The organism is Pseudomonas sp. DTU12.3 (assembly GCF_004124275.1).
Taxonomy (GTDB): Bacteria; Pseudomonadota; Gammaproteobacteria; order Pseudomonadales; family Pseudomonadaceae; genus Aquipseudomonas; species Aquipseudomonas helmanticensis.
Genome location: NZ_CP027218.1, coordinates 417672 through 475342 on the forward strand (window position 1 = coordinate 417672; position 57671 = coordinate 475342).

A 57671-nucleotide genomic window follows, 5' to 3' on the forward strand; every position below is an offset into this window, starting at 1 on the left:
CGCAATGTACTGATGTACATATCAGTGCGTCGCTCCATCTTCGAGATCGCCGCTTGATTGACATGCAATGTTTCGGCAAGCGTTGCCTGACTCAATGCTTTTGCCTGTCGCAGCTCGTTCAGCGGCATTTCCTTGATGTGTTGTTCGTAGATCGAATGGGCGCGCTCCCGGGCTTCGGGGGTCATGCGCGCCTCGAGTTCGGCAAATTTCTTAGCCATTTTTACAACCCTCTTTGCGCAATGTTTCGAGATGCTCATCGTACAGTTGATCGGCGATCGGGACATTGACTTCATACCAGCGATCCTGACCCGTCTTGTCTGCGCCGATCAATAGCAGCGCACAACGTCTTGGATCAAACGCATAGAGTATTCGATACAGTCTTCCGGCATGTTGGACCCTCAGTTCTCTTAAATGGCCGTGCCGTGCTCCGTTGATTGCGCTGCTGTGTGGAAAACGTAAGCCGGGTCCGAATTGGCCGAGCAATTTTACGCTGGCCGCCACAGAGCTCTGCTCGTTTTCAGTCAGATTTTCCCACCAGTTGCCGAACTCGTCGGTGTATTCGATATCCCAATTCATGGGTTGCAAATATGACTCTTGAGGAATATTCCATCAAGGTTATATTTTCGATGGATTGATTAGAGTCGTTTCAGAGGGTTTCAGCAAGTTCGCATGGGAGTAATGGCCTTTCGCTTGACGCTAACCCCCGCTGTCGTAGACTCCGCACATCCGTCAGGGAGTAGCGGTCATGCAGCGTTTTCGTGGTTGGGTTATTGGATTGACCTTGGTTACGTGTGCAGTTCAGGCGCAAACGCCCGGGCCAGACGATCCGCTGTTGGATCAAGGCGCGGCGGGTGCGCAGGCTCCGAGCAGTGAAGCGCGGGGCGTGCTTCGCGCTCGCGATCAGGCCGTTCTGGCCAGCGAGCTGTCCGGGCGGATTGTCGAGTTGCCGTTTAGCGAGGGCGAGTCGTTCAAGAAGGGCGATACGCTGGCGAAATTCGACTGCTCGGCCTATCAGGCGCAACTCAACGCCGCGCAGGCTGCCAGCCGTGGGGCCGGGGAGGAGTTGTCGCACAACAAGCAACTCGCCGCACTGAATTCCGTCGGGCGTTTTGAAGTGGCGCGGGCCGAGGCCAAGGTCAGCGAAACCCAGGCGCAATCCCAGGTTTATCAGGTGCAGGTCAAACGTTGCAGCGTGATCGCGCCGTTCGACGGGCAAGTGGTCGAGCGCAAGGTGCAACGTTTCGAAAGCGTGCCGGCCGGCGCGCCACTGCTCGATGTGGTGGATAACCGCACCCTGGAAATTCATTTGCTGGTGCCCTCGCGCTGGATGGCCAGGCTCAAACCCGGCCAGACGTTCAGCTTCGTTCCCGATGAAACCGGCCAGCCGCTCGACGCCACGGTCAAGCGCCTTGGTGCGCGTATCGATGAGGGCAGTCAGACCTTGTTGCTGGTCGCGACGATGCCGGAATCCAAAGGCTTGCTCGCCGGCATGAGCGGTACGGCGCGTTTTCCGGAGCTCAAGTGAACGCCCCGGTGAGTGGCGGCGCCGAGCAGGTGTTCGCCAGGTTTCTTGATCTTGAACGGCAGACCCGCGCCGCCCGCGATACTGCACAACTGGCTTACAGCCTGGTCAATGACGGTCAGGCGCTGTTTGGTTTTCGCCATGCGGCGTTGCTGATCGCCGGTAAGGTGCAAGCCGTGACCGGGATCAGCGCGGTGGAGCCGAACGCGCCGTTCGTGGCCTTCGTCGAACAGGCCGTGGCGCAGTTGTTCAAGCAGGATCTGCTGAAGCAGGCACGGGTGATTGCGCCGCAATTGGTCAGCAAATCGATTCAGGCGGACTGGCGCGATTTGTCCGCCGCGCAGGTGTTCTGGCTGCCATTGATAGATCGCGACGCTCAAGTGTTCGGCGGTTTGTGGCTGGCGCGCGACGTACCGTGGAACCCCTCCGAACAGGTTCTGTTGTCGCAACTGGGCGACACCTACAGCCACGCCTGGCTGGCGCTGCAACCGCGCAAACCGTGGCGGCTGCGCTGGACGCGCAAACGTCAGGTGGCGCTGGTGGCGCTGTTGCTGCTTGGCTTGTTCATCCCGGTGCGCCAATCGGTACTGGCGCCGGCGGAAGTGGTGCCGCTGGGCGGGCGCGTGGTGGCGGCGCCGCTGGACGGGGTGATCGCCGAGTTTCTGGTCAAACCCAATCAGACGGTGAAAACCGGCGATGTCCTGGTGCGTTTCGAAAGCACCACGCTGAAGGCGCAGGCCGATGTCGCCGAGCGTGCGCTGGGTGTGGCCGAAGCCGAACTGAAATCCAATTCCCAGCGTTCGTTTGCCGATGCCGAATCCAGCTCGCGTGTCGACTTGCTGGCCGCGCGTGCCGAGCAAAAACGTGCCGAACGCGACTATGCCCGTGAACTGCTCAACCGTAGCGAAGTGCGCGCCGAACGGGACGGCATTGCGGTGTTCGCCGACGCCGAGCGTTTGACCGGCAAACCGGTGCAGACCGGCGAACGGTTGATGGAAATCGCTGATCCGAATCAGGCCGAACTGCGCATCGAACTGGCGGTGGGCGATGCGATTGCCCTGGAGTCCGGCGCGGAAATCGCCCTGTTTCTCGACAGCGATCCCTTGCAGCGCCATAGCGCGACGCTGGAACGCTCGGCCTACGAAGCGCAACCCACGGCGGGCGGGCAACTGGCCTACCGCCTCGACGCCAATTTTGCCGATGCACCACCGCGGATCGGCCTGCGCGGCACCGCGAAGATTTTCGGCGACCGCGCGCCACTGGCGCTGTACCTGCTGCGCCGGCCATTGGCCGGTCTGCGCCAGAGCGTGGGCCTGTAGATGAATCTGCCGAGCCTGCGTGCCGACCTGCAATTGTCGCCCGCGGCACCGGCATTGGATGGTTCGCCGCGCTGGACCCTGGCCGATCCGGTACGCGGGCGCTATTTCAAACTCGGTACGGCGGCAATGCGCCTGTTGCGTCATTGGTCGTTGGGCGATGCCGAACAAGTCTTGCGTGCCGCCAACCGCGAACCGGGCCTGCCGCTGGACGGCAGCGAGCTTGAGCAGTTGCTGGAGTTTCTGCGCGGTCACGATTTGATCAGTGCACTCGACGATCAACAGCGGGCGAGCTATCGACTCAAGGCCCTGGCGCAAAAGCAAAGCCTGTGGCAGATCCTCCTGCATCAGTACCTGTTCTTCCGCATTCCGCTGTGGCGCCCGGACGCGTTTCTCAATCGTGCCTGGCCATGGCTTGAACGTTATGGCCCGCGTTTGCTGCGCTACGGTTTGCCGGCAACCTTGGCCTTGGGTGTGTTTCTGGTCTCGCGGGACTGGCAGCGGTTCATCGGCACCTTTCCGCACCTGTTCAGCCTCGGCGGTGCGCTGGCGTTCGGTGTGGCGCTGTTCTTCGCCAAGCTTTGTCACGAATTCGGCCATGCGTTCATGGCCAAGCGCGCCGGCTGTCGCGTGCAGAGCATGGGCGTGGCGTTCATGGTCTTGCTACCGATGTTCTATACCGATGTCAGCGATGCCTGGCGGGTCAATGATCGTCGCGCACGATTGTTGATCGGTGCCGGTGGCGTACTCGCCGAATTATTGCTGGCCTGTATCGCCCTGCTGGCGTGGTCGCTGTTGCCCGACGGGCCGGGACGCACGGCGGCGTTCATGCTCGCCAGTGCCACGTGGATCACCACGCTGGTGATCAATCTCAATCCGTTCATGCGCTTTGATGGCTATTTTCTGATCAGTGATTTCTGGGAAGTCGACAATCTGCAAGGGCGCGCGTTTGCCTTGTGTCGCTGGCGCTTGCGTGAGTTTTTGTTCGGCTATGGCGCACCCGCGCCGGAGCCGTGGTCGCCGAAGATGCAACGGCGTTTGCTGATCTGGGGGTATGGCTCGTGGTTATGGCGTGCGGCGTTGTTTTTCGGGATCGCGCTGGCGGTCTATCACCTGTTCTTCAAGGTGTTGGGGATCTTCCTGATGCTGGTGGAACTGGTGTGGTTCATCTTTCTGCCGATCATGCGTGAGTGGCGCCAGTGGTGGAGTCGCCGTGAGCAGGCGCACGCCCCGCGCGTGTTGCTCAGTGCGCTGGCACTGCTCGGATTGTTGCTGGTGGTGAGTGTGCCGTGGCGCAGTTCGGTGGAGTTGCCGACCATGCTTGAAGCCGGGCGCGCCAGTGCCCTGCACGCACCGACGGCGGCGCGGGTCAAAGCGGTGAAAGTTACGGATGGGCAGAAAGTCGCGCAGGGCGATGTGCTGATCGAACTGGAGTCACCGGATCTTGAATCGCGGCTGGCGATGGTGCGCCGGGAAATCCAGATCCAGCAATTGCTCATGCGGCGTCAGGCCGGGCGCAGTGAAACTGCCGCTGACGCCGGCATTGTCGAGCAACGACTGGCCGAAGCGGTCGCCGAATACCGTGGGCTGAGTGCCCAGCGCGAACGCTTGTTGCTGCGCGCACCGCATGCCGGCAGCGTGCGTGATCTGCTGCCGAACATGAGCGTCGGGCGCTGGTTGTCGAGCCACGATGCGCTGGCGCGGGTAGTCGAAGACGGCGCGCGACTGCGCGGTTATCTGGCCGAAGCCGAACTGTGGCGGATCCAGCCGGGGGCCAATGGCCGGTTCATTGCCGACGATCCGATGCACCCGGCGCTTGCCGTGCAATTGAATGAGATCGACACCAACGGCGTGGCCTATGTTGATCAGGAGGCGTTGACCTCCGATCACCATGGGCCGATTGCCGTGCGCCGCGATCAACAACAGCGCGCGGAGCCTGTGCAGGCGCAATACGGCGTTCGGCTCAGTGCGCTGGATGACGCCTCGACGCCGCCGCAACCGTTGCGCGGCGTGGTGGTGTTGCAGGGCCGCGGCGAGTCGTTGCTCGGAGTGGCGTGGCGCCGGTTGGCGTCGCTGGGGGTCAGGGAAAGCGGTTTCTGAGGGCGTGCACGATGACGGATAACGCAGCAGTGGCAGCAGAGGGATTGGTGGTGCGGCCAGCGCGGGCAACCGACGGGCCGTTTTTGCAGAGCCTGTATCAGGCGGCGCGGCCGGATCTGCAATGGATCGATGGCGAGCAGGAGCAGGTGCAGCAAGTCATCGCCCAGCAATTTCAGGTGCAGGAACAGGGCATGGGCGAAAACTACCCCAACGCCATGCACTACGTGGTGGAAAAACTCGGCAGCCACATCGGCGCATTGAGCACGGATTTCGGTGACAACGAAATTCGTGTGTTGTACCTGGCATTCATTCCGCAGGCACGCGGCCAAGGCTATGGCCGCGCGGTGCTGCAAGGCGTACAGAAAGCTGCGCAACAGATTCGCTGCCCGGTGGCGACGGTGGTCTGGACCAGCAATCCTCATGCACGACGGCATTACCTGGCATTGGGATTTGCTGTCGAAGAAAGCAATCCCGCCGCCGAACGCCTGGTCTGGTATCCGCAATAAACCCCTGTAGGAGCTGGCGCAGGCTGCGATCTGTTGATCTTTAAACACAAGATCAACAGATCGCAGCCTGCGGCAGCTCCTGCACGGGTTCGTGTCAGTTGAAGGTGATGTGGAAGTAAGCCCGCGCAGGGTCCCGGCCCATGAGCGGTACCCGTGATACGAAGATGTTGTCGACCCGTCCCAGTTCCGGCAACTCCAGCGCACACAGGCCATCGACAAATTCGGTCGGCCCCAGGCTGTTCAGCTCGACGCTGAACGGCATGCGCTCGCTGTAGCGCATTTTCGCCAGGGGTTTTTCTTCAAGCTCGCCGATATGGATTTGCATCGCGCTGCCGTCCGGCAAGTGCAAGGTGCCGACTCTTCCCCGCAGCGCCTGGAAATGTTGGCTTTGAACCGATTGCAGCATGGTTTCGCTCCCGCAAGGATGGAGGCCGGGGGAATCGCCTCCCCCGGGCGGCCGGTCAGTTGCGCGAAGGAAAGATACCGTTCAACGCGATGCTGAAGTTGAGCACCAGATACGGGTTCATGATCGGCATTGGCAAACCATTGCCGGTGGGCGTAATCGTCCCGCTGATGGTGGTCGCGGCACCTTTGAGGGGCACCGGCGATGCGCCCTGGGCATCGGAGTAGATATTCGCCAGCCCCGGGCCGGTGCCTGATGCGCCGATGTAGGCGTTGGTCGCCGTGGGCGTGCCCACAACGTTGCTGGCCGGGTTGGCCAGTTGCACGGTGGTGGTGGCGGTGAGGCCGGCCAGGGTGTGGGTGTGGTTTGGCAGGTTGTTGAGGGTGGTGGTGACTTGCTCGGCACCGGAGACTTCGCCCATCACTCGCGGTGTGAGACCCGGGCCGCTGCCCTGGCAGACTGGCAGGCGACTCTGCAGATTGGGTAACCCGAACGTCTGCTGACCGTTGCCTCCATAAACCGTACCCAACAATGCAAACAGCGCCTGGTTCTGACTGATTCCAATGATCTGACCGTTGCACAAGGCCCAGCCGCTGGGCGCGTAGTTAAAGGCAAACGTCATCACAGTGCCCATGTAAACGTCCATAAGATCCTCATCCTTCTGATTGGTTGTCGGCGGGCCGCTAGTGGGTTCAGGCTGCTGCTGTTGCCTTGGCACTCCGTGGCCAGGTCACGCCACGCCAGAGCGTAGACCCGGAATGCCAACGTTGCCGGATGTCGTGAAAGCGCAAATCGGCATCGACGATTCGGCGCTGGCTGACCTAGAGTGACTGCCAGGTTCTGGCTGATACAGGCGTGGTCTCGTGGCACGGCAAGAGGAAGCAATGGCGGTCAACAGAGTTACGCCGGTGGGCGACACACAGGACCCGCACGCAACGCCGGGGTCGTGGTTTGGCAACTTGCGGCTGATTCGCTGGGCCAGAGAACACTGGCTGCTGCCGGTGATATTGCTGGCCGCCGCCGTGCGTTTTTACGATCTGACGGCCGCCGCCGTCTGGGGCGATGAAGGCTCCAGCCTGCTGCTGGCGCGCTATTCGCTGGGCGGGATCTGGCATCACGCGGCCTTCGATGTGCATCCGCCGCTGTACTTCATGCTCCTGCATGGCTGGATCGAACTGTTCGGCGACGGGATTTTTGCGATCCGCTGCCTCAGCGCATTGGCAGGCATTGCCGCCGTTGGATTGGGTATCTGGCTGGTGGACCGCCTCGCCACGCGCCGCGCGGCGATGATCGCCGGGGTGTTGCTGGCGCTGTTGCCGACGGCGGTGCGCTACAGCCAGGAAGTGCGCATGTATTCGTTGCTCGGCTTGCTGCTGATCGCCGCGACGCTGGCGCTGGTCTACTGGATCCGGCGCCCGCAGCGTCATCGCTACCTGGTGTTCTATGCGCTGCTGATGAGCGCCGCGTTTTACACCCACTACTTCGCCGTGCTGGCGGCGCTGTGTCACTGGATCTACCTCGGCGTGATCCGCGTGCAACGTGGTTATCGATTCCGGCACATTCAGCGCCCGGGCTGGTGGCTGGCGAATCTGGCCATCTTCGTCTTGTACCTGCCCTGGTTGCCTAATCTGTTTGACCTGATGCAGCACATGGAACAGCTCAAGGTTGGTGGCGATGTCGGCTGGGAACCGCCGGTGACACTCAGCTCGCTGCCGTCGATGCTCTGGTCGTGGCTGATTCAGGACGATGGCGAAAATCTGCCATGGCCGGTTTTCGCTGCGCTGCCCATGACATTGCTGATGCTCGCCGCGGTGGCGGTGATGCGTGATCGCAGCGTCTCGCGCGGCAGTGTGCTGCTGGCCTTGTACACCGGGTTGCCGCTGCTGCTGGTGTTTGCCGTGTCGTTCATCACACCGGTGTTTATCGAACGCTACCTGACGGCCTATGCCTTGGGCCTGCCGCTGTTGGCCGCATTGGCCATCGACCGTTTGTACAGCCGCGTGCGGCCATTGGCGCTGGCGGTGCTGGTGTCGCTGGTCGGGGTGCAACTGGTGGGCGTAAACAACAACGCCACGGTCGACAGCAATGATCAGCTCGATCGCGTGGTGAATTACGTCAACCAGCATTTCCAGCCCGGTGACCGCATCGTCACCAGCGACATGCTTTGGTACCTGAGTTACGTCTACTACGACCGCAGCGGCGCGCACGTGCGCTTGTTTACACCGCCTGCTGCGGATGGCCGCGCGACTCGTCCGAACGAATACGGATTCGGCACGCTGGTCACCCCTGACGTGTACCTCGACAGCCTCAGCGAACTGGCCGGCAATGAACGGGTATGGCTGATTGGCGCCCTCGATGAACCCGCGGAATTCCTACCCTTGCCAGCGACGTGGAAGGTCAGCGCAGAAATCCATGCAGGGGGTGTGCAGGCGCGATTATTCGTGCCGCAGCCTGCCGGCAATCAGGCTTCATCGGGACTAAAACGTTTCATCTTTACATTCGCGATTAAAAGCTAATCAGTTAGTCCTTTTTGCTCTGAGTGATATCAAAACACTACTAGGCGCAAGGGTTGCTGCTGAACTACGCTCTGACGGACAAAAGGACTTCCGATCATGGTGAAGGGATTGCAGCAGTTCCACTTTATCTCCGGCTTGCCGCGCTCAGGTTCGACCCTGCTTTCTGCCATTCTGTTGCAGAACCCGCGCTTTCACGCCGGAATGACCAGCCCGGTCGGCTCGCTGTTTTCCAGTGTCCTCGAACAATGCAGTGCCGGCAGCGAATACGGTGCGGTGATCGACACCGACATGCGCCGCCGCCTGCTGCGTGGTCTGTTCGATTCCTACTACGCCGACAAGGCCGACAAACCGTTGGTGTTCGACACCAACCGGCAGTGGAGCTCGCGCCTGCCGGCACTCAACGACCTGTTCCCCAACGCCAAAGTGATTGCCTGCGTGCGCAACGTGGCGTGGGTGATGGACAGCCTCGAACGGCTGTACCGCGCCAACCCTTACGAAAACACCAAACTGTTCAGCGATGCCGCCGAGCGCAACACCGTCTACAGCCGCTGCGAGACGCTCGCCCAGCGCAACCGTCTGGTCGGTTTTGCCTGGGCGGCGCTCAAGGAAGCCTATTACGGCGAGCACGCCGACTCTTTGCTGATCATCGATTACGACCTCCTGAGCCAGGCCCCGGAGCGGGTACTGCGGCTGGTGTACGACTTTATCGGCGAGCCGTGGTTCGAGCACGATTTCGAGCATCTGGCCTATGACGCGCCGGAATTCGACCAGGGCCTTGGCCTGGCCGGCCTGCACAAGGTCAAACCCAAGGTTGCGTTGCAGTCGCGCCGGACGATTCTGCCGCCGGACCTGTTCAAGCAATACGCCGATTTGTCCTTTTGGCTCGATGGCTCAGCCAGCGCCGCCAATGTCATTCGTATGAAGACCGACGCCGCGATCAGTTGATCGCGGCGTTTTTCATTGATGCCTTACGTACCTTCGTTCGAGTTCGGGTGAGCAACATGTGGTGGAGCCTTTTTGGTGGGGCCAAGGTCAAGTCTCGGGCAGTCGCCGGTCAGCGTTCGCTGGCCTCGCCGCTGATCATGTCGCTGGAGCCGCGCATGCTGTTCGACGGCGCGGTGGCCGCGACTGTCGCCGATACCGCCGCGCAAGCCGACAGTCATGCCCCTACCGCTGCCGATGCGGCCAAGGCGCCGGCGGCCGATCATCCGGTCGCGAGCAATGATACTCACGGCCAGGCCGATGCCACGCCGGCCGCCAGCCCCGTTGCGGTGCCGGGGCAGAGTGTAGTGTTCGTCGATTCACGGGTGAAGGATGCCGACAGCCTGCTCAAGGGCGTCGCGCCGGGCACGCAGGTGGTCAAGCTCGACGCGAGCAGAGATGGCTTGCAGCAGATCGCCGATTACCTCGATCAACATCAGGGCGTCAGTTCGGTGCAGATCATTGCCCACGGCAACGCCGGTGACCTGTGGCTGGGCAACAGTTATCTGTCTGCCGATAACGTCGCTCAACGCAGCGCAGTCCTCGCCGAAATCGGCAAGGACATGAACGCTGGCGGCGACATCCTGATCTACGGCTGCTACACCGCCGAAGGTGATCGCGGCTTGAGCTTCGTCGATTCGCTGGCGCAGTTGACCGGGCGCGATGTGGCCGCTTCGAACAACCGCACCGGTGTTGGCGGCGACTGGGACCTGGAAATCGCCACCGGCAGCATCGAGAGCGTCAACGTGCTGTCGAGCAAAGCCATGAGCGAATACCAGTGGGGCCTGGCCACCTGGACGGCGACCAACAACCTCAACTCGGGCGTCGGCTCGTTGCGTGCGGCGCTGGCGTCGGCGCAGAACGGTGACATCGTCACGTTCAGTTCCGGGATGACCGTTCAGCTCACGTCGGAATTGCTGATCAACAAGAGCATCACCGTCGATGGCGACCTGAACAACGATGGCGTCGCCGACGTGACCCTTGATGGTCAATACAAGACTCGCGTGGTGGAAGTCGCCTCCGGCAACACCGTGACCCTCGACGGCCTGGTGATTACCAAAGGCCTGGTGGCGGGCAATGGCGGCAATGGTGGCTCAGCAGCAGCGGGGGCCATGGGCGGCGGCATTTTTAACGCCGGCATTCTTACCCTGAACAACGTGACAGTCACTGCCAACGCCGCATCCGGCGGTGGTGGCGGCGGCGGTGTGACCGGCGGTTATGTCGGCGGTGGCGGTGGCGGCGGTGCGGGTATCGGCGGCCAGACCGGTGGCCATGGCGGTTCTTCCGGCCCGGCCACCGGCACATATGCCGGGGGGGCGGGCGGTGCCAATGCCGGCGGTTATGGCGGTGGTTACAGCCCGACCGACATGGGCGGCCGGGGCGGCACCAGCACCGGTGGCGTGGGCGGCAATGGCGGCAGCGCCGGTGCCGGTTACAGCCATGGCGGCAATGGCGGTTCGGCCAGCAACGGCACGCTGTCCATTGGTGGCGGCGGCGGTGGTTCCGGCTGGGACAAAGTCGGCGGCGTCGGTGCCAACGCGGCAGGCGGTATCTACAACGCCGCGAGCGGCACCCTGAAAGTCATCGGCAACTCGGTCATCAGTAACAACATTGCTGCCGGTGGCGGCGGTGGCGGTGGCGGTGGGGTCGGCAGTAACGGCGCCGATGGCGGTGCCGGCGGTCGCGGCGTCGGGGCGATCTGGAACAACGGTGGCGTGGTGCTGATCACCGCGAGCAACTTTGCCGCAATCAGTGGCAATGGCGCGGCCAGCGGTAGTGGCGGGCTGTCGAACGGTGGTTCGACGGGCACAACGCCGAGTGCGCTGGTGGGCATCTACAACAACGGCGGTACGCTCAACACCGCTTACGTGGAACCGCCGACTGCCACCATCGTGGTCGCCGACACCGCGTTGAAAATCGGCGAAACCTCGCTGGTGACCATCACCTTCAGTCGCGCGGTAAACGGTTTTACCAACGCCGACCTGACCATTGTCAACGGCACGCTGACCAATGTTTTCAGCGCCGACGGCGGTATCACCTGGACGGCAACCTTTACGCCGACCAACAACCTTACCGACACCACCAACCTCATCACCCTCGACAACACCGGGGTGACGGCAGTCTCCGACAGCGTCGCCGGTGTCGGCACCACCAACTCGAACAACTACGCGATCGATACCCAGCGTCCGACCGCGACAATCGTGATGAGCGATACGGCGCTGAAAATCGGTGACACCTCACTGGTGACCATTACCTTCAGCGAGGCGGTTTCCGGGTTCACCAACGCCGACCTGACGATTGCCAATGGCACGCTGACCAACGTTTCCAGTGCCGACGGTGGCATCACCTGGACGGCGACCTTTACGCCGACCAGTAGCATCACCGATGCCACCAACCTGATCACCCTGGACAACACCGGGGTGGCGGATCTGGCCGGCAACGCCGGCAGTGGCACCACCGATTCGGCCAATTACGCCATCGACACAGTGCGTCCGACCGCCACGATCGTGGTCGCCGACACCGCACTGAGTCTCGGTGAAACCTCGTTGGTGACCATCACCTTCAGCGAAGCGGTCAGCGGTTTCACCAACGCCGATCTGTCCATTGCCAACGGCACGCTGAGCGCAGTCAGCAGCGCCGACGGTGGCATCACCTGGACGGCGACCTTTACGCCGACCAGCAGCATCAACGATGCGACCAACCTGATTACCCTGAGCAACACCGGCGTGACCGACCTGGCCGGGAACGTCGGCACCGGCACCACCGACTCCAACAACTATGTAATCGACACCCTGCGGCCGACCGCGACCATCGTGGTCGCCGACACCGCATTGAAAATCGGTGAAACCTCGCTGGTGACCATCACCTTCAGCGAAGCGGTCAGCGGCTTCACCAACGCCGATCTGAGCATTGCCAACGGCACGTTGAGCGCAGTCAGCAGCGCGGATGGCGGCATCACCTGGACGGCGACGTTCACGCCGACCAGCAGCATCACTGACGCTACCAACCTGATCACCCTCAATAACACCGGGGTCGCGGATCTGGCGGGCAACACCGGTGTCGGCACCACCGATTCCAACAATTACGCGGTCGACACCGTGCGGCCGAGCGCAACCGTGGTGTTCGCGCAAAGCACCTTGAAGATCGGCGACACATCACTGGTGACCATCACCTTCAGTGAAGCGGTCAGCGGTTTTACCAACGCCGACCTGACCATCGCCAACGGCACCCTGACGGCGGTCAGCAGCGCGGACGGCGGCATCACCTGGACGGCGACGTTTACGCCGAGCGCGAACGTCACCGATGCCACCAACCTGGTGACGCTGGACAACACCGGCGTTGCCGACCTGGCGGGCAACGCCGGCAGCGGCACCACTGATTCGAACAACTACAGCATCGACACCCAGCGTCCAACCGCAACCATCGTGATCGCCGATCCGAGCCTGAGCGCCGGCGAAACCTCACTGGTGACCATCACCTTCAGCGAAGCGGTCAGCGGTTTCACCAACGCCGACCTGGCCGTCCCCAACGGTACGCTCACGGCGGTCAGTAGCGCCGATGGCGGCATCACCTGGACGGCGACTTTCACCCCGACCGTCGGAGTCAACGACACCAGCAACATCATCACCCTGGCCAACACCGGTATCGCTGACCTGGCCGGGAACGCCGGCACGGGCACGACCAACTCCGGCAACTTCACCATCAACACCGTGGCGCCCACCGCGACCATCGTCGTCGCGGACAACAGCCTGACCATCGGCGAAACGTCGCTGGTGACCATTACCTTCAGCGAAGCCGTGACCGGTTTCAACAACGCCGACCTGACGATTGCCAACGGCACGCTGACGGCGGTGAGCAGCAGCGACGGCGGGATCACCTGGACGGCGACCTTCACCCCGACCAGCAACATCACTGATGCGAGCAACCTGATCACCCTCGACAACAGCGGTGTGCAGAACGCCGTCGGCAATGCCGGTAATGGCACCACCAACTCCAACAATTACGCCATCGACACCCAGCGCCCGACCGCCACCGTGGTGCTTGCCGACTCGGCGCTGGGTGTCGGCCAGACTACCACCGTGACCATCACCTTCAGCGAGGCCGTCAGCGGTTTGACCCTCGCCGACCTGACCGTGGCCAACGGCACACTCTCCGGGCTGAGTACCTCGGACAACATCACTTACACGGCGACGTTTACGCCATCGGCGGGCATCACCGACACCAGCAACATCATCACCCTGGACAACACCGGCATCACTGACATCGCGGGCAACACCGGCAGCGGCACCACCGATTCCGCCAACTACGTGATCGACAGTCAGCGCCCGACCGCCACCATCGTCATCAGTGATACCGATCTGCGTCCCGGCGAAACCGCGCTGGTAACGATTACCTTCAGCGAGGCGGTCAGTGGCTTCGACAACAGCGACCTGAGCGTCGCCAATGGCACGCTGAGCAATGTCTCGTCGAGCGACGGCGGTATCACCTGGACAGCCACCTTCACGCCTACCATTGGTGTCAGTGATGCCACCAACCTGATCGTGCTGAACAACGCTGGCATCAGTGATCTGGCGGGCAATGCCGGCATCGGCATCACCAACTCGGCCAACTATGCGGTGCAGACCGAAGTGCCGACCGCGACCATCGTCGTCGCGGATACCGCGCTCAAGGCCGGCGAAACCTCGACGGTGACCATCACCTTCAGCGAAGCGGTCACAGGTTTTACCAATGCAGATCTGACCATCGCCAATGGCACCCTGAGCAACGTCGCCTCCAGTGATGGCGGCATCACCTGGACGGCGACATTCACCCCGACCGCCAACATCACCGACACGACCAACCTGATTACCCTCGACAACAGTGGCGTGGCCAACGCCTCCGGCAACAGCGGCGTCGGCACCACCGACTCGAACAATTTCGCCATCGATACGGCGTTGCCGACCGCGACCATCGTGGTCGCCGACAACCGCTTGGGCATCGGTGAAACCACCACGGTTACCATCACTTTCAGCGAAGCGGTCAGCGGTTTTGACCTGTCGGACATCAGCGTCGCCAACGGCACGCTGGCGAACCTGACCAGCAGCGATGGCGGCATCACCTGGACCGCTACGCTGACGCCGACGGCCAACGTCAACGACACGACCAACCTGATCATCGTCGACACTGCCGGGGTGCAGGATCTGGCCGGCAACCTTGGCGCGAGCATCGCCATCTCCAACAACTATGTGCTCGACGCGACCCGGCCAACCGTGGACATCGTGGTCGCCAATCCGCACTTGGGTATCGGCCAGACCACCACAGTGACTTTCACCTTCAGCGAGGCGGTGAGCAACTTCGACCTGTCCGACCTGAGCGTGACCAATGGCGACCTGAGCAATCTGAGCAGCAGCGATGGCGGCAAGACCTGGACCGCGACGTTCACACCGACGGCCAATGTCACCGATCCGAGCAACTTCATTGCGCTCGACACCAGCAACGTCAGCGACCTGGCCGGCAACGTCGGCAGCAGCGTCGCGGTGTCGAACAATTACGCGCTCGACAGCGAGCGGCCGAGTGCGACGGTGGTGATCGCCAACCCGAACATCGGCCTCGGTCAGACGTCGGCGGTGACCATTACTTTCAATGAGGCGGTCAGCGGCTTTGATCTGTCGGACATCAATGTCGGCAACGGCACGCTGTCCAATCTGAGCAGCAGCGACGGCGGCAAGACCTGGACCGCAACCCTGACGCCGAACGCCAACGTCAACAGCGCCAGCAATGCGATCAGCGTCAACAGCGCCGGGGTCAGCGATGCGTCCGGCAACAGCGGGGCCGGGGTCAGCAGCTCCAACAATTACGCGATCAACACGCTGCCGCTGGTGACGCCGCCAACGCCGCCAACGTTGCCGACCACTAGCGTGGTGATCCCGGATCCGCTGATCCGCAGCAGCGATCCGGTGGTGCCGCCATTGCCAGCGAACGTGCCGCTGCAACCGATCATCTTCTCGCCACCGACCGGCGATCTCGGCTCGCCGCTGACCTTCGCGCCATTGTTCGAACAACGCGACATCGGCAGTGGCCTGCGCCCGCTCGGTGACATTTTCATCAACCACGGCGCGTTGAGCCCAAGCTTCATTGCCCAGGTGTTCAGCGACAGCACCTACGGTGACGGCAGCGGTCACGGTTTTCTCGGTTTCGGCGGCGGCGACGGCGGGGTCTTTGGCAGCAGCACGCTGTCGAGCCTGTTCAACCAGAACAGCGACGCCGACCGTGATGCGGTGAACGCGTTCGGCAGCCACTCGCTCAAGGCCGGCGATATTTCCCAAGGACTGCGCGGCGTGTTCAGCGCGCCGTCACTGGTGCAGCAACTGCAACAGCTCAAAGACAGCGAGCAGCACCGGGTCGACAGCCTGGCAGCGGCTCTGCAACAGGTCGGCATCAGCGAAATTTCGGCCTGAATACACAACTACTCAACACTGTGCAGGACCTAGGGGCGATCCAGGGATGAAAAGAACTCAGAAGTTGTTCGGCGCCAGCTTGCTGGCGCTGGCGGTCAGCGGATGTGCAGTGACCAGTGAACCGATTGAACGCAGCGTCAGTGAACAGCGGGCCAAAAGCGACCTGCAAAACATGTACAAGGATCAGGAGCCGCTGCGCGGCCCGTTGACCCTGCATCAAGCCATGGCCCGCGCGGTGAAATACAACCTCGAAGGGCGTTTGAAGATCATGGAGGAAGCGTTGGCCAAGCGGCAGCTCGACCTCGCCAGTTTCGACATGCTGCCGCGCATGGCACTGGACGCCGGTTACGTCGGGCGTAACAACGTCAACGCTTCCAGCAGCCAGAGCGTGCGCACCGGCACCCAGTCTCTGGAGCCGTCGACCTCGCAGGACCGCGACCGCGACGTCGCTGACCTGACCATGGTCTGGAACGTCCTCGACTTCGGCGTCAGTTACATCAGCGCCAAACAGCAGGGCGACCAGCGTCTGATTGTTCAGGAACGTCGACGCAAAGTGATCAATACCATCGTCCAGGACGTGCGCTCGGCTTATTGGCGGGCGATGGCGGCCGAACGTCTGCTCAAGCAGATCGACAGCCTGATGGCACGGGTCGACACCGCCCGGCGTGATAGCGAAAGCATGAGCAGCCAGCGTATCGGCGACCCGGTGCAAGCGCTCGGTTATCAACGTTCGCTGATCGAAGCCACGCGCCAACTGGAAGAACAGCGGCGCGCCCTGTCGTTGGCGAAAACCGAACTGGCGACGCTGATCAACCTGCCGTTGGGCACTAACCTGACCCTGGCCACCGATGACGGTTATCAGGTGCCTGAACTCAAGATCGATCTGGCCAAGCTTGAGCAGGAAGCACTGACCAGCCGACCGGAGCTGCGTGAGCAGGATTACCAGACGCGCATCAGCGCCGCCGAAACGCGCAAAGCCATGTTGCGCCTGCTGCCCGGTCTGGAGTTTTCCGCTGGCGGGCATTACGACAGCAACTCGTTCCTCGTCGAACAGGGCTGGGCCGACTATGGCGTCAAAGTCACCTGGAACCTGTTCAACGTGATTTCCGCACCGGCCGCCATCAACGTCGCCAAGGCCGGCGAAGAAGTCGCCAGTGCCCGGCGTCAGGCGATGTCGATCGCCGTGCTGGCCCAACTCTATGTGGCCAACGCCAACTACCAGGAAGCCAAACGCCAGTTCAAGACCAACCAACAGCTGTCGGACATCGATGGGCAAATCGTCGGTCAGTTGCGCAACCGTCATCAGGCGGCTGGCATTGGTGAACTGGAGCTGATTCAGGGCGAATTGAACAACCTGCAAGCGGACCTGCGGCGCGACCTGTCGTACGCCGATCTGCGCAATGCCTATGGTCAGATCTTTGCCAGCGCCGGCCTCGATCCGCTGCCGGACCAGGTGCAATCGACCGAAGTGCAATCGATCGCCACCGCGCTGGCCAATCGTGAATCGGCGTGGGCGGCGGGCGATATCTCCGTGCCCGTGGTGGCGCATGCCCCCGCGCAGTGATGTGCTGGCGCCGCGCGCCAGTGTCAGTCGCACGCAACGCGAGGCCCGCAATGGCCATCACGGGGCAGCGATTCTGCTGACTGGTCTGCCGGCGGCGGGCAAGTCGACACTTGCCCAGGCGTTGCACGCCGAGTTGTTCGCACGGGGTTTGCACAGTGTGGTGCTGGATGGCGACGGCTTGCGTGTCGGGCTTAATCGCGACCTCGGTTTTAGTGATGCAGACCGGCTGGAGAACATCCGCCGCGCCAGCGAACTCGCTGCGTTGCTGGTGGACAACGGTCAGATCGTGATTCTGGCGATGATTGCACCGCTGGCCGAGTTGCGTGAAGTGTTCGCCAGTCGCTTGGGCGACGACTATCGCGAAGTCTGGTGCAGCGCTTCATTGGCGGTCTGTGAGCAACGTGACCCGAAAGGCCATTACGCGCGGGCCCGGCGCGGTGAGCTGCCCGGGTTTACGGGCATCTCGGCGCCCTACGAGCCACCGGTGCAGGCGTCGCTGGTGCTCGATAGCGGCGCGCAGTCGGTGGACGCCTGCCTCGATCGCCTGCTGACCTGGCTGGGCGAATGTTCGGTGTTGCCTCGGACATGAGCCGACCGGCCTTCGCGCGCTTGCCGGTGACGCTGGATTTGCCGCGGCTGTTGCAAGCCTTGGCGGCCATTGACGAAGACGCTTGGCGCAGCCATTTCAATGCGGATTATTTTTCCGGCGAGTGGAGCGGTGTGGCGCTGATTTCAGCGCTCGACGCGCGCACTGAGTTGTCTCCCGGTCGTGGTGAACCGGTGCACCGCGCAGCCTGGCAGTGTGATCAGCGCTGGTCGCGCGCGCTGCAGGATTTTCCGCTCGACATCGTCAGTGCCCGACTCCTGCGGCTGGGGCCGGGCGGGCGGATTCATGAGCATCGTGACTACGATCTTGATGGCCCGGACGCCGATCTGCGCTTGCACATTCCGTTGCTCAGTCCGCCCCTTGTCGATTTCTGGCTCGACGGCCAGCGTGTACCAATGCAGGCCGGCGAGTGCTGGTTTCTCGACCTCGCACGTGTACATCGGGTGGCTAACCGCGACACCTCGGCGCGGGTGCATCTGGTCCTCGATTGTCGGCCCAGTGCCTGGCTGGCGCAGATGATTGCTCAAGGTCTGCCGGACACGCCCGCAGCGGAGTTGTCTGATAGCGCATTGCAACGTTTTCAGCGTCGGCTGGCGGAGGATGCCGCGATGTCTGCCGAGTTGCAGGCGCTGCATGATCCGCAAATATTCATCAGCCGCACACTCGCGCTGGCCGCTGAACAGGGTCTGGAGTTTTCTCGCGAAGAATTGCGCGCCGCCATGCGCAATGGTCGCCGGCAATGGAATGAACAATGGAGCCACTGAATTTTGACGGCTGGTTGCCCATTCGGATCTGGCCGGTCGCCGGGCAATGGCAAGTGGATTGGTGCTGGTTCGGCGACACGCCGTTGCATCAGCCATTCTTTCGCGATGCGGTCGAAGATGCGCTGCGGCTGCCGTTCAACCAGGCATTCCGGCGCCAGACGCCATTGGCGGCGTTGACCGCTTGGCAAGCGCAAAGCCCGGGAATCGCCCCGAGCGCATTCATTCTGCATGCCTCGCGCTGCGGTTCGACGTTGATCAGCCAGATGCTCGCGCAGCTCGACGATCACATCGTGGTGTCCGAACCACCACCGCTGGATGCCTTGTTGCGCAGCGATTTACCGGACGCCGAACGTCAGGCCGCGATCGCCGGTTTGCTTTCGGCGTATGGCCAGCGCCGGCGCGGTGTGGAAAAGCATCTGGTGATCAAACTCGATGCCTGGAACATCGGCGAATGGCCGCTGCTGCAAGCCTGTTTTGCCGATACGCCGTGGTTGTTTCTCTATCGCGACCCGTTGGAGATTGCGGTTTCCCACCTGCGCCGACCGGGCATGCACATGGTGCCGGGCATGCTCGGTGATTGCGTATTGGAGGATGGGTTGCAGTTCGAGGGCCGTGAAGATTTTATCGCACGGCGTTTGGGGCGGTTGTTGGAGGCGGGGTTGCTACATTGTCGGGATTCGGCCGGTTTGGCGGTGAATTACAGCGAGTTGCCCGATGCGATGGCTGGGCGCTTGGCGCGGTTCTTTCGATTGAATGATGTGCAGCGTCAGCAGGTGTTTGCCGCTGCCGCGCAGCATGCGAAACAGCCTTCGCAAGTGTTTGTTGCCGATGGTGAAGACAAACGCCGCGAGGCTTCGGTGCTGTTGCAGGCGCGTGTGCAGACGTGTGCGCGAGCGCCCTATGAAGCTTTGGAAAAATTGCGTGGTGCCTGAAAAGATCGCAGCCTGCGGCAGCTCCTACATTGGAATGTGATCCCCTGTAGGAGCTGCCGCAGGCTGCGATCTTTTGCTCTTCAGGACTTGCCGGACAAATCCGCCATGCCCTTGAGCAATTCAATCGGCAGCGGAAAGACAATCGTCGAACTCTTGTCCCCCGCAATCGAACTCAACGTCTGCATATAACGCAACTGCATTGCCCCCGGCTGGCGTCCGAGCATTTCCGCAGCCTGCATGAGTTTTTCCGAAGCCTGTAATTCACCTTCGGCATGAATCACCTTAGCCCGTCGTTCGCGCTCGGCCTCGGCCTGTTTGGCGATGGCGCGGACCATCGACTCGTTGAGGTCGACGTGTTTGATTTCGACGTTGGCGACCTTGATGCCCCACGCGTCGGTCTGGGCGTCGAGCACTTGCTGGATATCGATGTTCAACTGCTCGCGCTCGGCCAATAACTCATCGAGTTCGTGTTTGCCGAGTACGGCACGCAGGGTGGTTTGCGCCAATTGGCTGGTGGCGGAGAGAAAGTCTTCCACCTGAATGATCGCCTTCTGCGGATCGAGTACGCGGAAGTACAGCACCGCGTTGACCTTCACCGAGACGTTGTCGCGGGTGATCACATCCTGCGGCGGTACGTCGAGGACGACGGTGCGCAAGTCGACCCGAACCATTTGCTGCACCACCGGAATCAGCAGGATCAGCCCGGGCCCTTTGACTTGCCAGAAGCGTCCGAGCTGGAACACCACACCGCGTTCATATTCGCGCAGAATGCGAAATGTTGAGCCGGCGAGGGCAATCACCAAAAACAACAGCGCAACAAAACCGATTTGCAGACCCATGATCACTCTCCGAGCGGCGCCGCGTCAGCCGCGGCCACTTGCAGCAACAATCCCTTGCGAGCCACTACGCGCACCGATTGCCCGGTTTGCAGCGGCGTCGCGCTGAGTACTTGCCAGCGTTCGCCTTGCAACTGCACCCAACCGTTGCGGGCATCGCCCGGCTGCACGGTGGTGATTGCGGTCACGCTGCCGAGTAGCCCGGCGTCGCCACTGACCGCGTGGCGCGGGCGGGTTTTCAGCGCGCGAATCACTAGCGCGAGCAACAGCAGGGCGCTGATCAGACCGAGGCCGATCATCATCGGCACCGGCAATTCGGCGTTGCCCAAAATCAGCGCGCCGATGACAAACATGATGATCCCGCCCAAACCGATCACGCCGTAATTGGGCAGCGCCGCTTCGGCGATCAGAAAGACGATGCCGAGGGTAATCAACCACAGGCCGAGCGGACTCATCGGCGGCAACGGGGTGTCAGCGGCGAGGGCAGCGCCACTGATCAGCAAGAGCGAGACAAACGTACAACAACGACTGTTCACGTGACCCTCCGCGAGAGTCATGGGCTGGTTCTTTCAGTCTAGTTGAGCGTTGCGCTGTATGAATTTTGATCAATGTGCGGATGTGTCCAGTGAGCGGATTTCCCCTCGCCAATCCCGCGCCGAACTAGACTCACACTCACCGCAACAACCTTCTGCGCGACACCGAGGTGCATCATGCGAATGGCAAAAAAGGTGCAAAGCAGCCTGACCCGGGCGCATTGCGAATATGACGTGGTCGCTCACCGGCACTCATCCAGCAGCCTGGAAACCGCGCGAGTCGCCGGGGTGCCCGCCGAGCGGGTGGCGAAATCGATCATCCTCGACGACCACCACGGGCACTACCTGATGGCCGTATTGCCGGCCAGCCGTCATCTGGATCTGAGCAAGGTGCGCAACAGCGGCGAATGGCAACTGACTCGCGAAAGCAATCTGGCGCACATCTTTGACGACTGCGAGCGCGGCGCGGTGCCGCCGCTGGGTGATTCCTACGGGCTGGACATGGTCATCGACCCATTGCTGACGCGGCAGAAAGATATTTATCTGGAGGCGGGCAACCATAACTACCTGCTGCACATGAGCATGCCGGAGTTTCTAAAAATGGTGCCGCATGCCGAGGTGCGGGAGTTGAGTCATTAGGTTTTTGTAGCGCCAGTGCCGACGCCATCGCGAGCAAGCCCGCTCCCACAGGGGTTCTCGGGTGGACACAAAATCTGTGATCACCCGAGAACCCCTATGGGAGCGGGCTTGCTCGCGAATAATCTTCCAGACACCGCTAATTCCAAGGATCACTGCAATGAAAAATCCAACCCACAGCCTGCCATCCCTGTTCAAACAACTCGGCCTGTCCGACGACCCGGTCGACATCGAAAAATTCATCGCCACCCATTCCCCGCTCAAACCCGAGCTGCATTTGGCCGATGCGTTTTTCTGGACGAAGAGCCAATCGCAGTTTTTACGGGACGAAATTCTGGAGGACGCCGATTGGGCGGAGGTGGTGGATCAGTTGAATGTGTTGTTGCGTAAGGGCAGGCTGGGCTGAAGAAACAGTGACCTCTGGTCATTCGACTGAGCATCATGGTTGTTGATGAATAAAAAATGGACCAGAATATCGTCCTCAATTAAGGTCTTTTATTATGCAAAGTGTTTTGGCCGATATGGCTGTCAGTGTTTCCGAATTAAAGAAAAACCCTTCTGCAGTCCTGAGCGGCGCACATGGCGGAGCTGTGGCGGTTCTCAACCACAATCGCGTTATGGGCTACATGGTTCCAGCGGATGTGTACGAAGCAATGATGGAGCGGTTAGATGATCTGGACCTTGCTGAAATCGTTCGCGCCCGCAGCCATGAAACGCCAATTTCGGTAAGCCTGGATGACCTTTAAGCTCGAATTTCTGCCATCTGCTTACAAAGAATGGAACAAGTTGGGTCATACACTGCGAGAGCAATTCAAAAAGAAGCTGGGCGAGCGGTTGGATCTGCCCAGAGTATCTGCGGATGCTCTGCATGGGATGCCGGATTGTTACAAAATCAAACTGAAGGCTTCCGGCTACCGTTTGGTTTATCAAGTGATTGACGAGCGCGTGGTTGTTTCCGTCGTTGCGGTCGGCAAACGTGAACGCAGCAGCGTTTATGAGAATGCTAAAAAGCGCTGAGTGATGTCTCGGCGGAGACTTTCTCTGCTCGATCCGGCAATTTGTTTCAAAACTTGACTGAAATTCCCCTCCAATGCGATATTGATAGTTAGCAAACTAACAGTGTGCATTTCCCCGTGCCGAACCAACTCGACGCTCTCCAGATGAACATCAGCAGTGCCATGGTGGTGGCCGCCAGGCATTGGCGGAAGATCTGTCAGACCACGCTGGTCAACTATGGAATCTCCGAAGCCTGCGCCGTGCCGCTGTTGATGATCGGCCGTTTGGGCGAGGGCGTGCGCCAGGTGCAGGTGGCGCAGGCGGCCGGGATGGAGAGTCCGTCGCTGGTGCGTCTGCTCGATCAGCTGTGCCATTCCGGCTACGTCTGCCGGACCGAAGATGCCCACGATCGCCGCGCCAAGTGCCTGAGCCTGACCGATACCGGGCGTGAACTGGTGCAGGCAGTCGAGATCGAACTGGTGCGCTTGCGTCATGAGGTGCTCGAAGGCATCGATCAAAGCGATCTGGAAGCTACGCTTCGGGTACTCAGAGCTTTTGAGGCGGCCAATCCGCCTGTGGTGGTCAATTCTTGAACGGTTTTTTCTCTGGCATTCCGCCGGCCCGCGACTGGTTTTACGGGATCCGTACTTTTGCAGCGTCGATGATCGCGCTGTACATCGCCTTGCTCATGCAAATGCCGCGTCCGTATTGGGCGATGGCCACGGTTTACATCGTCTCCAGCCCCTTTCTCGGGCCGACCAGTTCCAAGGCGTTATACCGCGCAATCGGTACCTTTCTCGGCGCGGCGGCGGCGGTTTTTTTCGTGCCGATGTTCGTCCAGAGCCCGTATGTGCTGGTGGTAGTCATTGCGCTGTGGACGGGGATTTTGCTGTTCATGTCCCTGCATCTGCGCACGGCCAACAGCTACGCGCTGATGCTCGCCGGTTACACCTTGCCGCTGATTGCCTTGCCGGTGGTGGATAACCCGCTGGCGGTGTGGGACGTGGCGGAAGCGCGTACAGAAGAGATTTTCCTCGGCATCGCCGTCGCTGCGGTGGTCGGCGCGATGTTCTGGCCGCGACGTCTGGCGCCGGTGTTCAACGATGCCGTGAGCAAGTGGTTCGCCGACGCGACCACCTACAGCCTGAAATTTCTCAGCCGCGACGTGCAGCCCGAAGAAGTCACCGCGCTGCGCATGGCCATGGTCGCCAACTTCAACAGCCTCGAATTGATGATCGGCCAGTTGCCCCACGAAGGCTCGCGACCGCAAACCGTGCGCAACACCAAAGAATTACGTGGACGAATGATTCATCTGCTGCCGGTGATTGATGCGCTGGAAGACTCGCTCTACGCCCTCGAACGGCGCACGCCGGAACTGGTGGAAAAATTCGAACCGCTGCTGGTCGCAACCCGCGAATGGCTGGCTCATCAGGACGCCGATCTCGACCGTTGGCAAGCGCTGAAAGATCAGCTCGAAGCCCTGCAACCGAGCGCCGCCGCACTGGAAGATCGCCGGCAACTGCTGTTCTCCAACTCGATTTATCGCCTCGGTGAATTCATCGATCTTTGGCAGGACTGCCGCAGCCTGCAAGACGCCATTCTTTGCGAGCGTCAGGACAACTGGCGCGCGGTTTACCGCCATTGGCGTCTCGGTCGCCTTAAGCCGTTTCTCGACCGTGGCCTGATGATGTATTCGGTGGCCTCGACGATTCTGGCGATCATCACCGCCTCGGTGCTGTGGATTTTGCTCGGCTGGCCGGACGGCGGCAGCGCGGTGATTCTGGCGGCGGTGGCGTGCAGCTTCTTCGCCTCGATGGACGACCCGGCACCGCAGATCTACCGGTTCTTTTTCTGGACCGGCATGTCGGTGCTGTTCGCCAGCCTCTATCTGTTTTTGATTCTGCCCAACCTGCACGATTTCCCGATGCTGGTGCTGGCGTTTTCCATCCCGTTCATCTGCGTCGGCACCCTGACCGTGCAGCCGCGTTTCTACCTCGGCATGCTGCTGACGCTGGTCAACACCTCGTCGTTCATCAGCATTCAGGGCGCTTACGATGCGGACTTCTTCGCCTTCGTGAACTCCAACCTGGCGGGGCCGATGGGGTTGTTATTCGCCTTCATCTGGACGCTGGTCGCGCGACCGTTCGGCGCGGAGCTGGCGGCCAAGCGCCTGACTCGTTTCAGCTGGAAAGACATCGTCCACATGACCGAGCCGGCCAACCTCGCCGAGCACCGCCAGTTGGGTGTGCAGTTGCTCGATCGGCTGATGCAGCATCTGCCGCGTCTCGCTCTCACCGGTCAGGACACCGGCATTGCCATGCGTGAAGTGCGCGTCGGCCTCAACCTGCTCGACTTGCTCGCCTACACCCCACGCGTAACCGGCGCGCCGAATGCGTTGTTGCAGCAAGTGGTCAGCGAGGTCGGCGAGTATTTCCGCGCCTGCCTCAAGGCTGGTGAACGCTTGCCGGCGCCAGCGCCTTTACTGATGACCATGGATCGCGCCCGCCGCGCACTCAACGGTCACGGCGATGATGAAACCCGGCTAAACCTGTTGCACGCCTTGAGCGGTTTGCGTCTGGCGTTGCTGCCCGGCGTCGAATTCGTCTCCAGCGCCGAGCCCGAAGAACCGCTGCCCGATGGAGCGCCCCTATGATCGGTGATCTGGACATCAGCGGCATTTTCCTGCCGACCCTGCTGGTGTTGATGGGCATCACTTATGTGCTGTTTTTGCTGGTGCATGCCGTGCTTACGCGCGTGCACTTTTACCGTCTGGTCTGGCACCGGGCATTGTTCAACGTGGCCCTCTACGCCGTGCTTCTGTACGGCGTGGACTCACTCAGTCGATACCTGATGACATGAAAAAACCGTTTTTGACCATCGGTCGCGTGGTACTGACCCTGCTGATCGTGACTTTTGCCGTTGTCCTCGTCTGGCGCATGGTGATGTATTACATGTTCGCGCCGTGGACCCGTGACGGCCACATTCGCGCCGACATCATCCAGATCGCTCCGGACGTGTCCGGATTGATCCAGCAGGTTGAAGTGAAAGACAACCAGTTGATCAAGCGCGGCCAGGTGCTGTTCAGCATCGATCAGGATCGCTTCAAACTGGCGCTGCGTCAGGCCAAAGCGGCTGTCGCCGACCGCGAAGAAACCCTCGCTCAGGCCCAGCGCGAAGCCAAGCGTAACCGTGGTCTCGGCAACCTGGTGCCCGCCGAGCAACTGGAAGAAAGCCAGTCGAAGGTCGCCCGTGCGCAATCGGCACTGGCCGAAGCCATGGTCACCGTGGACAGCGCTCAGCTCAACCTCGACCGCTCGGTGATCCGCAGCCCGGTGGACGGTTACGTCAACGACCGTGCGCCGCGACCACAGGAGTTCGTCACCGCCGGGCGTCCGGTGTTGTCGGTGGTCGACAGCAACTCGTTCCACATCGACGGTTATTTTGAAGAGACCAAACTCGACGGCATTCATGTCGGCCAGTCTGTGGATATCCGCGTGATCGGTGATCGCGCCAAATTGCGCGGGCACGTGGAAAGCATCGTCGCCGGTATCGAAGACCGCGACCGTACCAGCGGCAGCAATCTGTTGCCGAACGTCAACCCGGCGTTCAGCTGGGTGCGGCTGGCGCAGCGGATTCCGGTGCGGATTGCCTTTGATGACGTGCCGGAAGATTTCCGCATGATTGCCGGGCGTACCGCCACGGTGTCGATCATCGAAGACGCAAAAGTCGACGATAAAAAGCAGGAGTCCGCGCAATGAGCAGGGCCCTGATGATCGCCGGGTTGGGCGTGATGTTGTCGGCTTGTCAGATGGTCGGGCCGGATTATCACGTGCCTGAAAATTCGGCCGTTCAGCGCAAGGATTTTCAGGGCGAATTGGCCGTCGACGGTAAACCTGTGGTCTCGGCACCGGTGCCGGCAGACTGGTGGCGGCTGTATAAAGACCCGCGTCTGGATCAACTGGTGCAACAGGCCATGGCGTCCAACACCGATCTGCGCGTCGCCGCCGCCAACTTGCAGCGCGCCCGCGCTCAGGTCGATGAGGCCGAGGCCGCTGGCGGCTGGAGCGCTGGGGTGAAAATGGGTGCCCAGCGTTTGCAGGAATCCGGACAGGCTTACCTGTTGCCGGAAAAGGTGCCAGTGGCCAACGTTGGCGATATTGGCATCAGCGCGTCTTATCAGTTCGATCTGTGGGGCACCTTACAGCGCGGCATTGAAGGCGCGAAAGCCAACGCCGACGCCACCCAAGCCGCAGCGGATACCGCGCGCATTACTTTGGTGGCAGACGTGGTGCGTGCTTACACGCAAGTCTGCGCGGCCAACGAAGAACGCGAAATCGCCCAGCATTCCCTTGACCTGCAATCGCAAGGCACGACGCTCATCCAGCGTCTGCGCGATGCCGGGCGCGGCGATGAAACCCAGGTCACCCGTTCGCAGACCCAATTCAAATCCCTGCGCGCCGACATGCCGCGCTATGAAGCGGCGCGTCAGGCCGGGTTGTTCCGGCTGTCGATGCTGTTGGCGAAACCGGTCGATCAATTGCCGGCCGGCACTGCGACGTGCGCCGAGCTGCCGAAGATCGCTCAACGGGTTCCGGTCGGAGACGGCGCGGCGCTGCTCAAGCGTCGTCCGGACATTCGTCAGGCTGAGCGACGTCTGGCCGCCGCCACCGCCGGGATCGGCGTCGCCACCGGCGAGCTGTACCCGGACATCAGCATCGGCGCGACCATCGGCACTGTCGGCATCATCGACGACCTCGGTGATCCGTCAACCAACCGTTGGGGCTTCGGCCCGTCGCTGAGCTGGAAGGTGCCGACCAACGGCGCTCGTGCGCGCATCCGTGAAGCGGAAGCGTCCACCCAAGGCGCACTGGCGCACTTCGACGGCGTGGTGCTCAACGCCATTCGCGAAACCCAGACCGGTCTGGCCCAGTACAGTGCCTTGCTGCAACGCCGCGATGCGCTGGCCGATGCCGAGCAATCGGCGAAACTGGCCGCCGACCAGACCCACCGCTTCTTTCAGGCCGGCCGCGAGTCGTTTCTCGCCGACCTGCAAGCGACCCGGACCTACACCGATGTCACCGCGCAACTGGCCGCCGCCAACACTCAAGTCGCGATGAGCCAGATCGATTTGTTCCTCGCCCTCGGTGGCGGTTGGGAAAGCGGACGAACGCACGCTCCAAGCCCCAGCAAACCCTGAGGCCGTTGCTATGCTTTGAAGTGTTGGAAGGGCGCCCCGTGCAAAGCACCCTTCCAGCGCACATTGCTAGCGCTGGTCTAGGGGAAACCAATAATGAAAAACCCTTACGCTCTCGGCTTCTGGTGCGCCCTCGCAGCGCTGCTACTGCTATCGGCCACCTATTTCTACGGCATCATGCTGGCCCACCAGATCGACAAGGCCATGATTTTTCTCGACAGCGCCACGGCGCTGATCGCGGTCATGGCAATTGTTGTGGTGGCATGGGCGTCGGTGCAGGTGCAGCGGGTCAAGAAACGGCAGCTTGAACAGGGCAAGACCCTGGTGCTGATCTGGGATACCAAAGTCGCTCTGCGCCGGGTCGAAACCGTGTTCGACCGGTATTTCTGGGGCAGCTATTGGCAACCGGGGCGTACGTTCGCCGAAGTCATGGGCGAGCTCACCGGCACGCCGCTGGAAAAAAGCCTCGAAGCGCTGAAAAAACAATGCCTGGAGCTCGATAAGCAAATTGATGGCGAGGGCTGGCACTGGCTCAACAACGCTCGTGAATTGTCGGATGTCGCCACGGCAATGGCCCGTGAGCGTTATCAGCTGGATTTCTGCGACCCGCGCGCCGATGGGCCGGGCGGTGCGGTGATCGATCGGGACTTTGAAGTGCTGGTCTACACATGGACCGCGCGGCTGAAAAGCTTTGATCATCAGCTGGATGAGATCGAGGTTCAGTATTCCTGAAGAGCAAAAGATCGCAGCCTGCGGCAGCTCCTACATTGGAACGTGTTTCCCTGTAGGAGCTGCCACAGGCTGCGATCTTTTTGCTTTCCCGAGTGTCCATAGACACTCTTTAACCTTTAAACATTGGGCCGTCTTGCGCGCCCGGTGCTAATCTCCACCGCTGAATTCAGCGGAGTCGAGCCGCGACCCGGTCACGGGTTCAGGGAAGACGACCACACTCACAGCCACGGAAATCGATCAGGTCATTCATGAATAAATCAGCAGGCGTGCTCCTCGGAATTGTTGTTGCCATCGGTGCCATCAGCGCTGGCGGGGCCTGGTACACCGGGACCAAGATCGAAGGCGTGTTGAACAACGCCGTCAGCAACGCCAATAAAGAGCTGCAGACCGCCATGGCCGGCTCCAACGGCACCGCGTCGCTGGAACTGGTGTCGCTGGATCGCCACACCTTCACCAGCACCGCGCACTATCGCCTCAAGGGTGAAGGCGAGATGTTCGGCGACAAGCCGGTCGAATTGCTCTTCGTCGACCACATCGAACACGGTCCGCTGCCGTTCTCGCGCCTGTTTTCGCTGAAATGGCTGCCAGTCATGGCCACCAGCAACTACGAGCTGGAAAAGAATGCCGCCACCGAAAAGTGGTTCGCCGCGACCAAGGGCGCTGCGCCGCTCAAAGGCGTGACCAATATCGGCTACGACGAATCCACCACCAGCACCCTCGACCTCGTGCCATTCGAAACTGCGCTGGATGAGCAGTCGAGCCTGAAGTTCTCCGGCCTGACCATGAACATTTCCGCCAGCGCTCAGGCGCAGAAGGTCAAGGCTGACGGTTACATGGACAACCTGAAACTGGTCACCGTCGCTGAAGATCAGGCACCGGTGCAGGTCGAGTTGAATGGTCTGACCCTGGCCAGCAACCTCGCGAAAAGCAGCTACGGCTACTACACCGGCGAAAACACCCTGGAGCTGACCAGCAGTAAAACCACCTTCGGCCCCAAGCAGTCGGTGCTCGGCGTGAACAACTTCGAAATGAAGAACCTCACCGAAGAAAACGGCAGCAATGCGTCCGGCCGTGCGGACTACAAGATTGGCGAAGTCAGCCTCAACGACAAGAAAATCGGCTCGGCGAACATGGCCATGAGCCTGAAAAACCTCGACATCCCGTCGACGATGTCGCTGATGCAGATCTACCAGACCAAGTTGCAGCCGTACGAAAAAGCCGCTGCCGAGGCCGCTGCTCAAGGTCTGCCAGCGCCAGAGCTGAACCTGACCGAAGCGGAAAATACGCAAGTCAAAGCCGACCTGCAAAAACTCCTCGCGGCTGGCCCGCAGATTGCCCTGGAAAACCTCTCGTTCAACACCGCCAACGGTGAGAGCCGTGCCAATCTGGTGATTGACCTGACCAAGCCGCAATCGATGGATCTGCCACCGGATCAACTGGGCAAACAATTGGTCGCGCTGCTCGATCTGAACATTCAGGTGTCCAAGCCGATGCTGGTCGATCTGCTCAGCGTGCAGGCGCAACTGGACGGTCAGACTGACGCCAAAGCCATCGTCGATCAGTCCAAGGAAGCGGCTGACATGTTTGCCGGCATGGCGGTCGGTTCGCAGCTGGCGGTCGTGGACGGCACCAACGTGGTGACCAAGCTGCATTACGCCGCCAATCAGGTGGAATTCAACGGCCAGAAGATGACCGTTGAGCAGTTCGTCGGCTTCCTGATGAGCAAGTTCGCAGGCGTCACGCAAGTGCAGTAATTCTGCGCTCTAAATAGCAACGCCCGGCCTCCGTATCGCACGGACGCCGGGCGTTTTGCTGTCTGGCGTTCGGGTTTTCGGTGTCGCGGCCGGGCCGCCGCTTCGATTCTGAACAAATATTGTGTTCTGAATTCTGGTCTACGCTTGCGTGCAAGACTGCCTGACTAAGCTTGGCCGAGTGCTGTCAGTTTCGGCCACCGTTACGAATGGGCAAGGAGGGCATTGCGACCCGGCTGGCCATGTAAGGATGCTGACGAATGCCGCGTATTGATGTTCCCGTATTACATCGTGGTCTACGCCCGTTGTTCCGTGTCGCGCTGTGCAGCCAGTTGCTTTGGCCGGCATTGGCGTTTGCCGACACACCCTATGATCAGATGGTGCGTGATGCCCGTGCCGGGCAAACCACGCCTGCGCTGACGGTGCTGCGTCAGGTGCCGCCGGGTCAGTCGACTACCGGGCAGATCAGCGATCACCTGCAAATCGCCAGCTGGGCCGGGCTCGACGCCGAAGTGGTGCAGGTCTATGAAACCCAGGGTCGCGATCGCGTCTTGCCGGTGCAGGCACTGACTGCCACCGCCCGCGCCTACCGCAATCTCAAGCGCTGGGATCAGGCAACTCAGGTTTACAACAAGGCCTTGGCGCTGGAACCGGATAACGCTGATCTGCAATTGGGCCTGGCCCTGACTCAGGCTGACGCCGGTAAACCTGACGAAGCGGTGACTCGCGCCAAAGCGCTGGTGGCGGCAAAGCCTGATGATCCTTCGCGCCGCCTCGCGCTGGGCTACGCCCTGACCCGCGCCGGCAAGCAATACGACGCGCTTTTCGAATACGACCAAGCCTTCAAACGCGCCGGCAGCAAACCGGAGGTCGCCCGCGAATACGTGGTCGCCCTGCAAAAGGCGCGTCTGCCGGAACCGGCACTGCGCTTGGCCAATCAACGGCCAGGCCTGATCGATCCGGTGACCTTGCGCCGCCTCGAAGGCGATCTCGCCGCCGAACGCGTACGCCTCGCCGAATACGCCACGCGCAGTGAGAGTGAACGCTACGTCATCGCCGACCGGGCGTTGGCCGACTACGACAAACTGCTCGCCACCTGGACACCGGACGCCACGGCGCACGACGACGTGGTGCGCTGGCGCATTGACCGCATGGGCGCGCTCAAGGCCCGTGCACGAACCGCCGACGTCATCAGCGAATACCAGAAGCTGCAAGCCGAAGGCGTGAAGATTCCGACCTACGCGTTGCGCTGGGTGGCGGCGTCTTATCTCGATCAACGCGAGCCGGAAATCGCCGCCGATCTCTATCGCCAGGTGCTCTCCGCTCCGGACGCCGATGCCGGCGACCGCCTCGAAGACACCACGGCGCTGTATTACGCGTTGCTGGAAAGCGATCGCGCCGACGAGGCACGCAAGGTCGCCGAAGATCTGGCCAAGTCGCAGCGCCCGCGTATCGAACTCAAGGGCTTGCCGATCGGCAACCCCAACGATGAATGGATGGACGCCCAGCAACTGGCGGCGCAGGCCGGCACCTACGGTTCCGACCTGCCGCATGGCGAGGAACGCTTGCAGACCCTGGTCGACCAGGCGCCGGGCAACGTCGGCTTGCGTCTGGCCCAGGCCGATCTGTACCTCGCCCGCCAATGGCCGCGCCGCGCAGAAATTCAGCTCAAGGAAACCGAGAGCATGGTGCCGCGCGACATGGGCCTGGAAATCGGCCAGGCGCACACCGCAATGGAATTGCAGGAATGGCGGCAAATGGATGCGCTGACCGACGACGTTGTCGCGCGTTATCCGGACAACCGTCAGGTCCAGCGTCTGGCGCGCGAGCGCGAAGTCCATGACATGTCCGAACTGCGCGTCGAAGCCTACGGCGGCAAAGCCAACGGTGGCGGCAACAGTGGTGCGGGCGCCGTCAGCGGTAGCCGCGATTTCGGTATCCAGAGCACGCTCTACAGCCCGCCGATCAATGAAGACTGGCGCGTCTTTGCCGGCGTCGGTTATGCCACCGGCGACTTTGCCGAAGGCACCGGCAACCATCGCTTCCAGCGCGTCGGCCTCGAGCGGCGCACCCGCGACATGACCCTCGAAGCCGAAGTCTCCAATCACGACTATGGCTACGGCGACAAACAGGGCGCGCGACTGGCGATTGCCCGCGACATCAATGACAACTGGCAATACGGCGGCAGCCTCGAATACCTCTCGGCCGAGACGCCGTTGCGCGCGCTCAACAGCGACATCAAGGCCAACGGCGGCAGTGGCTTCATCCGCTGGCGCGCCAACGAAAGCCGCGAGTGGAAACTGGCCGTCAGCCCGTCGCACTTCAGCGACGGCAACAACCGCGTCGAAGCCTTGCTCACCGGTCGCGAGGGCGTCTACAGCGCGCCGAACGTGCAGGTCGATGCCGGTCTGGAAGTCGGTACCAGCCACAACTCCAAGTCCGATGACGTGCCGTACTTCAACCCCAAATCCGACTTCAGCGTGATGCCGCTGGTCAACGTCAATCACGTGCTCTACCACCGCTACGAAACTTCCTGGAGTCAGCAATTCCAGGCTGGCGCGGGGACGTACAGCCAGCGTGATCACGGCACGGGCGGCATGGCCCTGCTTGGCTACGGGCAACGCTATGCCTGGAACGACGTGTTCGAGGTGGGCGGCTTGTTCAGTGTGATCAACCGGCCCTACGACGGTGATCGGGAGACCGATCTGCGTCTGCTCGTCGACCTCACTTACCGCTTCTAGAAGAGTTTGAAGATGCCTTTGATTTCGCGTTTCATCCTTCTGCTGGGAGTGCTGCTGGTCAGCGCCTGCGCCCAGCAAGCCCCGGCCTTCGCGCCGCCGTCCGAGCGTCCGCTGGCGGCCAGTGAAAAACCGTGGCCGAAAAATCACGTGCTTGGCATTGCCTATCACGATATCGAAGACCGCGACCCCGATCAGGCCGTGGTGGCGGTGCGCACCGAGCGCATGATCGAGCAACTCGCCTGGCTGCGCGAGAACGGCTACAAGCCGGTCACGGTCGATCAGATCATGGCGGCGCGCACGGGCGGCCCGGAGCTGCCGGCGAAGGCGATTCTGCTTAGCTTCGACGACGGCTATTCGAGCTTCTACACCCGCGTGCTGCCGGTGCTGCGTGCGTATAACTGGCACGCATTACTGGCGCCGGTTGGCAGCTGGATCGACACGCCGCTCAATCAACCGGTGGATTTCGCCGGTGCGCCGCGTGCGCGTTCCGACTTCCTGACCTGGGATCAGGTGCGTGAAATCTCGCAATCGGGCCTGGTGGAAATTGCCGCGCACACTGACGCCAACCACAAAGGGATTCTGGCCAACCCGCAGGGCAACATGCAGCCGGCGGCGGCGACCCGGCGCTACGATCCAGTGACCAAACGCTATGAATCCGAGGCCGACTTCCAGGCACGGATTCGTACCGACGTGAACAACATCTCGGAAAAAATCCGCAAGGTCACCGGCAAGAAACCACGCGTGTGGGTCTGGCCGTACGGCACGGCAGACGGCACTTCGTTGACCGTGGTGGGCGAGGAGGGCTACGAAATGGCCCTGACGCTCGACGACGGCCTCGACGCCCTCGACAACCTGATGAGCAGCCCGCGCTTCCTCGTCGCTTCCGACCCTGACGGCGAACATTTTGCCAACAGCATCGTCGGCGCGCAGTCGGATTTCGTCATGCGCGTGGTCCACGTCGATCTGGACAACGTCTACGACCCGGACCCGGCGCAACAGGACATCAACCTCGGCAAGCTGGTGCAGCGCATGGCTGACATGGGCGCCAACACGGTGTTCCTGCAAGCCTTCGCTGACCCACAGGGCGACGGTCTGGTGCATTCGCTGTACTTCCCCAACCGCCACTTGCCGGTGCGCGCCGACATCTTCGACCGCGTTGCCTGGCAGCTGCGCACTCGTGCCCACGTCAAAGTGTTTGCGTGGATGCCGGTGCTGAGTTTCGGCCTCGATTCGAAACTGCCACGGGTGACGCGCTGGGATCCGAAGACCGGCACCACGTCGGTCGACCCGGACCAGTACAAACGTCTGTCGCCGTTCGATCCGGAGGTGCGGCGAATCATCGGTGAAATCTACGAAGACGTCGCGCGCCTGACTTCGGTCGACGGCATTCTCTATCACGACGACGCAGTGCTTTCAGACTTTGAAGACGCCAGCCCGGAAGCCTTGAAAGCCTACGCCGCCCACGGTCTGCCCGGCTCGATTGCCGCCCTGCGCGATGATCCGGCAGCGATGCAGCGCTGGACGCGTTTCAAAAGCAAATACCTCATCGATTTCACCAACGAGCTGACCGCCAAAGTCCGTGCGATTCGCGGCCCGCAGGTGCTGACTGCGCGCAACATCTTCGCCGAGCCGATGCTCAACCCCGAGAGCGAAGCGTGGTTCGCGCAAAACCTCGACGACTTCCTCGTGACTTACGACTGGACGGCGCCGATGGCCATGCCCTTGATGGAGAAGCAGACCCAGGCTGAGTCTGGCCCGTGGCTCGAAGCCTTGGTGGCCACGGTCAAGAAACGCCCTGGAGCGCTGGATCGCACGGTGTTCGAGTTGCAGGCGCGCGACTGGACGAAAAAGGATCAGGCCGACATCGACGGTGCGCATCTGGCGGACTGGATGGGCCGTCTGAAGCGTCAGGGCGCGACCAGTTTCGGTTACTACCCGGACAATTTCCTCGACAACCTGCCGGACCTGAAAACCGTAAGGCCTGCGCTCTCCAATAAATGGAATCCATAACATGCTGGATAGACTGTTAGCCCTGCTTGTTCTGGCGCTCGTCCTCGGCGTGCCGCTGGGCCTGATCTTTCTGGTCACCGGGCAGTTCCTGATGGACTTCGTGTTCTTCTACCCGTTGTTCATGTCCGGGCTGTGGATTGCCGGTGGCCTGTATTTCTGGCTGCACTGGGAGCGGCACTGGCCGTGGAAGGACGACACCTTGCCGCCACCGCTGGAAGGCGAGCCGCTGATCTCGATTCTGATCCCTTGCTACAACGAAGGTGACAACGCCGCCGATACGATTCATGCGGCACTGGCTCAGCATTATCCGAACATCGAAGTCATCGCGATCAACGACGGCTCCAAGGACAACACCGCGCAAGTGCTGGATGCCTTGGCCAAGGAAGATCCGCGACTGCGCGTGCTGCATCTGGCGGAGAACCAGGGCAAAGCGGTCGCCCTGCGCATGGGCGCCATCGCCGCGCGCAGTGAATACCTGGTGTGCATCGACGGCGACGCGTTGCTGGCGCCGAACACGGCGGCGTATCTGGTTGCGCCGATGCTGGATAACGCGCGCCTTGGCGCGGTGACCGGCAATCCACGGATTCGCACGCGTTCGACGCTGGTCGGGCGGGTTCAGGTCGGTGAGTTCTCGTCGATCATCGGTCTGATCAAACGGACTCAGCGCGTCTTCGGGCGGATCTTCACCGTCTCCGGTGTCATCGTCGCGTTCCGCCGTTCGGCGCTGAACCGGGTCGGTTACTGGAGCCCGGACATGATCACCGAAGACATCGACATCAGCTGGAAGCTGCAACTCGATCACTGGAGCATCTTTTACGAGCCGCGCGCGCTGTGCTGGATCCTCATGCCGGAAACCCTCGGCGGCCTGTGGAAGCAGCGTTTGCGCTGGGCGCAGGGTGGCGCCGAAGTGCTGTTCAAGAACATCCGTGGCATCTGGCAGTACCGCCATCGTTACCTGTGGCCGCTGCTGTTCGAATACTGCCTGTCGACCGGTTGGGCGTTTACCTTCCTGTTGTCGGTGATTTTCTGGGGCGTCGGCAAATTCGTGGTGCTGCCCGAGGCCATCGCCGTGCATCACCTGATGCCGCCGGCGTTCACCGGGCTGTTGCTGGCGTTTGTCTGCCTGGTGCAATTCGCCGTCAGCATCATCATCGACCGTCGCTATGAGCCGGGGTTGGGCAAGACCATGTTCTGGGTGGTCTGGTACCCGATTGCATTCTGGTTTGTCAGTTTGCTGACCACGCTGGTCAGCTTCCCGAAAGTGTTGTTCGGCCAACATCAGAAACGTGCGCGCTGGGTCAGTCCTGATCGGGGCATCAAGCCGATCGGCGACGACGAAGAGGAGGTCATCAAATGAAAATCATCCGGACTCGCCAGCGGCCTTTCCTCGTCGTGGTCGACGTGGTGCTTACGGTGGTGGCGTGGGTGGGCCTGTTGTTCTTGCTGATCCGTGGTCTGTGGCCATTGATCGAACCCCATGCGGGCGGGGCGCGCATCGATAACTCAGCGTTCGATGCACTCGGTACTTTGCAGATTTATCTGTGGGTGGCGCTGGTCAACGCGGTGATTCTGATCGGTTGGGCGCGTTATCAGCAGCGTAAGAGCCGCAGCTTCGCCCAGCGCCGGTTGCCGTCGCCGGTGATCGATGATGAGGGTCTGAGCAAGAGCTTCAAACTGTGTGACGACCGTTTGCAGAAACTGCGCACGCCCGGGGTGATGACCATTCACAACGATCAGGAAGGCGATATCAGTCATGTGGTGACGCATTTCTGGCCGGTGCAGCAGGAAGAGTTGCCGCCGCCATTGGCACCGCTGGAGCATCCACGGGTGATCTTCCTGCATGCCGAAGACGACGATAACCGCGAACCGGTGAACCGACTCTCCTGATGGCGAAACCCCTGTAGGAGCTGCCGCAGGCTGCGATCTTTTGACGTTCAAGATCAAAAGATCGCAGCCTGCGGCAGCTCCTACAGGGGTTTTTATCAGTCGCGGATCAGGGTCCAGGCTTCTTCCATGGGCAGGGGTTGCTTCATGCGTTCGGCCAGCAGGGCCATGGCGCGTTCCTTTTCGCAGGCGACTGCAGCGACTAGAACACCCTTTCGGCCGAACAGACCAATAAACGGTGGGTGCTCCGGCTCGCCCAGAAACTCGACTTCATCCCAATGCTCAGCGTGGCCGAGGTAGTCGTAATTCTTGCCGAAGTGCCAGGTCCAGAAGTACGGCACATCAAGATAGTGTTCGTCGCCACCGAGCATGTTGGCAGCAGCGATTCGTGCGTGTTGCTGGGCCAGGCGCCAGTGTTCGATGCGCTGTGGCTGGCCGTTCAGCGGGAAGGTGGCGATGTCGCCAATGGCCCAAAGCCCCGCGTTGATGCGCATGCCGGCGTCGACGCGCAGCGACTGATCTTTTTCCCTGGGCAATGACGCAAAAGGCTCGGTGGCGGGGTGGACGCCAATGCCTGCCAGCACCAGATCCGCAGAAAGGCGCAAACCATTGTCCAGCAGCACCGCCTCGACCTTGCCGTCGCCGATGATTTCCGTGGCTTGATGCTCGCTGATGAACTTCACGCCATTTTCTTCATGCAGTGTGCGAATCGCTTTGCCCACGGTTTCGCCGAATTGCGCGGCGAAGGGAATCGCATGGCGTGCCAGCACCGTAACGTCCAGACCGTGCTGACGCAGGGCCGAGGCGCACTCGAGGGCGATGAAGCTGTCGCCGATGATCACCGCGCGCTGATCCGGCTGGGCCGTGTTCATGATCTGTTCAGCCTGGGCTTTTGAACGCAGGACGAACACCTGCGGCAGGTCTGCGCCGGGCAACTCCAGCTGATAGGGTGCGCCGCCAGTCGCCAGCACCGCTGCGTCGTAATTGAGGATTTGGCCATCGGCGAGGTGCAGGGTCTTGACCTGAGCGTCGAGTGAAGTGATTTCGCTGTGCAGCCGTTCAATGCGCTGCTCTTTATAGAAAGCTTCATCGCGCAGGGGTGGAATTTCCTCGGCTGGCATTTCTCCGGCGAGGACGAATTTGCTCAGCACCGTTCGGTCGTAACCGGCGTCAATTTCACGGTCGATCATCAGGATTCGGCCACCAAAGCCCTTTTCCCGTAGCGCCGCCGCGCACGCCGTGCCTGCCGCCCCTGCGCCGACAATCACGAACGTACGGGAATCGTCTGCCGGCGGAGTGTGCGGATCCGCTAACGGTTGGTCATCCACCCACACCTCGTCGCCGCGTGTTTCCAGCGGATAACGTTTAAGGCTGTCGAGGGCTGGCGGCTCGCATAACGCGCCGTCTTCAGCGCGGAATGCCGCTTTATGCCACGGGCAGATCAGGCGTCCGAGACACAACGCGCCGTCAGCCAACGGCGCGCCGGCATGTGGGCATTCGCCCTGAAAGGCACGCAGTTGATCTCCGGCGCGCAGCAGGACGATCTTGCAGTCGCCGATTTCCACGGGCAGGCCACGGTCTTGTGGGACATCGGCGATACGGGCGACACGGTGCAGGGCCATATCCGGCTTCCTCGCAGGCATTTCTATTGTGAGTTTGCGCGGTAGTGCGAGGTTCAGCCATTTGCCACTGCCACGGCACGAACGGTACAGCTATAGTTTGCAGGCCGACGAAGGCCCAACTGCACAAGGTGCTCCCGGAATGACCCGATTGACCTCTCTCAACCCATGGCTGGCGGCCGTTGCCGTCGCCCTTTGCGTGCAGTTTCCGGCGCAGGCCCAGGAGCGTTTCACCCTGAGCATCCCGGGTGTTTCCGATAACCGCCTGTTCACTGCAGCAGCGGCCAGCGATGCGGCCGGCTGTGGCGGCAAGAACCAGTCGCCAGCCCTGAGCTGGAACGCTGGCCCCGCCGCGACCCAGAGCTACGCGATCGTCATGCACGATCCGGACGGCCAGAAAGGCCTGGGCGTCGATCACTGGATTCACTACGGCATCAAAGCCACGACCCGCCAGATTCCGGCCGGTGTCGGTGCCAAGTCCGCTTTCGAGGGTGTCGGTGGCACCAACAGCAAGGGCAACACGCATTACATGGGGCCGTGCCCGCCAGTGGGCGACAGTGCGCACCACTACATTATCCAGATCTACGCCCTCGACCTTGCTCCGGACGCCTTGCCGGCCGGCTTGACCCGCGCTGAACTGATGGAAAAAATCAAAGGCCATGTGCTGCGCAACAGCAGTGCGGTGCGGCGTTATCACCGCTGAAAATTTTTTAGCGGCGTTTAACCCGAACTGAAAGGGTTGCCCGTCTCACTGGATGAATGATCAATTTCATCCCGAGGTCAGCCCCCATGTCTCATCTTCTTTTGCGTCCCGTAGTGGTCGGTATGTTGTTGGCCGTCGGTGGTTGCGGCGTCTCTTCCAATCCTGATTCCGCCGCTGTGCCAGCGCCTGCGCAGCCTCAAGCTGTGGTTCAACAGGAAGCGATCATGGCGGGCGGAACGATGGCCAAGCGCATGGCGCATCCGGCGCCGCTGGCCAGTTTTGCCGCGATGCCCAGCGCGGACAGTTATCCACAGGGCTATCGTGACGAGCAGCGCGAGCAATATCAGACGCTGCCTGACAACCCGATCCACAGCGTCACCGAAACGCCGGTTTCAACCTTCAGTGCTGATGTCGATACGGGCGCGTACGCCAATGTTCGCCGTCTGCTCAATCAAGGACGTCTGCCGCCGGAAGGTGCGGTACGACTGGAGGAAATGGTCAATTACTTCCCCTACGACTACGCGTTGCCCAGCGATGGCTCGCCGTTTGGCGTGACCACCGAGCTGGCTGCCTCTCCGTGGAACCCGCACACGCGGTTGCTGCGTATCGGCATCAAGGCCTCCGACCGCGCCGTGGCGGAACTGGCACCGGCCAATCTGGTGTTTCTGGTCGACGTGTCGGGTTCCATGGATCGTCGCGAGGGCCTGCCGCTGGTCAAAAGCACTTTGAAACTGCTGGTCGATCAATTGCGCGATCAGGATCGCGTGTCGTTGGTCGTCTACGCCGGCGAATCCAGAGTGGTGCTTGAACCTACTTCCGGACGGGAAAAAGCGAAAATTCGTACGGCTATCGAGCAATTGACTGCAGGTGGTTCGACCGCTGGCGCTTCAGGCATCGAAATGGCCTACCAGATGGCGCAACAAGCCTTCATCCCCAACGGCATCAACCGCATTCTTCTGGCCACCGATGGCGACTTCAATGTCGGCGTCAGCGACTTCGACAGCCTCAAGCAAATGGCTGTGGATAAACGCAAAAGCGGGATATCCCTGACCACCTTGGGTTTTGGTGTGGATAACTACAATGAACACTTGATGGAGCAACTGGCCGACGCTGGCGATGGCAACTACGCCTATATCGATAACCTGCGCGAGGCACGCAAGGTGCTGGTCGATCAACTCGGCTCGACCCTCGCCGTGGTAGCGAAGAACGTCAAGTTGCAGGTGGAGTTCAACCCGGCGCAGGTCAGTGAATATCGCCTCCTCGGCTACGAAAACCGTGCATTGAAGCGTGAGGATTTCAGCAATGACAAAGTCGATGCCGGTGAAATCGGCGCAGGACACACAGTGACCGCGCTGTATGAAATTGTCCCGGCAGGTGAGAAGGGCTGGCTGGAGCCGCTGCGTTACGGCCAATCGCCGCCGGTTGCTTCCGCGAAAAACGGAGAAATGGCGATGCTGCGTGTACGTTATCAACAACCCGAAGGTGGGAAAAGTCGGCTGATCGAACGGCCGATTACCAATCAGGTCGCCCCCGCCAGTGAAGACCTGCGCTTTGCCGCTGCGGTCGCCGCGTTTTCCCAGCAACTCAAGGATGGCCGCTACACCGGCGACTTCAGCCTGAAAGACACTGAGGCGCTGGCCCGTGGCGCGCGTGGTGACGATCGCTTCGGCCTGCGCAACGAGTTCGTGCAACTGGTGGAACTGGCGCAGAGCCTGCGCACCTCGACCGCAGCGAATGCGCCGGCCACTCCACGACGGATTGAATAAGTGAGTCGTCTGAAGGGGTTCATCAGCCAGCTGTTTGCTTCGGCAGACAGCTCAACCGCCAGCAGCGATGAAGCGCTGCTGGCGCGTTATCGCGAGGGCGACGGCGCGGCGTTCGAGATCTTGTACGCGCGCCACCGCCAGGGCCTGTATCAGTTTCTGCTCGGTTTGAGCGGCAAGCCGGAGTTGGCCGACGAAGTGTTTCAGGACACTTGGCTGAGCCTGATCCGCAGCACCAGTCAGCCACAGGGCCGGGCGACCTTTCGTACATGGTTGTTCCAGATTGCACGCAATCGTCTGATCGATCACTGGCGCAAACATGGCGCCCGGCAACCGCTGCACGACAGCTATGACGAACAGGCGCACGCCGTCAGCGATGACGCGAACGATCCAGAACAACTGCTCAGCCTTAGCCGCGACAGCCAGCGTCTGGAAAGCGCCCTGCAAACCCTGCCCGCCGACCAGCGCGAAGTGTTCCTGCTGCGTGCCCACGGCGACCTCGACCTGGCACAAATCGCCAGCCTCACCGAAACACCGCTGGAAACCGTGAAAAGCCGCTTGCGCTACGCCCAGCAAAAACTGCGTCGGCTGCTGGCCGAGGAGGTACTGACATGACTGACGCCCGCCAGACACCCGATGACTCGGTGATAAAACATGTGCGCGAACAGCACAACGCTGAACCGCCAGCGCACCTCGATGCATTCATTCTCAATGCTGCCCGCCGCGAGATCCCGGCGCCGAAGCCAAGCCTGTGGCAACGCTGGCTCGACGCCTGCCGCAAACCGCGCTGGCAAGTTGCGTTCGCCAGTCTCGTCGGCGTCGCCCTGATGTTGTCGCTGGTGCAGCGCGCGCCTGAGCCGCAACCACAATTCGACTTCGCTCCGACAGCCAAACCGGCAGCGCCACTGGCCCGCAAACAGGCGCCCGAGGCATTGAGCGCCCCCGCTGGCGGCATGCCCACTCCCGCGCCAATGGCGGAAATGGCTGCGCCAATGCAAAGTCAGGCGATCAGCGCCGATGAAGCCAAACTCGGCAAACGCGCCGCCGCGCCGGTCAATGGTCTCGATGCACAACTGCGTGAAGTTCTGCGCCTGCGCGAATCCGGTCAGTCACAAGCGGCCGACAGCCTGTTCAACAACCTGCACAAACGCTATCCGAACGCCGATCTCGACGCCCGACTCGAACAGTTGCAGAAAAAATGACCGGCTTCTCCTCCCGCCATTTGGCATTGCCCCGCAAAAGCGCGCAATATCGGGGCATTGCCAATCCACTGGAGGACAACGTGGCATCGAAAATTGACCGCATCGCCCAACTCCTCAATTGCCCCGAGAAGGGCGAAGAGATACGGCGCGCGATTACTGAAGCACGCAAGGAGTTTCTGCTGAATCAGCCGGAAGAAGATGTCGTTGATGAAGACGAGGTTTTTGAGGAGATTGAGGAAGAAGAGGACGATGATGATTACGATGAGTTTGACTGGACGACGGAGTAGCGTCGTTGCGCAGTCTGTTCATCGCCCACAAAAAAGCCCCGGACCATCACAGTCCGGGGCTTTCTCGTTTAAATCAATGGTGCACCAGGCGGGATTCGAACCCACGACCCCTGCCTTCGGAGGGCAGTACTCTATCCAGCTGAGCTACTGGTGCAGCGGGCGACATCATACCTAGGTCGGCTCGGGGCGTCCATGCTGGGTTTCGGCGCGGATTGTCAGTGCGCGTGTCGGTTGAAATCGCTGCATTCCTGAAAGCTGTAACGTCCTGCAAAACCCTCGCTTGGCGCTTTCGCGGGACTGATCTATGGTTCTGTTGCCGCCAGGGCTTTTTGCTCGTTGATCTGAAAATTTCCACAAACGCGGCGTTTTTGTTCTTTTTTTCGAACGACCTATTGTCCTTTACCCCCTTTGATCCTACGATCCGTTTGAGATTTCAAACGCTCTTTGCTGGGTGTTGAAGCGCTGGTGGTTCGAATCGTCCACTGTTTATGCGCCACACCCGGTCACTGATTTCCCTGACGGCAGCCTTGCGAGGCGCCTTTCTACAATCATAATTTGCTCCGCGCAGGCCGCGGTGCTGTTAAGGAAAGCCGACATGCAGCTTAAAGACACCCTGTTGTTCCGCCAGCAAGCCTTCATTGATGGCGCTTGGGTCGATGCGGACAACGGTCAGACGATCAAGGTCAACAACCCGGCCACCGGTGAAATCCTCGGTACCGTGCCAAAAATGGGCGCCGCCGAAACCCGCCGTGCCATCGAAGCCGCTGACAAAGCGCTGCCAGCCTGGCGTGCACTGACCGCCAAGGAGCGTGCAGGCAAGCTGCGTCGCTGGTTCGAACTGATGATCGAGAACCAGGACGACCTCGCGCGCCTGATGACTCTCGAACAGGGCAAGCCGCTGGCCGAAGCCAAGGGCGAAATCGTTTACGCCGCTTCGTTCATCGAGTGGTTCGCCGAAGAAGCCAAGCGCATCTACGGTGACGTGATTCCAGGTCACCAGCCCGACAAGCGCTTGATCGTGATCAAGCAGCCAATTGGCGTGACTGCAGCGATCACCCCGTGGAATTTCCCGGCCGCGATGATCACCCGTAAAGCCGGCCCGGCACTGGCCGCCGGTTGCACCATGGTCCTCAAGCCGGCTTCGCAAACGCCGTTTTCCGCTTTCGCCCTGGCCGAACTGGCTCAGCGCGCGGGCATTCCTGCGGGCGTGTTCAGCGTGGTGTCCGGCAGCGCCGGCGACATCGGCAGCGAGCTGACCAGCAACCCGATCGTGCGCAAACTGTCCTTCACCGGTTCGACCGAAATTGGTCGCCAGTTGATGGCTGAGTGCGCCAAGGACATCAAGAAAGTCTCGCTGGAACTGGGCGGCAACGCGCCGTTCATCGTGTTCGACGACGCGGACCTGGATAAGGCCGTCGAAGGCGCGATCATTTCCAAGTACCGCAACAACGGCCAGACCTGCGTTTGCGCCAACCGTCTGTACATTCAGGATTCGGTCTACGACGCGTTCGCCGAGAAACTGAAAGTGGCTGTGGCGAAACTGAAGATCGGCAACGGTCTGGAAGACGGCACCACCACTGGCCCGCTGATCGACGAAAAAGCCGTGGCCAAGGTCAAAGAGCACATTGCTGACGCTGTGGCCAAAGGCGCGACCGTGCTGGCCGGTGGCAAGGCGATGGAAGGCAACTTCTTCGAACCGACCATCCTCACCAACGTGCCGAAAAATGCTGCAGTGGCCAAGGAAGAAACCTTCGGCCCGCTGGCACCGCTGTTCCGCTTCAAAGACGAAGCCGAAGTGATCGCGATGTCCAACGACACCGAGTTCGGTCTGGCTTCGTACTTCTATGCTCGCGACCTCGGTCGTGTGTTCCGTGTCGCTGAAGCACTGGAATACGGCATGGTTGGCGTCAACACCGGGCTGATCTCCAATGAAGTCGCGCCGTTCGGCGGCATCAAGGCCTCGGGCCTGGGCCGTGAAGGCTCCAAGTACGGCATCGAAGACTACCTGGAAATCAAATACCTCTGCCTGGGCATCTAAGCCCGGACAAGGATCGCTGCAAACGCAAAGGGCACGAGAGCGCTGTCCCTTTGCGTCGTTTCAAACCGGAATTTTCTCTGCGGCCGGGAACGCCGTGGCAGTCGATCATCGCATGCTGCCGCCGTCGCTTCCTCCCGCTTAATCCTTGAACCACGCCGCCCGATGAGCGGCGAATGAGGACTGTAATGAGCAAGACTAACGCTGAACTGATGGCCCGTCGTACCGCAGCTGTTCCACGTGGTGTAGGCCAGATTCACCCGATCTTCGCTGAGTCGGCAAAAAACGCTACCGTGACTGACGTTGAAGGTCGTGAGTTCATCGACTTCGCCGGCGGTATCGCTGTACTGAACACCGGCCACGTGCACCCGAAAATCATCGCCGCCGTGACCGAACAGCTGAACAAGCTGACCCACACTTGCTTCCAGGTGCTGGCTTACGAGCCGTACGTAGAAGTGTGCGAAAAGATCAACGCGAAGATCCCGGGTGATTTCGCCAAGAAAACCCTGCTGGTCACCACAGGTTCCGAAGCGGTAGAAAACGCCGTGAAAATCGCCCGTGCCGCCACTGGCCGCGCTGGCGTGATCGCCTTCACCGGCGCCTACCACGGTCGCACCATGATGACCCTGGGCCTGACCGGTAAAGTCGTGCCGTATTCGGCCGGCATGGGCTTGATGCCAGGCGGCATCTTCCGCGCGCTGTACCCGAATGAGCTGCACGGTGTAAGCATCGACGACTCGATCGCTTCCATCGAACGCATCTTCAAGAACGACGCCGAGCCGAAAGACATCGCCGCGATCATCATCGAGCCTGTACAGGGTGAAGGTGGTTTCTACGTCGCGCCGAAGGAATTCATGAAGCGTCTGCGCGCGCTGTGCGACCAGCACGGCATTCTGCTGATCGCTGACGAAGTACAAACAGGCGCTGGCCGTACCGGTACGTTCTTCGCCATGGAACAGATGGGCGTTGCTGCCGACCTGACCACCTTCGCCAAATCCATCGCTGGCGGCTTCCCGCTGGCCGGTGTTTGCGGCAAGGCCGAATACATGGACGCCATTGCTCCGGGCGGCCTCGGTGGCACCTACGCCGGTAGCCCGATCGCTTGCGCCGCTGCTCTGGCAGTGATGGAAGTGTTCGAAGAAGAAAACCTGCTGGATCGTTGCAAGGCAGTCGGCGAGCGTCTGGTCACTGGCCTGAAGGCCATTCAGGCCAAGTACCCGGTGATCGGTGAAGTCCGTGCCCTGGGCGCGATGATCGCGGTCGAGCTGTTCGAAAACGGCGACAGCCACAAGCCGAACGCTGCAGCAGTGGCATCGGTTGTGGCCAAGGCCCGCGACAAAGGTCTGATCCTGCTGTCCTGCGGCACCTACGGCAACGTTCTGCGCGTACTCGTACCGCTGACCTCGCCGGACGAGCAACTGGACAAAGGCCTGGCGATCATCGAAGAGTGCTTCTCCGAGCTCTGATCACCCAGTGTGACCTGATCGACAAAAAACCCGCTTCGGCGGGTTTTTTTACGCCCCTTGAAACACATCGGGCGCTTTAGCGCTGTATCGAAAGGCCAGCATTGGCTAAGGTTCAGGGATTGCAAGGGAGAGCGCGCATGACTGCCGTTGAATTACCCGCCGTACCGCGAGTGCTGATTGCCGAGGCTGATCCGTGGTCCCGCGACCTGCTCAAACAAGTGCTGCTGAACGTGCGCTGCGATGCGCGGCTGGATCTGTGTGCCGATGGCCAGCAAGCGCTGTCGATGCTCAGCGAAATTCCTTATGACCTGGCCATCGTCGATTGGGAACTGCCCGGCGTCGATGGCTTGAATGTGCTGCGCAGTGTGCGTCAACGCAAACGCAATCCGCCGCTGCCGTTCATTCTGATGAGCAGCCGCAACGACAGTGCCAGTGTGCGTGAAGCCCTGCCGCTGGCGCCGACCGCGTACCTGACCAAACCCCTGAACATGGAAAGCCTGACTGCGCGTTTGCAGGGTTTGCTGCTCAATGCCGGGGAAGAGGTGTTTTGTGAAGTACCGGCGCTGGCGCCGGGCATGACCCTGTCGGTATTTCTCGAGCGACGTCGTGAGCAGGCCGATGGCGCGCCATTGATGACCGATGTGCAGGTGGCGGTGAAGCGCAGCCTCAATCCGAATGGCCTCGATCTGAAGCTGTTGGAAGATGAGATTAAAACCGATCCGCAGATCACTGCAGTGTTGATTGCGGCGGCTAACAGCGCGGCGCAGCATCATGGCGCCCCGGTGCAAACCTTGGCGCAGGCGCTGCATCGGTTGGGCACCGGACAAAGCATGAACCTGATTCTCGGTTTGGCACTCAAGCGCAGTGCGAAGCTCAGTGACCCGTGTCTGGCCGATTATGCCGAGCGTTACTGGGGGCTGTCGCTGCACACCGCCGAATACGCGCGCACGCTGGCTCGACTGCTTGATCTCGATCAGGAGCGCTGCTATTGCGCAGGCATGCTTCACCGTCTGGGTGATCTCGCGCTGCTGCGTTGTTTGCAGGAATGGCAGCAGGCTGGCGGTGAGCTGGATGAGCTGGAGGAGGTTGGCGAAGCGCTGGCGCAATTTGGTGCAGCCTACGGTTCGGCGCTGCGTACGCGCTGGCGACTGCCGCTGGAGCTGCGTGAGTTGATTGCGTCGGTCTACCAGCTTGGCGGCGGGGTGTATTCGCGCGAGGCGCTGGTGATGAACATGGCCGCGCAGATGGCGCATCTGACCGAGCATGAAGGCATCGAAGAGTTGGCGAAGAGCCGCACGGCGCGCCTGCTCAAGATCGGCTTGCCGGAGTTGATGCGGATGCGCAAATAATATTCGCACAATCCCCCTGTAGGAGCTGCGGCACGCTGCGATCTTTTTATTTTAGAAGATCAGGATCAAAAGATCGCAGCGTGCCGCAGCTCCTACAGGTTTTGTATTGGGGTCAGGCTGTGATGATGCGGTTCTTGCCTTGGCGCTTGGCTTCGTACATCGCTGCATCCGCGCGGGCGAACAGGCTGTCGAGGCTTTCGTCTTCTTCAGTGAGACTGGTCAGGCCCTGGCTGACGCTGATGCCGAATGTCTGGCCGGCATGGCTGAAACTCAACCGTTGAATCTCCTGCTGCAACCGCTCGGCCACCTGCATCGCCATGTCCGGCGCACAGCCCGGAAACACCGCGGCAAACTCTTCCCCGCCAATTCGCCCGAACAGATCGCCACGGCGTAACGAACCGCGCCCGCACTCGGCAATCCGCTGCAGCACGTTGTCGCCTTCCGGGTGGCCGTAGGTGTCGTTGATTATCTTGAAATCGTCGATGTCCAGCAGCAGAAAGGCCATGGGCGAACCTTGCAGGCGCGCCTCTTCGAACTCGCGGTTGGCGCATTCGAAAAAGTGCCGGCGGTTACTGCTTTGCGTCAGCACGTCGGTGGTCGCCAGGCGATGAAGCTCGGTTTCCATCTGCTTCTTGTCGGTGATGTCTTCGGCGATGCCGACGATGATCACCGGTTGCCCGAGTTCGTCCTGGCGATTGATGAAGCACTTGTCGCTGAGCCAGCGCACCTGGCCATCGGCGGCGATGATGCGGTATTCGCGATCTTCCACCGCGCCTTTGTGCAGCACTTCGGCGAGGCTGCGTTCGGCGTATTCCAGATCGTCGGGGTAGATGCTGTCGCGCCACTGGTTGTGGTCGGCCAGCAGCAGGCCGGCAGAGCGGCCGAAAATCCGTTCATAAGCCGGGCTGACGTACAGCACCTGCCGGGTTTCCCAGTTGAAGGCCCAGAGTACGGCGTTGACGCTGACCAGCAGCGAGCTGAACAGCTGTTCGCGTTCGCTCAAGCGCGCTACTTCGCCTTGGGCGTGCATCAATGCCATGAGGGTTTGCGCGGCCTCGGGCCACTGCGGGAAGGATGAGTCTTTTTGATTGTTGTTGACCATCGGCACAGATCTCAAAGGGCGTGCCGGGAGTTCGACAACAACCACAGTACAACCCGCCGGGGTGGCGAAGTGTCTTTGAGATAGGGGATTTTCAGCGAAGTTCCCAGCGGGTGCGGGGTTCCGCCGGGCGGCTGCCAATGGTCAACCCTGTAGGAGCTGCCGCAGGCTGCGATCTCTTGACGTTGTTTTCAAAAAGACAAAGTCAAAAGATCGCAGCCTGCGGCAGCTCCTACCGATTACGCGATTACGCGATTACGCGATTACGCGATTACGCAGTAGGGCGCAGCGAGTAGGTTTTCAACTGGTCGGCGAATTCACGCAACGACTGAATGCCACTGGCTTCCGCCTCGTGAATCCATTCCTTGATGGCCGCGAGCATGTCGTGACCATTTGCGCTGGTCTTGACCCAGATCTGCTGCAGGGCCAGGCGTTTTTCGTAAATTACCTTCAATGCCTGGCTGTGTTCGAGCATGTTCTGGATGCGCAAGTGATGACGATCTTCAAGCAGGCTGGTTTCCCGCGACAGCAGACGCTTGGCGCGGTGGAACTGGTGGCGCACCGAATGATCGACCTTGGCCAGCTCTTGCTTGACCAGCGGCCCGATCACCAACTTGCGGTACTGGGCCATGATCTGGAAGCGGTTGTTGAGGATCGCCATGGCGGTGTCCATGTCCAGATTGCCCTTGCCTTCGACCCGGTGGGCGATCGGCGCGACACGCTGAACCTTGGCCAGACGCAGGAAACTGAACACTTTGATCCACGCCCAACCGAGGTCGAACTCCCACTTCTTCACCGACAGCTTGGCCGAGTTAGGGTAAGTGTGATGGTTGTTATGCAGTTCTTCGCCGCCGATCAGGATGCCCCACGGCACCAGATTGGTCGCCGCGTCGCGGCATTCGAAGTTGCGGTAGCCGACGGCATGGCCAAGACCGTTGATCACGCCGGCGGCCCATACCGGGATCCACATCATCTGGATCGCCCAGATGGTGATGCCGATGGTGCCGAACAGCAGCAGGTCGATCACGCCCATGATTGCCACGCCCAGCAGCGGGTAGCGGCTGTAGACGTTGCGTTCGATCCAGTCTTCCGGGCAGTTCTTGCCGTAGATGCGCAGGGTTTCCGGATTCTGCGCTTCAGCGCGGTACAGCTCGGCGCCAGTGCGCAGCACGGTGGAAAGGCCTTTGATGACCGGGCTGTGCGGGTCATCCTCGGTTTCGCACTTGGCGTGGTGTTTACGGTGGATGGCGGTCCACTCGCGGGTGTTCTGCGCCGTGGTCAGCCACAGCCAGAAACGGAAAAAGTGCTTCAGGCCGGCATTCAGCTCAAGCGAGCGATGGGCCGAATAGCGGTGCAGATAGACCGTGACGCCGACAATTGTCACGTGGGTCATCAACAGGGTGACCGCGACCAGAGACCAGGCCGACAAGCCAAGAAAACCTTCGTACCACATAGGCTATAGGGCCCTCGATAAAGATAAAAACAGCCGTTGCATTATCACTAAGCACACAGATAAAACCAGTCGCCCTTTCAGATAAGAGTCGCTGGATGTTTCTTGACCTATAATTCCAACCTTTTTGTAGGGACATGGATAGCCGAATGTCTGCCACATATCGCGATGCCTTGCGTGCAGCGCTGCTCTATCTCGTGCTTGCCGTCGTCTGGCTGCAAGGTGCTGATCATTTATTAAACAATTTCTTCGATAACTCCGTCGATCTTGGCCGATGGCAACTGATCAACGGTTATGTGTTTGCGGCGGTCAGCGCCGCGCTGATTTTTCTGGCGCGGGTTCGACTGTGCGAGTTTCTCGGGATCGGCGCGCGGTTGCGCGAGCGTCACGCTGATCGCGAACGCCTGCGCCAGGCCGCAGCGGTGTTCGATTGCACCCGCGAAGGGGTGTTGGTGACCAACCACCAGGGGCTGATCGTGCACGTCAATCGTGCATTCATCGAGATCACCGGTTATCAGCGCGAGGAAGTCCTCGGCCAGCGTCCCAGTCTGTTCAAGTCCGGGCATCATCCGCCGGGTTTCTATCAGGCAATGTTCGCCACCCTCGAGACCGAGGGCGAATGGAGCGGGGAAATCTGGAACCGCCGCAAGAGCGGCGAGATTTATCCACAGTGGCAAACCATCCGCGTCATTCATGACGATCAGGGCCGCCTCAGTCATTACGTCGCGGTGTTTTCCGATATCAGCGCGATCAAGCACTCCGAGCATGAGCTCAAACACCTTGCGCACCACGACCCGCTGACCGATCTGCCCAATCGCCTGTTGTTCAGCGATCGTGCCGAGCAGGCGCTGGCCTCTGCGCAAATCCACAAGCGCGGTTGCGCGTTGCTGATGCTCGATCTCGATCACTTCAAAATGATCAACGACAGCCTCGGGCATAACGTCGGTGACCGCTTGCTCAAGGCGGTGGCGGCGCGGCTACAGGAACTGTTCGGACCGGGGATTACCCTGGCGCGGCTCGGCGGCGACGAGTTCGCCGTGCTCGCGGAAAGTTGTCCACAGCCCGTGCAAGCGGCGGCACTGGCGCAACGCATTCTCGATGCGCTCAAGGAACCGTTCTGCATCGATGGCCACGAGTTGTTCATAAACGCCAGCATCGGCATCAGCCTGTTCCCCAGCGATGCATTGAGCGCCGATCAACTGTTGCGTAATGCCGATGCGGCATTGTTCAAGGCCAAGAGCAGCGGCCGAAACGGTTACGCCTTGTACACCGAAGAGCTCACCGCCCACGCTCAGCGACGGGTCGAAATCGCGTTCGAACTGCGCCGGGCGCTGGAACAGCAGGAACTGCGTGTCTACTACCAGCCGGTGCATGACCTGAAAAGCAGTCGACTGATTGGCGTCGAAGCGCTGGTTCGCTGGCAGCATCCGCAACGCGGTCTGGTGTCGCCGGCGGAGTTCATCCCGATTGCCGAACGCACCGGATTGATCGCCGAAATCGACGCATGGGTGATGCAACAGGCCTGTCGGCAGATGTGTGAGTGGCAGCAGGCCGGAATGGTGCTGTCATTTGTCGCGGTCAATGTGTCATCGCGGTTGTTTGCGCGCCGCGAGTTGTATCAGCAAGTGGCGCAGGTGCTGCATGACACCGGGCTGGATCCGGCGTATCTGGAGCTGGAAGTCACCGAAAGTGCGGTGATGGACGATCCGGAAGTGGCACTGGAGCAGATGCATCGTTTGCGTGAGTTGGGGATTCGCCTGGCGATTGATGATTTCGGCACCGGCTATTCGTCGCTGCTGCGACTCAAGCGTTTGCCGGTGCAAAAATTGAAGATCGATCAGGGCTTTGTGGCCGGTTTGCCGTGGGATGAGGATGACGCGGCGATTGTCCGGGTGATTATTGCGCTGGCGCGGAGCATGGGCATGCAGGTGCATGCCGAGGGGATTGAGCAGGCTGAGCAGGCGGTGTTCCTGCTCGCGCAGGAATGTGATCTTGGACAGGGCTACTGGTTTGGACGGCCGAGTCCTGCCTCGGAGATTGATTGGGCGCGCGCGCCATTGATTGGTTAAAGATCAAAAGATCGTCCGATCGCGGCCCGAGCCTTCGGCAGCTCCTACGCAATTACTGTAGGAGCTGCCGGAGGCTGCGATCTTTTGCTTCAACAGGCTGCAAACCCTTGCCCCGCCACATAATGTTTTCTAGTTATATAAACATTCTTAAATAGTCTTTTTAAGAATATCCATGCCTCTCTTATATTGCTCCCACGCCGAACGCAGTGCCGCCCACTGCCAGGCAAATCCCATTCAAAGGAGCAGCACCATGAGCGCATCCCTTCGCAGCGTTGACGGTCAGGACGAAACCACCATCTTGCGTGAAATCCAGAGCGCCCTGCGCGATCTGCGGTTTGGCGCGGTGGAGATCACTGTGCACAACGCGCAGGTCGTGCAGATCGAACGCAAAGAAAAATTCCGTTTGCAGCAACCGGGTAAACAACCGGGCTGAGGTGAAGATCAAAAGATCGCAGCCTGCGGCAGCTCCTACGGGGGATTGATGTAGGAGCTGCCGCAGGCTCCGATCTTTAGCCGGCAAACCCGATTCCAGATATTCATAAGAAAAAGCCACCACCAGAATTCCAGGAGCTTTCACCATGTCGTCGATTCGCCGTTACGCTTTGGCCGCCCTGGCCAGCGCTGTGTTTGCCGGTTCCGCGGTTGCCAAGGATTACGAGCTGCTCAACGTGTCGTATGACCCGACGCGCGAGCTGTATCAGGACTACAACGCCGAATTCATCAAGTTCTGGCAGAAAGACCACGCCGGCGACACCGTGAAAATCCAGCAATCCCACGGTGGTTCGGGCAAGCAGGGCCGTGCGGTGATCGACGGTCTGCGCGCCGACGTAGTAACCCTGGCGCTGGCTGGCGACATCGATGAAATCGCCAAGCTCGGCAAGACCCTGCCCGCCGACTGGCAGAAGCGTCTGCCGGAAGCGAGCACGCCGTACACCTCGACCATCGTCTTCCTGGTGCGCAAGGGCAACCCGAAAGGCATCAAGGACTGGGGCGATCTTGTCAAGAACGATGTCTCGGTGATCACGCCGAACCCGAAAACCTCCGGCGGTGCACGCTGGAACTTCCTTGCAGCGTGGGCCTATGGCCTGAAAGCCAACGGCGGCAGCGAAGAAAAAGCCAAGGAATATGTACAAACCCTGTTCAAGCACGTGCCGATCCTCGACACCGGTGCGCGCGGTTCGACCATTACTTTCGTCAACAACGGTCAGGGCGACGTGTTGCTGGCCTGGGAAAACGAAGCGTTCCTGGCGCTGAAAGAAGATGGCGGCGCCGACAAGTTCGACATCGTCGTGCCTTCGCTGTCGATCCTCGCCGAGCCGCCAGTGGCCGTGGTCGACAAGAACGCCGAGAAGAAGGGCAACGAGCAGATCGCCGAAGCCTATCTGAAGCACCTGTACAGCCCGGCCGGTCAGGAAATTGCAGCGAAGAACTTCTACCGTCCGCGTGACAAGGACGTGGCTGCAAAGTACGCCCAGCAGTTCCCGAAACTGGACCTGGTGACCATCGACAAGGACTTTGGCGGCTGGAAAACCGCGCAGCCGAAATTCTTCAACGACGGTGGCGTGTTCGACCAGATTTATCAGGCGCAGTAATCTGACTACAAAACTGTGGGAGCGGGCTTTTGTGGCGAGGGGATTTATCCCCGTTGGGCAGCGAAGCTGCCCCAAAACCATCACATGCGGTGTATCTGGTTTTCCGCATTTGCCGATTTTGGGGCTACTGCGTAGCCCAACGGGGATAAATCCCCTCGCCACAGGGTTCACTCCCACATTGATGCGTTTTTAACCAAGGACTTTCATGTCGCGTCGTATCTCCCCCGTCATACCCGGCTTCGGGCTGACGCTGGGTTACACCTTGGTGTACCTCAGCCTGATTGTGCTTATCCCCCTGGCGGCGATGTTCGTCCACGCCGCCCAACTCACCTGGGATCAGTTCTGGGCGATCATCTCCGCACCACGGGTGCTGGCGGCATTGAAGCTGAGCTTCGGCACCGCGCTGTGCGCCGCGATCATCAACGGCATCATCGGCACGCTGCTGGCGTGGGTACTGGTGCGCTACACCTTCCCGGGGCGCAAGGTGATCGACGCGATGATCGATCTGCCATTTGCCCTGCCGACAGCGGTGGCCGGCATCGCGCTGACCGCGCTGTATGCGCCGGCCGGACTGGTCGGCCAGTTCGCTGCAGACCTCGGTTTCAAAATCGCTTACACCCCACTGGGTATCACTTTGGCGCTGACCTTCGTCACACTGCCGTTTGTGGTGCGCACGGTGCAACCGGTATTGGCCGACATTCCCCGTGAAGTCGAAGAAGCCGCTGCATGCCTCGGTGCGAAACCGTTGCAGGTGTTCCGCCACATCCTCGTCCCCGCGCTGCTGCCTGCCTGGCTCACCGGTTTTGCCCTGGCGTTTGCGCGAGGCGTCGGCGAGTACGGTTCGGTGATTTTCATCGCCGGCAACATGCCGATGAAAACCGAGATCCTGCCGCTGCTGATCATGGTCAAACTCGACCAATACGATTACACCGGCGCCACTGCCATCGGCGTGTTGATGCTGGTAGTTTCCTTCGTCCTGTTGCTGCTGATCAACTTGCTGCAGCGGCGCATCGAAACCCCATAAGGAGGCGCGAACCATGTCCCAATCGTCTATTGCGGCCGCCTCTTCGGCCAACGCCGCGCGCCGTGGCAGTGCCACTTCGCGCAGAGTCCTGATCGGCCTTGGCTGGCTGGTTTTTTTCCTGTTTCTGCTGCTGCCGTTGTTCATCGTCGTATCGCAGGGTTTGAAGAATGGCCTCGGCGCATTTTTCATCGCGATCTTTGAACCGGATGCACTGTCGGCACTAAAACTCACTGTATTCGCCGTGCTGATTTCGGTACCGCTGAACCTGGTGTTTGGCGTCAGCGCCGCATGGTGCGTGAGCAAATACTCGTTCCGCGGCAAGAGCATGCTGGTGACGCTGATCGACCTGCCGTTCTCGGTGTCGCCGGTGATCGCCGGTCTGGTCTACGTGCTGATGTTCGGTGCGCAGGGCCTGTTCGGGCCGTGGCTGCAGGATCACGACATCCAGATCGTCTTCGCCCTGCCGGGCATCGTGCTGGCGACGATTTTCGTCACCGTGCCGTTCGTGGCCCGCGAGCTGATTCCGCTGATGCAGGAACAAGGCACGCAGGAAGAAGAAGCCGCACGCCTGCTCGGCGCCAACGGCTGGCAGATGTTCTGGCATGTCACCGTGCCGAACATCAAGTGGGGTCTGATTTATGGCGTGGTGCTGTGCACCGCGCGGGCCATGGGTGAATTCGGTGCGGTCTCGGTAGTCTCCGGGCACATTCGCGGGGTGACCAACACCTTGCCGTTGCACGTCGAGATCCTCTACAACGAATACAACCACGTGGCCGCGTTCGCCGTGGCGAGCCTGTTGCTGATCCTGGCGCTCTTCATCCTGCTGCTCAAGCAGTGGAGCGAAAACCGTATCAACCGCCTGCGCGCCAGCGCCGCGGAGGAATAATTCATGTCGATCGAAGTGCGTAACGTCAGCAAGAATTTCAATGCGTTCAGGGCGCTGGACAACATCAGCCTGGACATCCACAGCGGTGAACTGGTCGCGTTGCTCGGCCCCTCGGGCTGCGGCAAGACCACGCTGTTGCGGATTATCGCCGGTCTGGAAACCCCGGATCAGGGCAACATCGTCTTCCACGGCGAAGACGTCTCCGGCCACGACGTGCGTGATCGCAACGTCGGTTTCGTGTTCCAGCACTACGCCTTGTTCCGCCACATGACCGTGTTCGACAACGTCGCGTTCGGCCTGCGCATGAAACCGAAAAACCAGCGCCCGAGCGAAAGCCAGATCGCGGTCAAGGTTCACGAACTGCTGAACATGGTGCAGCTGGACTGGCTGTCGGATCGTTATCCGGAGCAGTTGTCCGGTGGCCAGCGTCAGCGCATCGCGCTGGCCCGCGCCTTGGCGGTAGAGCCGAAGGTGTTGCTGCTGGATGAGCCGTTCGGCGCCCTTGATGCCAAGGTGCGTAAAGAACTGCGCCGCTGGTTGGCGCGGCTGCACGAAGACATCAACCTGACTTCGGTTTTTGTAACCCACGACCAGGAAGAGGCGATGGAGGTTGCTGACCGTATCGTGGTGATGAACAAGGGCGTGATCGAGCAGATCGGCTCACCGGGCGACGTCTACGAAAACCCGGCCAGCGATTTCGTTTACCACTTCCTTGGGGATTCGAACCGCCTGCTGTTGAGTGACGACAATCACGTGCTGTTCCGTCCGCACGAGGTGTCGTTGTCCAAGCATGAGCTGGAGGATCACCATGCGGCTGAGGTGCGTGATATTCGGCCGTTGGGCGCGACTACGCGGGTGACGTTGAAGGTTGAAGGGCAGACCGATCTGATCGAAGCCGAAGTGGTCAAGGATCACGACAGCCTGATCGGCTTGGCCAAGGGTGAAACCCTGTTCTTCAAGCCGAAGGTCTGGCAGAAAGTCGCCAGCCTTTAAAACCAAAAGCTTCGCGAGCAAGCCCGCTCCCACAGGGATTTTGGTTGTTCACAAATTTTGTGTTCAACACCCATCCAATGTGGGAGCGAGCCTGCTCGCGAAAGCGGTCTAAACAGCCGCACGATTCGGATTGACCCGCACCACCCCCGCCCGCGCCTCGATCTGTTCTTTCAACTCATGCCGCATCCCGAGCATGAACGCCAATTCGGCCACGACAAACAGCGGCCCGACAATCAGCCCCGACACGTCATCGACAAACGCCGGTTTGCGTCCTTCATAGTGATGCCCGACAAACTGGATCACCCAGCCGATCACAAACATCGCCACACCGCTGCTCAGCCAGACCATGGTGCTTTGCTGCGCCAGAACATGCCCGGCCCACACAGATAGGCCCATCAGCACCGTCATCAGTACGCCCAACTTCACTTCCAGGCGCAGATAAAACCACGCCGAGGCCAGCGCCAACACAACGGCTGGAGATATCCACAAGCCACCCAGCAACCATTCTGGCCGCGACAACAACACGGCCACCGCCACCACGATCAGCGGAATACCGATAAAGTGGCTGGCGATGTTGCGCGGATCGCGGTGGTAGGCGGCGTATTGACTGAGATGGTCGACGAGGTTTTTCATTGTTGTTCCTCCGGTAGGGTTGATTGCATCATCCCTCGGGATCAGGTTTCGCTCTGTCAGGCAGGCGACAATCCAGGAGTGTTTATGCAAATGCGTTCGCGGCTGATGAGCGGCCAGTGGTTCAGTCATCTGCCGGTGTCCTTTCAGGATAGTCTGCTGGCAGCGGCCCGGGAGCGGCGGCTGACGGCGGGGCAACGGTTGTTCCAGCGCGGTGATGCGCCTTGCGGTTTGTACGCGGTGCTTGATGGCGCCGTGCGCATCGGTGCGGTCAGCGAGCAGGGCAAGGAGGCGTTATTGAGCCTGGTGGAGGCGCCGCACTGGTTTGGCGAAATCTGTCTGTTCGATGGTCAGCCGCGCACCCATGACGCCTATGCCGTCGGGCCGTGCACCCTGCTGAATATTCCGCAGGCGACGCTGCTGAAACTGCTCGACGAACAGCCGGTGTACTGGCGGCATCTGGCGCTGCTGATGAGCCACAAACTGCGCCTGACCTTTATCAACCTCGAACAACTAAGCCTGCTGCCAGCGCCGGCACGCCTG

51 protein-coding genes and 1 tRNA gene (2 of these 52 cut by a window edge) are annotated in these 57671 nt (G+C 60.8%); 41 read left to right on the forward strand and 11 right to left on the reverse strand.

From position 1 onward, the window contains the following. Both C2E19_RS01835 and C2E19_RS01840 read right to left on the reverse strand, forming a co-directional pair. A protein-coding gene (locus C2E19_RS01835) for an XRE family transcriptional regulator (RefSeq protein WP_008080340.1) crosses the window boundary here: on the reverse strand, positions 1–218 show its 5' portion. 88 nt of this gene lie to the left of the window's left edge; 218 of the gene's 306 nt are visible here — the first part of the coding sequence; it begins with the start codon at positions 216–218; its stop codon lies beyond the left edge, outside the window. Further along, on the reverse strand, positions 211–576 hold the full coding sequence (locus tag C2E19_RS01840; RefSeq protein ID WP_129396076.1) for a type II toxin-antitoxin system RelE/ParE family toxin: 366 nt from the start codon (positions 574–576) through the stop codon (positions 211–213). Before C2E19_RS01840 ends, C2E19_RS01835 begins: the two co-directional genes overlap by 8 nt. A 169-nt stretch (positions 577–745) precedes the next feature. Here C2E19_RS01840 and C2E19_RS01845 point away from each other — a divergent pair, with 169 nt between their 5' ends. The 4 genes from C2E19_RS01845 to C2E19_RS01860 are packed head-to-tail and all read left to right on the forward strand — an operon-like array spanning position 746 to position 5444. Further along, complete coding sequence (locus C2E19_RS01845) at positions 746–1525, forward strand: efflux RND transporter periplasmic adaptor subunit (protein ID WP_129387313.1); 780 nt, start codon at positions 746–748, stop codon at positions 1523–1525. Then, complete coding sequence (locus tag C2E19_RS01850) at positions 1522–2841, forward strand: efflux RND transporter periplasmic adaptor subunit (RefSeq protein WP_129387316.1); 1320 nt, start codon at positions 1522–1524, stop codon at positions 2839–2841. The genes C2E19_RS01845 and C2E19_RS01850 overlap by 4 nt, the downstream gene beginning before the upstream one ends. Next, positions 2842–4938, forward strand: a complete 2097-nt coding sequence (locus C2E19_RS01855) for a biotin/lipoyl-binding protein (protein WP_129387319.1) — start codon at positions 2842–2844, stop codon at positions 4936–4938. An 11-nt stretch (positions 4939–4949) separates the two neighbouring features. Further along, positions 4950–5444 (forward strand): GNAT family N-acetyltransferase, encoded by a 495-nt coding sequence (locus C2E19_RS01860; protein WP_129387321.1) that lies wholly within the window; start codon positions 4950–4952, stop codon positions 5442–5444. A gap of 94 nt (positions 5445–5538) precedes the next feature. Here C2E19_RS01860 and C2E19_RS01865 read toward each other — a convergent pair whose 3' ends face one another. Continuing rightward, on the reverse strand, positions 5539–5850 hold the full coding sequence (locus C2E19_RS01865; protein WP_129387324.1) for a hypothetical protein: 312 nt from the start codon (positions 5848–5850) through the stop codon (positions 5539–5541). 55 nt (positions 5851–5905) lie between these two features. Next, entirely contained in the window at positions 5906–6493 is a 588-nt protein-coding gene (locus tag C2E19_RS01870; protein WP_129387327.1) for a phage tail protein, read from the reverse strand. A gap of 238 nt (positions 6494–6731) precedes the next feature. Between C2E19_RS01870 and C2E19_RS01875 the strand changes: the two genes are divergently transcribed. The 7 genes from C2E19_RS01875 to C2E19_RS01905 all read left to right on the forward strand — a co-directional run bounded on the left by C2E19_RS01875 (position 6732) and on the right by C2E19_RS01905 (position 19648). Further along, positions 6732–8363, forward strand: a complete 1632-nt coding sequence (locus tag C2E19_RS01875) for a glycosyltransferase family 39 protein (protein ID WP_129387330.1) — start codon at positions 6732–6734, stop codon at positions 8361–8363. 99 nt (positions 8364–8462) lie between these two features. Further along, positions 8463–9308, forward strand: coding sequence for a sulfotransferase (locus tag C2E19_RS01880; RefSeq protein WP_129396077.1), 846 nt, complete (start codon positions 8463–8465; stop codon positions 9306–9308). Between the two features lie 56 nt (positions 9309–9364). Next, positions 9365–15781, forward strand: a complete 6417-nt coding sequence (locus tag C2E19_RS01885) for an Ig-like domain-containing protein (protein ID WP_129387333.1) — start codon at positions 9365–9367, stop codon at positions 15779–15781. A gap of 46 nt (positions 15782–15827) precedes the next feature. Next, on the forward strand, positions 15828–17345 hold the full coding sequence (locus C2E19_RS01890) for a TolC family protein (RefSeq protein ID WP_129387336.1): 1518 nt from the start codon (positions 15828–15830) through the stop codon (positions 17343–17345). After that, positions 17329–17934, forward strand: a complete 606-nt coding sequence (gene cysC, locus C2E19_RS01895; RefSeq protein WP_129387339.1) for an adenylyl-sulfate kinase — start codon at positions 17329–17331, stop codon at positions 17932–17934. Before C2E19_RS01890 ends, cysC begins: the two co-directional genes overlap by 17 nt. Continuing rightward, on the forward strand, positions 17931–18716 hold the full coding sequence (locus C2E19_RS01900) for an aspartyl/asparaginyl beta-hydroxylase domain-containing protein (protein WP_129387342.1): 786 nt from the start codon (positions 17931–17933) through the stop codon (positions 18714–18716). Before cysC ends, C2E19_RS01900 begins: the two co-directional genes overlap by 4 nt. Continuing rightward, positions 18704–19648, forward strand: a complete 945-nt coding sequence (locus C2E19_RS01905) for a sulfotransferase family protein (protein ID WP_129387345.1) — start codon at positions 18704–18706, stop codon at positions 19646–19648. Before C2E19_RS01900 ends, C2E19_RS01905 begins: the two co-directional genes overlap by 13 nt. Before the next feature lie 80 nt (positions 19649–19728). On the opposite strand, the gene C2E19_RS01910 is transcribed toward C2E19_RS01905, so the two are convergent. Continuing rightward, positions 19729–20487 carry a slipin family protein gene (locus C2E19_RS01910; protein WP_129387349.1) on the reverse strand — a complete coding sequence of 253 codons (759 nt, stop codon included), beginning with the start codon at positions 20485–20487 and terminating at the stop codon, positions 19729–19731. Positions 20488–20489: 2 nt separating this feature from the next. Continuing rightward, positions 20490–21041 (reverse strand): NfeD family protein, encoded by a 552-nt coding sequence (locus C2E19_RS01915; protein ID WP_129387352.1) that lies wholly within the window; start codon positions 21039–21041, stop codon positions 20490–20492. A gap of 153 nt (positions 21042–21194) precedes the next feature. Between C2E19_RS01915 and C2E19_RS01920 the strand changes: the two genes are divergently transcribed. The 15 genes from C2E19_RS01920 to pgaD all read left to right on the forward strand — a co-directional run bounded on the left by C2E19_RS01920 (position 21195) and on the right by pgaD (position 36964). Further along, on the forward strand, positions 21195–21656 hold the full coding sequence (locus C2E19_RS01920) for an aminoacyl-tRNA deacylase (protein WP_053116446.1): 462 nt from the start codon (positions 21195–21197) through the stop codon (positions 21654–21656). Between the two features lie 157 nt (positions 21657–21813). Further along, positions 21814–22059, forward strand: coding sequence for a DUF2789 domain-containing protein (locus C2E19_RS01930; protein WP_129387358.1), 246 nt, complete (start codon positions 21814–21816; stop codon positions 22057–22059). A 94-nt stretch (positions 22060–22153) separates the two neighbouring features. Beyond that, the gene (locus tag C2E19_RS01935) at positions 22154–22399 is read left to right on the forward strand and encodes a type II toxin-antitoxin system Phd/YefM family antitoxin (RefSeq protein WP_129387361.1); all 246 of its coding nucleotides are present in this window, start codon (positions 22154–22156) and stop codon (positions 22397–22399) included. Continuing rightward, positions 22389–22670: a type II toxin-antitoxin system RelE/ParE family toxin gene (locus tag C2E19_RS01940; protein WP_129387364.1), complete on the forward strand. Its 282-nt coding sequence runs from the start codon at positions 22389–22391 to the stop codon at positions 22668–22670. The genes C2E19_RS01935 and C2E19_RS01940 overlap by 11 nt, the downstream gene beginning before the upstream one ends. Positions 22671–22813: 143 nt before the next feature. Then, positions 22814–23242, forward strand: a complete 429-nt coding sequence (locus tag C2E19_RS01945; RefSeq protein WP_129387366.1) for a MarR family winged helix-turn-helix transcriptional regulator — start codon at positions 22814–22816, stop codon at positions 23240–23242. Further along, positions 23239–25302 carry an FUSC family protein gene (locus C2E19_RS01950; RefSeq protein ID WP_129387368.1) on the forward strand — a complete coding sequence of 688 codons (2064 nt, stop codon included), beginning with the start codon at positions 23239–23241 and terminating at the stop codon, positions 25300–25302. Before C2E19_RS01945 ends, C2E19_RS01950 begins: the two co-directional genes overlap by 4 nt. Next, the gene (locus C2E19_RS01955; protein ID WP_007917703.1) at positions 25299–25508 is read left to right on the forward strand and encodes a DUF1656 domain-containing protein; all 210 of its coding nucleotides are present in this window, start codon (positions 25299–25301) and stop codon (positions 25506–25508) included. The genes C2E19_RS01950 and C2E19_RS01955 overlap by 4 nt, the downstream gene beginning before the upstream one ends. Then, on the forward strand, positions 25505–26407 hold the full coding sequence (locus C2E19_RS01960; RefSeq protein ID WP_129387370.1) for an HlyD family secretion protein: 903 nt from the start codon (positions 25505–25507) through the stop codon (positions 26405–26407). Before C2E19_RS01955 ends, C2E19_RS01960 begins: the two co-directional genes overlap by 4 nt. After that, positions 26404–27846 carry an efflux transporter outer membrane subunit gene (locus C2E19_RS01965; RefSeq protein ID WP_129387372.1) on the forward strand — a complete coding sequence of 481 codons (1443 nt, stop codon included), beginning with the start codon at positions 26404–26406 and terminating at the stop codon, positions 27844–27846. The genes C2E19_RS01960 and C2E19_RS01965 overlap by 4 nt, the downstream gene beginning before the upstream one ends. Positions 27847–27939: 93 nt before the next feature. Continuing rightward, complete coding sequence (locus tag C2E19_RS01970) at positions 27940–28575, forward strand: NADH:ubiquinone oxidoreductase subunit N (protein ID WP_129387375.1); 636 nt, start codon at positions 27940–27942, stop codon at positions 28573–28575. A gap of 248 nt (positions 28576–28823) precedes the next feature. After that, the gene (locus C2E19_RS01975; RefSeq protein WP_129387377.1) at positions 28824–30329 is read left to right on the forward strand and encodes a YdgA family protein; all 1506 of its coding nucleotides are present in this window, start codon (positions 28824–28826) and stop codon (positions 30327–30329) included. A 257-nt stretch (positions 30330–30586) separates the two neighbouring features. Next, positions 30587–33067 carry a poly-beta-1,6 N-acetyl-D-glucosamine export porin PgaA gene (gene pgaA / locus C2E19_RS01980; protein ID WP_129387379.1) on the forward strand — a complete coding sequence of 827 codons (2481 nt, stop codon included), beginning with the start codon at positions 30587–30589 and terminating at the stop codon, positions 33065–33067. Between the two features lie 12 nt (positions 33068–33079). After that, on the forward strand, positions 33080–35077 hold the full coding sequence (gene pgaB, locus C2E19_RS01985) for a poly-beta-1,6-N-acetyl-D-glucosamine N-deacetylase PgaB (RefSeq protein WP_129387382.1): 1998 nt from the start codon (positions 33080–33082) through the stop codon (positions 35075–35077). A gap of 1 nt (position 35078) precedes the next feature. After that, positions 35079–36434: a poly-beta-1,6-N-acetyl-D-glucosamine synthase gene (gene pgaC / locus C2E19_RS01990; RefSeq protein WP_129387385.1), complete on the forward strand. Its 1356-nt coding sequence runs from the start codon at positions 35079–35081 to the stop codon at positions 36432–36434. Beyond that, positions 36431–36964, forward strand: coding sequence for a poly-beta-1,6-N-acetyl-D-glucosamine biosynthesis protein PgaD (gene pgaD / locus C2E19_RS01995; RefSeq protein WP_129387388.1), 534 nt, complete (start codon positions 36431–36433; stop codon positions 36962–36964). The genes pgaC and pgaD overlap by 4 nt, the downstream gene beginning before the upstream one ends. 95 nt (positions 36965–37059) lie before the next feature. On the opposite strand, the gene C2E19_RS02000 is transcribed toward pgaD, so the two are convergent. After that, positions 37060–38583, reverse strand: a complete 1524-nt coding sequence (locus tag C2E19_RS02000) for an FAD-dependent oxidoreductase (protein WP_129387391.1) — start codon at positions 38581–38583, stop codon at positions 37060–37062. A 139-nt stretch (positions 38584–38722) separates the two neighbouring features. On the opposite strand from C2E19_RS02000, the gene C2E19_RS02005 reads away from it, so the two are divergent. The 5 genes from C2E19_RS02005 to C2E19_RS02025 all read left to right on the forward strand — a co-directional run bounded on the left by C2E19_RS02005 (position 38723) and on the right by C2E19_RS02025 (position 42535). Further along, complete coding sequence (locus C2E19_RS02005; RefSeq protein ID WP_129387394.1) at positions 38723–39283, forward strand: YbhB/YbcL family Raf kinase inhibitor-like protein; 561 nt, start codon at positions 38723–38725, stop codon at positions 39281–39283. Positions 39284–39369: 86 nt separating this feature from the next. Next, complete coding sequence (locus tag C2E19_RS02010) at positions 39370–41049, forward strand: VWA domain-containing protein (RefSeq protein ID WP_129387397.1); 1680 nt, start codon at positions 39370–39372, stop codon at positions 41047–41049. Positions 41050–41079: 30 nt separating this feature from the next. Next, complete coding sequence (locus tag C2E19_RS02015) at positions 41080–41661, forward strand: RNA polymerase sigma factor (protein ID WP_164979463.1); 582 nt, start codon at positions 41080–41082, stop codon at positions 41659–41661. Further along, on the forward strand, positions 41658–42248 hold the full coding sequence (locus tag C2E19_RS02020; RefSeq protein WP_129387403.1) for a hypothetical protein: 591 nt from the start codon (positions 41658–41660) through the stop codon (positions 42246–42248). Before C2E19_RS02015 ends, C2E19_RS02020 begins: the two co-directional genes overlap by 4 nt. 20 nt (positions 42249–42268) lie before the next feature. Beyond that, positions 42269–42535: a hypothetical protein gene (locus tag C2E19_RS02025; protein WP_174823956.1), complete on the forward strand. Its 267-nt coding sequence runs from the start codon at positions 42269–42271 to the stop codon at positions 42533–42535. A 77-nt stretch (positions 42536–42612) separates the two neighbouring features. Here the strand turns inward: C2E19_RS02025 and C2E19_RS02030 are convergent. Further along, positions 42613–42689, reverse strand: a tRNA-Arg gene (locus C2E19_RS02030). Positions 42690–43130: 441 nt separating this feature from the next. Between C2E19_RS02030 and gabD the strand changes: the two genes are divergently transcribed. From gabD to C2E19_RS02045, 3 genes are all read left to right on the forward strand, one after another. Next, positions 43131–44573 (forward strand): NADP-dependent succinate-semialdehyde dehydrogenase, encoded by a 1443-nt coding sequence (gabD, locus tag C2E19_RS02035; protein ID WP_129387406.1) that lies wholly within the window; start codon positions 43131–43133, stop codon positions 44571–44573. A gap of 185 nt (positions 44574–44758) precedes the next feature. Continuing rightward, a complete protein-coding gene (gabT, locus tag C2E19_RS02040) occupies positions 44759–46036 on the forward strand; it encodes a 4-aminobutyrate--2-oxoglutarate transaminase (protein ID WP_008080000.1) in 1278 nt (425 codons plus the stop codon). Between the two features lie 137 nt (positions 46037–46173). Beyond that, positions 46174–47385, forward strand: coding sequence for a response regulator (locus tag C2E19_RS02045; protein WP_129387410.1), 1212 nt, complete (start codon positions 46174–46176; stop codon positions 47383–47385). A 112-nt stretch (positions 47386–47497) separates the two neighbouring features. Here C2E19_RS02045 and C2E19_RS02050 read toward each other — a convergent pair whose 3' ends face one another. Both C2E19_RS02050 and desA read right to left on the reverse strand, forming a co-directional pair. Then, positions 47498–48487: a sensor domain-containing diguanylate cyclase gene (locus tag C2E19_RS02050; protein ID WP_129387413.1), complete on the reverse strand. Its 990-nt coding sequence runs from the start codon at positions 48485–48487 to the stop codon at positions 47498–47500. 268 nt (positions 48488–48755) lie between these two features. Then, positions 48756–49937, reverse strand: a complete 1182-nt coding sequence (desA, locus tag C2E19_RS02055; RefSeq protein WP_129387416.1) for a delta-9 fatty acid desaturase DesA — start codon at positions 49935–49937, stop codon at positions 48756–48758. A gap of 146 nt (positions 49938–50083) precedes the next feature. Here desA and dibA point away from each other — a divergent pair, with 146 nt between their 5' ends. From dibA to C2E19_RS02085, 6 genes are all read left to right on the forward strand, one after another. Continuing rightward, positions 50084–52003: a phosphodiesterase DibA gene (gene dibA / locus C2E19_RS02060; RefSeq protein ID WP_129387419.1), complete on the forward strand. Its 1920-nt coding sequence runs from the start codon at positions 50084–50086 to the stop codon at positions 52001–52003. 250 nt (positions 52004–52253) lie between these two features. Then, positions 52254–52436 carry a sulfur starvation response protein OscA gene (gene oscA, locus C2E19_RS02065; protein ID WP_034151822.1) on the forward strand — a complete coding sequence of 61 codons (183 nt, stop codon included), beginning with the start codon at positions 52254–52256 and terminating at the stop codon, positions 52434–52436. Between the two features lie 145 nt (positions 52437–52581). After that, positions 52582–53595 carry a sulfate ABC transporter substrate-binding protein gene (locus C2E19_RS02070; protein ID WP_129387422.1) on the forward strand — a complete coding sequence of 338 codons (1014 nt, stop codon included), beginning with the start codon at positions 52582–52584 and terminating at the stop codon, positions 53593–53595. A gap of 205 nt (positions 53596–53800) precedes the next feature. After that, positions 53801–54619 (forward strand): sulfate ABC transporter permease subunit CysT, encoded by an 819-nt coding sequence (cysT, locus tag C2E19_RS02075; RefSeq protein WP_008080019.1) that lies wholly within the window; start codon positions 53801–53803, stop codon positions 54617–54619. A 13-nt stretch (positions 54620–54632) separates the two neighbouring features. Beyond that, the gene (gene cysW / locus C2E19_RS02080; protein ID WP_129387425.1) at positions 54633–55505 is read left to right on the forward strand and encodes a sulfate ABC transporter permease subunit CysW; all 873 of its coding nucleotides are present in this window, start codon (positions 54633–54635) and stop codon (positions 55503–55505) included. A gap of 3 nt (positions 55506–55508) precedes the next feature. Then, positions 55509–56498, forward strand: coding sequence for a sulfate/molybdate ABC transporter ATP-binding protein (locus tag C2E19_RS02085; RefSeq protein ID WP_129387428.1), 990 nt, complete (start codon positions 55509–55511; stop codon positions 56496–56498). A 108-nt stretch (positions 56499–56606) separates the two neighbouring features. On the opposite strand, the gene C2E19_RS02090 is transcribed toward C2E19_RS02085, so the two are convergent. After that, entirely contained in the window at positions 56607–57131 is a 525-nt protein-coding gene (locus C2E19_RS02090; RefSeq protein ID WP_129387431.1) for a DUF962 domain-containing protein, read from the reverse strand. Between the two features lie 84 nt (positions 57132–57215). On the opposite strand from C2E19_RS02090, the gene C2E19_RS02095 reads away from it, so the two are divergent. Then, positions 57216–57671 carry the 5' portion of a Crp/Fnr family transcriptional regulator gene (locus C2E19_RS02095; protein ID WP_129387434.1) on the forward strand. 222 nt of this gene lie beyond the right edge of the window, so only the first 456 of its 678 coding nucleotides appear in the window; it begins with the start codon at positions 57216–57218; its stop codon lies beyond the right edge, outside the window.

Bases quoted from the DNA above. Each gene is read 5' to 3' on its own strand.
- C2E19_RS01840 (WP_129396076.1), bottom strand. From the start codon at position 576: ATGAATTGGGATATCGAATACACCGACGAGTTCGGCAACTGGTGGGAA.
- C2E19_RS01845 (WP_129387313.1), top strand. From the start codon at position 746: ATGCAGCGTTTTCGTGGTTGGGTTATTGGATTGACCTTGGTTACGTGT.
- C2E19_RS01855 (WP_129387319.1), top strand. From the start codon at position 2,842: ATGAATCTGCCGAGCCTGCGTGCCGACCTGCAATTGTCGCCCGCGGCA.
- C2E19_RS01860 (WP_129387321.1), top strand. From the start codon at position 4,950: ATGACGGATAACGCAGCAGTGGCAGCAGAGGGATTGGTGGTGCGGCCA.
- C2E19_RS01865 (WP_129387324.1), bottom strand. From the start codon at position 5,850: ATGCTGCAATCGGTTCAAAGCCAACATTTCCAGGCGCTGCGGGGAAGA.
- C2E19_RS01870 (WP_129387327.1), bottom strand. From the start codon at position 6,493: ATGGACGTTTACATGGGCACTGTGATGACGTTTGCCTTTAACTACGCG.
- C2E19_RS01875 (WP_129387330.1), top strand. From the start codon at position 6,732: ATGGCGGTCAACAGAGTTACGCCGGTGGGCGACACACAGGACCCGCAC.
- C2E19_RS01885 (WP_129387333.1), top strand. From the start codon at position 9,365: ATGTGGTGGAGCCTTTTTGGTGGGGCCAAGGTCAAGTCTCGGGCAGTC.
- C2E19_RS01890 (WP_129387336.1), top strand. From the start codon at position 15,828: ATGAAAAGAACTCAGAAGTTGTTCGGCGCCAGCTTGCTGGCGCTGGCG.
- cysC (WP_129387339.1), top strand. From the start codon at position 17,329: ATGCCCCCGCGCAGTGATGTGCTGGCGCCGCGCGCCAGTGTCAGTCGC.
- C2E19_RS01900 (WP_129387342.1), top strand. From the start codon at position 17,931: ATGAGCCGACCGGCCTTCGCGCGCTTGCCGGTGACGCTGGATTTGCCG.
- C2E19_RS01905 (WP_129387345.1), top strand. From the start codon at position 18,704: ATGGAGCCACTGAATTTTGACGGCTGGTTGCCCATTCGGATCTGGCCG.
- C2E19_RS01910 (WP_129387349.1), bottom strand. From the start codon at position 20,487: ATGGGTCTGCAAATCGGTTTTGTTGCGCTGTTGTTTTTGGTGATTGCC.
- C2E19_RS01915 (WP_129387352.1), bottom strand. From the start codon at position 21,041: ATGACTCTCGCGGAGGGTCACGTGAACAGTCGTTGTTGTACGTTTGTC.
- C2E19_RS01920 (WP_053116446.1), top strand. From the start codon at position 21,195: ATGCGAATGGCAAAAAAGGTGCAAAGCAGCCTGACCCGGGCGCATTGC.
- C2E19_RS01930 (WP_129387358.1), top strand. From the start codon at position 21,814: ATGAAAAATCCAACCCACAGCCTGCCATCCCTGTTCAAACAACTCGGC.
- C2E19_RS01935 (WP_129387361.1), top strand. From the start codon at position 22,154: ATGCAAAGTGTTTTGGCCGATATGGCTGTCAGTGTTTCCGAATTAAAG.
- C2E19_RS01940 (WP_129387364.1), top strand. From the start codon at position 22,389: ATGACCTTTAAGCTCGAATTTCTGCCATCTGCTTACAAAGAATGGAAC.
- C2E19_RS01945 (WP_129387366.1), top strand. From the start codon at position 22,814: ATGAACATCAGCAGTGCCATGGTGGTGGCCGCCAGGCATTGGCGGAAG.
- C2E19_RS01955 (WP_007917703.1), top strand. From the start codon at position 25,299: ATGATCGGTGATCTGGACATCAGCGGCATTTTCCTGCCGACCCTGCTG.
- C2E19_RS01960 (WP_129387370.1), top strand. From the start codon at position 25,505: ATGAAAAAACCGTTTTTGACCATCGGTCGCGTGGTACTGACCCTGCTG.
- C2E19_RS01965 (WP_129387372.1), top strand. From the start codon at position 26,404: ATGAGCAGGGCCCTGATGATCGCCGGGTTGGGCGTGATGTTGTCGGCT.
- C2E19_RS01970 (WP_129387375.1), top strand. From the start codon at position 27,940: ATGAAAAACCCTTACGCTCTCGGCTTCTGGTGCGCCCTCGCAGCGCTG.
- C2E19_RS01975 (WP_129387377.1), top strand. From the start codon at position 28,824: ATGAATAAATCAGCAGGCGTGCTCCTCGGAATTGTTGTTGCCATCGGT.
- pgaA (WP_129387379.1), top strand. From the start codon at position 30,587: ATGCCGCGTATTGATGTTCCCGTATTACATCGTGGTCTACGCCCGTTG.
- pgaB (WP_129387382.1), top strand. From the start codon at position 33,080: ATGCCTTTGATTTCGCGTTTCATCCTTCTGCTGGGAGTGCTGCTGGTC.
- pgaC (WP_129387385.1), top strand. From the start codon at position 35,079: ATGCTGGATAGACTGTTAGCCCTGCTTGTTCTGGCGCTCGTCCTCGGC.
- pgaD (WP_129387388.1), top strand. From the start codon at position 36,431: ATGAAAATCATCCGGACTCGCCAGCGGCCTTTCCTCGTCGTGGTCGAC.
- C2E19_RS02000 (WP_129387391.1), bottom strand. From the start codon at position 38,583: ATGGCCCTGCACCGTGTCGCCCGTATCGCCGATGTCCCACAAGACCGT.
- C2E19_RS02005 (WP_129387394.1), top strand. From the start codon at position 38,723: ATGACCCGATTGACCTCTCTCAACCCATGGCTGGCGGCCGTTGCCGTC.
- C2E19_RS02010 (WP_129387397.1), top strand. From the start codon at position 39,370: ATGTCTCATCTTCTTTTGCGTCCCGTAGTGGTCGGTATGTTGTTGGCC.
- C2E19_RS02020 (WP_129387403.1), top strand. From the start codon at position 41,658: ATGACTGACGCCCGCCAGACACCCGATGACTCGGTGATAAAACATGTG.
- gabD (WP_129387406.1), top strand. From the start codon at position 43,131: ATGCAGCTTAAAGACACCCTGTTGTTCCGCCAGCAAGCCTTCATTGAT.
- gabT (WP_008080000.1), top strand. From the start codon at position 44,759: ATGAGCAAGACTAACGCTGAACTGATGGCCCGTCGTACCGCAGCTGTT.
- C2E19_RS02045 (WP_129387410.1), top strand. From the start codon at position 46,174: ATGACTGCCGTTGAATTACCCGCCGTACCGCGAGTGCTGATTGCCGAG.
- C2E19_RS02050 (WP_129387413.1), bottom strand. From the start codon at position 48,487: ATGGTCAACAACAATCAAAAAGACTCATCCTTCCCGCAGTGGCCCGAG.
- desA (WP_129387416.1), bottom strand. From the start codon at position 49,937: ATGTGGTACGAAGGTTTTCTTGGCTTGTCGGCCTGGTCTCTGGTCGCG.
- dibA (WP_129387419.1), top strand. From the start codon at position 50,084: ATGTCTGCCACATATCGCGATGCCTTGCGTGCAGCGCTGCTCTATCTC.
- oscA (WP_034151822.1), top strand. From the start codon at position 52,254: ATGAGCGCATCCCTTCGCAGCGTTGACGGTCAGGACGAAACCACCATC.
- C2E19_RS02070 (WP_129387422.1), top strand. From the start codon at position 52,582: ATGTCGTCGATTCGCCGTTACGCTTTGGCCGCCCTGGCCAGCGCTGTG.
- cysT (WP_008080019.1), top strand. From the start codon at position 53,801: ATGTCGCGTCGTATCTCCCCCGTCATACCCGGCTTCGGGCTGACGCTG.
- cysW (WP_129387425.1), top strand. From the start codon at position 54,633: ATGTCCCAATCGTCTATTGCGGCCGCCTCTTCGGCCAACGCCGCGCGC.
- C2E19_RS02085 (WP_129387428.1), top strand. From the start codon at position 55,509: ATGTCGATCGAAGTGCGTAACGTCAGCAAGAATTTCAATGCGTTCAGG.
- C2E19_RS02090 (WP_129387431.1), bottom strand. From the start codon at position 57,131: ATGAAAAACCTCGTCGACCATCTCAGTCAATACGCCGCCTACCACCGC.